Origin of the sequence: Phenylobacterium sp. (genome assembly GCF_004297125.1) — a bacterium.
Classification (GTDB): Bacteria; Pseudomonadota; Alphaproteobacteria; order Caulobacterales; family Caulobacteraceae; genus Phenylobacterium.
In genome coordinates this window covers 111,107-168,202 of sequence record NZ_SCVD01000025.1, presented here as the reverse complement: position 1 = coordinate 168,202, position 57,096 = coordinate 111,107, and the positions used below count along the sequence as shown (strand labels likewise).

The window sequence follows — 57,096 nt, the reverse complement described above, 5'->3', positions numbered from 1 at the left end:
AGGGGCGGCAACGCCGACCTGACCCCGGGCGGCTCGTCGGGCGGCTCGGCGGCGGCGGTGGCGGCGGAGCTCTGCCTGGGCGCCACGGCCACGGACACGGGCGGGTCGATCCGCCAACCGGCGGCCTTCACTGGGACGGTGGGCATCAAGCCGACCTACGGCCGGTGCTCGCGCTGGGGCATCGTCGCCTTCGCCTCGTCCCTGGACCAGGCCGGCCCGATGGCCCGCACGGTCGAGGACAGCGCCATCCTGCTGCGCTCGATGTCGGGCCACGACCCGAAGGACTCGACCAGCATCGACGCCGAAGTCCCTGATTTCGCAAGCTTCTGTGGCAAGTCGGTGAAGGGCCTGCGGGTCGGTATCCCGAAGGAATACCGCGTCGACGGCATGCCGCCCGAGATCGACGCCCTATGGGAGCAGGGCATCGCCTGGCTGAAGGAGGCCGGCTGCGAGATCGTCGAGGTCAGCCTGCCGCACACCAAGTACGCCCTGCCGGCCTATTACATCGTCGCGCCCGCCGAGGCGTCCTCGAACCTCGCCCGCTACGACGGCATGCGCTACGGCCTGCGGGTCGACGGGGCGAACCTCACCGAAACCTACGAGAAGACCCGCGCCGAGGGCTTCGGCGCCGAGGTGAAGCGCCGGATCCTGATCGGCACCTATGTGCTCTCGGCCGGCTACTACGACGCCTACTACCTGAAGGCCCTGAAGGTCCGCCGCCGCATCGCCGACGACTTCGACCAGGCCTGGCGGAAGGTCGACGCCCTGCTGACCCCGACCGCGCCGTCCGCCGCCTTCGCACTCGGCGAAAAGTCGGACGACCCGGTGGCCATGTACCTGAACGACATCTTCACGGTGACGGTGAACCTGGCCGGCCTGCCGGGCATGAGCGTGCCGGCCGGCCTCGACGCCCAGGGCCTGCCGCTGGGCCTGCAGCTCATCGGCCGCAACCTGGACGAAGGGACGCTGTTCTCGCTGGGCTCGGCTATCGAGAAGGCGGCCGACTTCCGGGCGAAGCCTCAGAAGTGGTGGTGATGTGAACGAGCTCCTCACCCGTCGCGAAGACGACGGGGGAGGGGGACCACGAAGTGGTGGAGGGGACGTGAAGCCCCAGGCTCGGAGCGGCGGCCTTGCGCCCCCTCCGTCTCGCGCCTTTCGGCGCGATCCACCTCCCCCGAAGTGTGTCCTTCGGGGGAGGAGCGACCAGTCCTACTTCAGCTTGTCGAATTCGGCCTGCAGCGCCTTCAGCTTGGCGTCGTCCAGGGCGCCTTGGCTCATCGGCGCGACCTGGGCCAGCGTCATGGTGGCGATCTGGTCGTAGAACTGCGGGATTTCCGGCAGGGCCTTTTCGAGCGTGGCCTTGGCGTCCGGGTTCTTGATGATGTCGCCGATCGGCGTGGTGTCCACCGAGATCTTGCCCTCGGCCGGAGCCGCCGCGGCTGCGGGGGCGGCGTCCTTGGGCGCGTCTTGGGCGAATGCCGGCGCGGCGACCGCGGCCACGGCGAGCGCGGCGGCGAGAGCGATAGTCTTCATGGGTGTTCCTCTTCCCCGGTCTAAGCGCCGTTAAGACGCTTCGAACTTTGAGTCTATTTCCGGGTATTTGCGCAAGAGGGCATCTGCGCGCGCTTCACGTTCCGCCCGCGCGGCGCTAGTACGCGGCCTATGAACGACGTGACCAACGCCAAGCTGATCCAGGGCCGCACCGGCCCGTGGGAAATCGTCCTCGGGCTTGAGGTCCACGCCCAGGTGGCCTCCAACGCCAAGCTGTTCTCCGGCGCCGCCGTCGGCGCGGGCGCGGCTCCGAACGCCCAGGTCAGCCTGGTGGACGCCGCCATGCCGGGCATGCTGCCGGTGATCAACCGCCATTGCGTGGAGCAGGCGATCAAGACCGGCCTGGGCCTGAAGGCGCAGATCAACGAATGGTCGCGCTTCGACCGGAAGAACTATTTCTACCCCGACCTGCCGCAGGGCTATCAGATCAGCCAGTTCAAGGACCCCATCGTCGGCGAGGGCGAGGTGATCGTCGAGCGCGACGACGGCTCCACCTTCACGGTGCGGATCGAGCGGCTGCACCTGGAGCAGGACGCCGGCAAGAGCCTGCACGACCAGGACCCCAACGCGACCTACGTCGACCTGAACCGCGCAGGCACCGCCCTGATGGAGATCGTGTCGCGGCCCGACATGCGCTCCTCGGAGGAGGCGGCGGCCTACGTCAAGAAGCTCAGGACCATCCTGATCTATCTCGGCACCTGCGACGGCGACATGGAGAAGGGCAACCTGCGCGCCGACGTGAACGTGTCGGTCTGCCGCCCCGGCGCCTACGAGAAGTACCGCGCGACCGGCGACTTCGGCCACCTGGGCACGCGCTGCGAGATCAAGAACGTCAACTCGTTCCGGTTCATCCAGCAGGCCATCGAGTACGAGGCGCGCCGCCAGATCGAAATCCTGGAGGACGGCGGCAAGATCGACCAGGAGACCCGCCTGTTCGACACCGTGAAGGGCGAGACGCGCTCCATGCGCTCGAAGGAGGAGGCGCACGACTACCGCTACTTCCCCGACCCCGACCTGTTGCCGCTGACGCTGGATCCGGCCTGGATCAAGCGCATCGAGGCCGGGCTGCCTGAACTTCCCGACGCCAAGAAGGCCCGCCTGCAATCGCAGTACGGGCTGTCGGCCTATGACGCCGGCGTGCTGATCATCGAGCAGGCCCGCGCCGACTTCTACGAGGCCGCCGCCAAGGGCCGCGACGCCAAGCTGACCGCCAACTGGGTGACCAACGACCTGGCCGCCCGGCTGACCGCCGGCGGCATCGACATCGAGAACAGCCCGATCGGGCCCGCCGCCATCGCCGAGCTGGTCCAGCTGATCGAGGAGGGCGTGATCTCGTCCAAGATCGCCAAGGACGTCTTCGAACGCATGTGGGCGGGCGAGGGCAGCGCCTCGGAGATCGTCGAGAAGCAGGGCCTGAAGCAGGTCAGCGACACCGGCGAGCTGGAAAAGATCATCGACGACCTGATCGCGGCCAACCCCGGCCAGGCGGCCCAGGTGAAGGAAAAGCCCCAGGCCATCGGCTGGTTCGTGGGCCAGGTGATGAAGGCCACCGGCGGCAAGGCCAACCCGGGCGTCATCAACCAGTTGCTCCGGAGCAAGCTGGGTTAGTTCACCCGGTCGAAGATCCGGCCGCTGCCACGCTCCACCAGGGCGAAGCCGTTGCCCATGCGCACCCAGTCGTAGCCCTGGGGCGGCGGCCGCAGGCGGTAGCGGCGGTAGTCGTCCACCACCCCGCCGCGGAAGCTGTCGGGCGCGTAGCCGCGCCGGGCGGCGACGCCGGGGGCCGGGCTCATGTAGTTCGGCCGGGGCCCTTCCATGTAGTTGGGGCGCGGCCGGTCGTCATATCGGCGAGGTTCCTCGTAGCGCGGGGGCGGGGCCTCGTAACGGCGCCGATCGCCTTCGTCATAGCGCCGGGGCGCCGGGGCCTGCCAGCGCGGGCCGCCGCGATCCTGAGCCTGGCGCTGGTCCTGACCCTCGCCGCGATCCTGGCCGCGGGGCTCCCCGCCGCGATCGGCCCGCGGGCCGCCGCCACGGCCCTCGTGACGCTCCGCGCGCCGGCCCTGGTCGCCGTCGCGGGCGAAGGCCGGGGCCGCCAGGGGCATGGCGGTCGCCACGCTGGCCGCCGCCGCCATCAAGAGGAGGACGCGTTTCATCTTGCGACGATTATCCCGGGGCGCGTCTGAACTCTCCCTGAACGCGCCGTTGTCATGGACTTCTCCTGCGCGGGGCCCGCCGACGGATCGCTAGGACACGGCGCCCGCCATAGATCAAGGTGATCGAGTCGGATGCAAGGGCCCCGTCCGGGCCCGCCCCCCGCTGAGGCGCGTTCATCGAACGGGTGCGGTCGAATGTCCCAGGGGCCATTCCTGACAATTGGACAACGACGCCTTTAACCATGTGTTCAGCCCAAAGTTGGTTCTCTTCGCTGGTAGGCCGGTGAAGGGTTCGAAAAGCGAGCCCGCCGACCTCGCAAGGAAGAAGACAATGCTGGCGAGCATCGACATGAAGTCCGATGGCCTGCCGCTGCCGACTCCGGAGGCGACGGGCGACGAATTGTTCCGCATGGGCCTGCTCTATTCGACGGGTCAGGGCGGGGCGCCGCTCGATTATGTTTCGGCGCACATGCTGTTCAACCTGGCGGCCATGCGCGGAAGCCTCGAAGCCAAGGTCTATCGCAAGGAGATCTCGGAAGAGATGGCGTCCGAAGACGTGGCCGAGGCCCAGCGCCAGGCGCGTCAATGGCTGGCCCAGGGCTGATCGCTTAACCACGCCCGAGCCCGGCGGCGATCGCCGGGCAGGGGTGTGAGACGCCGTGCGGCCCGACATGACGCGGGTCTGCGCAACCGGCTAGGCAGATCGCCCTTCGTCCGCTAATAACCGCCCTCCGCGGGAGCCTAGGCGCCTGCGACCCGGTGACGTGGCCGAGTGGCTGAAGGCAACGGTTTGCTAAATCGTCATACGTGAAAGCGTATCCAGGGTTCGAATCCCTGCGTCACCGCCATCTTTCCCCAGCTGTCTCGACGCTGGGGCGAACCCGGGATCCCGCAAGCCGCCGGTCGGCCGGGGCCGCGGATCAATCCAAGCTCATTTGCAGATGCGAGCCAGGCCTTCGCCCGTGCAGGTCTTGGCGGCCTCGAAGCCCGGCTGGACCGCCGCGCCGGTGTTGAACTGCGTCGAGCTGAAGAGTTGCGGCACGGCGCTGGGGTCGGCCTCGGGCGGGGCGATGCTCGGAGCGGCGCTCGCCGCCGGCGCCCACATCGACGCCGCCGGGGAACTGCCCGTCGACGCACCGGCGCCAACGGGCGCCGCGATCCCGTCGGCGGTGGGTTCCTGGAGATAATAGCTGGGCCTGGGCTTCGGCTTGGCCGGCGCAGACGCCTTGGGCGTCGGTGAGACGGACGGAAGGGGCTTCGAGGTCGACTGCGCCGAGGCGGCGGTCGCGATCAGGCCCACGGCGGCGGCGGCGATCCAGGTACGCATGCTCCAACCTCGCACGTCAGATATGAACGTAGCATGGCCACGACGGCGTGGCGCGAGTGAGGCGCGGGGCCGCGGCTCACCGGGTCAGGGCCATCCAGAGCGCCAGCAGGATCAGGGCCAGTACGCCGACCAGGGTCGTTCGCCACGACCGCAGCCGGCCCAATCTGCCGAACCGCCCGCGCTCCGACTGACGGCGCGCCGCCAGCTCCTGGAGCGAGGGCTGGCGCCGCCGCTGCGCCGGCGTTCTGTCGTCCAAGCGATCGACCATGGCGTATCCCCGCGGTGAGGACGCCCCTGTGACCGGCATTGGCGGCCGGAGAGGGGCGGGATATCGGCGAAAGTGGACAACCTCCGAGCCCCGGCGTCCCGGGCTTGACCCCGCGTCACGATTCCCGCTGGTAAGTGATCGGTGTTCAGTTATTTTGCGTCCAAAGAACCAAAGGGGCGGATTTCGCATGACGACCGAGCACTTCGACGTGGTGATCGTTGGGGCCGGGCTTTCCGGCGTGGGCGCGGGCTATCATCTGAAGACCGCCTGCCCGGACCGGTCGTTCGCCATCCTCGAAGGCCGCGATGCCATCGGCGGCACCTGGGACCTGTTCCGCTATCCGGGCATCCGCTCGGACAGCGACATGTACACCCTGGGCTACGCCTTCAAGCCGTGGACCGAGGCCAAGGCCATCGCCGACGGCCCCTCGATCCTGAACTACGTGCGGACCACGGCGGCCGAGAACGGCATCGACCGCCACATCCGCTATGGCCACATGGTCAAGCGCGTAAGCTGGTCCACCGAGGCCGCGGCCTGGACGGTCGAGGCCGAGGTCGCCGGCAAGACCCAGCGCTTCACCTGCAGCTTCCTGTTCCTCTGCGGCGGCTACTATTCCTACGAGGGCGGCTACACCCCCGACTTCCCGGGCGTCGAGAGCTTCAAGGGCGCCCTGGTCCACCCGCAGAAGTGGCCCAAGGATCTCGACTATTCCGGAAAGAAGGTCGTGGTGATCGGCTCGGGCGCCACGGCGGTGACCCTGGTGCCGGAGATGGCCAAGACCGCCGCCCACGTCACCATGCTGCAGCGCTCACCCACCTACGTCGTCAGCCGCCCGGCCGAGGACAAGATGGCCAACGCCCTGCGCAAGTGGCTGCCGGGCAAGCTGGCCTATGACATCGTCCGGTGGCGCAACGTCCTGTTCGGCATGTACTTCTTCAAGATGGCCCGCGAGAAGCCGGCCGCCGTGAAGGCCAACATCCTGAAGATGGTCCGCGAGCAACTCGGCCCCGACTACGACGTCGATAAGCACTTCACGCCCACCTACAACCCCTGGGACCAGCGCCTCTGTCTCGTGCCGGACGCCGACATGTTCCAGCAGATCCGGGCCGGCCGGGCCTCCGTGGTCACCGACCACATCGCGACCTTCACCGAGACGGGCATCCGGCTGACCTCGGGCCAGGAGCTGGAGGCCGACGTCGTGGTCAGCGCCACCGGCCTGGTCCTCGAGGTCTGGAACGGCGTCGAGGTCAGCGTCGACGGCCGGCGCGTGGATGCGTCCCAGACGCTCTCTTACAAGGGCATGATGTACGAAGGCGTGCCGAACATGGCCTCGGCCTTCGGCTACACCAACGCCTCCTGGACGCTGAAGTGCGACCTGACGTGCGAGTACGTCTGCCGCGTGCTGAACCACATGAAGAAGACCGGCCTGCGTCAGGCGACGCCGGTCAATACCGACCCGTCCGTCCAGTTCGAGCCGTGGCTGGACTTCTCGTCCGGCTACGTCCAGCGGGCCATGGCGAAGTTCCCGAAACAGGGGAACAAGGCCCCGTGGCGCCTGGACCAGAACTACGCCAAGGACCTGATGAACCTGCGCTACGCCAAGCTGGACGACGGCGTCCTGCGCTTCACCAACCGCGTCGGCGAAGCCGCCAAGGCGCCGGAGAAGATTGCGGCCTGAGGTTTTCCGTAGCGTCCCGCGCCGCTGCGCTTTACGAATGTAATTCGCAGTGGTTCGCGGAGTCTCCTGAATGCGGGTGCGCAAGCGGCGTCTGACCAATGGCCAGAAGGTCACCCTCGGCGTCGCGGCGGCGATCGCGGTGGGGCTTCCGGGCTGGTTCCTGTCGCAGAGCTATCTGGGCAAGCGGGACGCCGCGCTCTTCCTGGCCCGTGAAGCCACGGTCGATGGGCCGCCATGCCCCAGCCTGACCAAGGCCCAGTTCGAGGCGCGCGGCCTCAAGGTCAAGAAGGCCACCCTCTATGAAGGCGTCACCTTCGCCCGCCAGTTCGGCCACATGGACTGTCGCTCCCTGCGCTACGGCGCGGGTTGGGGGACCGAGGTCTATCCCGTCTGCCAGTTCACCAGCCCCAGGTCGCTGAAGGTCACCACCCCCAAGGGCGAATGGTATTTCGACCCCGGCCCCGGCCAGCCGGCGACCGTCGGCGCGCCGCACGGTCAGGCGCGTTGCGTCATGGCCTCGAACTTCAACATGAAGAACCTGACGTCCCGATAGACGCCGGGACCCTAGTGGGCGTGGCAGTCCGCCAGGCCACGATCGGGTTTGGGCAGGGGGGCCTCGGCGCCGCCTGCGCCGCCGCGGGGCCGGCGGGAGGTCACGAAGTGATCGAAATCCGAAGGGGGATTGCGAATGGGCCACGCCTTGGGCCGCGAAAGCTGAGCCTTCAGGCGCGACATGAGATCGTCGAGACTCTCGTCCGAGCCCGTCAGATCCTGGCGGAAACTGCGCTCTTGCATGGGCGCTGCTTATACGCCTTCCAGGCGAGTGATTCCACCCCGCGGCCGTGCCACGATGCTAGACAGGATCACGTATTCGAGAACAGGGAAGGGGAACCATGAAACTGTACAATTCGATCGGCCCGAATCCGCGCGTCGTGAAGATGTTCCTGGCCGAGAAGGGCCTGGACGTCGAACGGATCGAGGTGGACCTGCGGGCCGGCGAGAACCGCCGCGAGCCCTTTCTGGCGGTCAATCCGGCCGGCCAGACCCCGGCCCTCGCGCTGGAGAGCGGCGCGGTCGTCACCGAGGTCACCGCCATCTGCGAGTACCTTGAGGAGATCACACCCAACCCGCCGCTGATCGGCACGAACGCCGAGGAGCGCGCCAACACGCGCATGTGGACCCGCCGCGTCGACCTCAAGGTCTGCGAGCCCCTGGCCAACGGTTTCCGGTTCGCCGAGGGCCTGGCGATGTTCGAGCCGCGCATGCTGTGCGTGCCCGAGGCCGCGCCCGGGCTGAAGGCCATGGCCCAGGACGGTGTCGCCTGGCTCGACGCCAACATGGTCGGCCCCTGGGTCGCCGGCGGTCGTTTCACCCTGGCCGACATCCTGCTGTTCGCCTTCCTCGACTTCGGCGGCGCGGTGGGACAGCCCCTGGATCCGAAGTTCGCCCGGATCGGGGACTGGTTCGCCCGGGTGAAGGCGCGGCCCAGCGCCGCGGCCAGCGCCTGAGATCCAAACCGCCGCTGAGGGATTGATCGCCTGATGCCACAGCCTCCGGCGGCCCCGACGGCCGACACCGACGCCCAACCGGCCCCGGCGACGCCCGACGGCCTGCCGACGCCCCGCCGCTACTGGTCGGTGGCGGCGATCTGGCTGGGCATGACCATGTCGGTGCTGGACGGGGCCATCGCCAACGTGGCCCTGCCCACCATCGCGGGCGAGCTTGACGCCAGCGCCGCCTCGTCGATCTGGATCGTCAACGCCTACCAGCTGGCGATCACGGTCACCCTGCTGCCGCTGGCCGCGCTCGGCGACCGCCTGGGCTACCGGCGGGTCTACGTGGCGGGGCTGGCGGTCTTCACCCTGGGCTCCCTGGGCTGCGCCCTGTCCCACACTCTGGCGGAGCTCACCGCCGCGCGGGTGCTCCAGGGCCTGGGCGCGGGCGGGATCATGAGCATCAGTTCGGCCCTCGTCCGCTTCACCTATCCGAAGCGGCTGCTGGGCCGTGGCATCGGGCTCAACGCCCTGGTGATCTCGGTGTCCGCCGCCATCGGCCCCACGGTGGCCGCCGCCATCCTGGCGCGGGCCTCCTGGGAGTGGCTGTTCGCCATCAACGTGCCCATCGGCGTCCTGGCCATCGCCATGGCCAGCCGCGCCCTGCCGGTGACCGAGGGATCCCCGCGCCGGTTCGACTGGGTTTCGGCCCTGCTGAACGCCCTGACCTTCGGTTTCCTCATCACCGGCGCGGAGAGCGTGGCGCGCGAAGGGCTTGCGGCCGGCCTGTGGAAGCTGGGCGTGGGCGCCGCGGCCGGCGTCGTCCTGGTGCGGCGCGAACTGAGCCGCGAGGCGCCCCTGGTGCCCTTCGACCTGCTGCGGATCCCGATCTTCGGCCTGTCGATCGCCACCTCGATCGTCTCGTTCGCCGCCCAGATGATGGCCTTCGTGGGCCTGCCCTTCTATTTCCAGACCGTGCTGGGCAAGAGCGCCGTGGCCACCGGGCTGCTGATGACGCCCTGGCCCGTGGCCGTGGGCGTCGCCGCGCCCATCGCCGGGCGCCTGGCGGACCGCTATCGCGCCGGCGCCCTGGGCGGCGCAGGGCTCGCCGTCCTGGCGGTGGGTCTCTTCGCGCTGTCGCTGGTGCGGCCCGGCGCGTCGGACCTCGACATCGCCTGGCGGATGGCGCTGTGCGGCCTGGGCTTCGGCTTCTTCCAGTCACCCAATAACCGCGCGATGCTCACCTCGGCCCCCATGCACCGCAGCGGGGCGGCGGGCGGGGCGCTGGCGACGGCGCGACTGCTGGGCCAGACGGTCGGCGCCGTGACCACGGCGGTGTTCTTCCACATGGGGGGCGCCCATGCGGCGACGACCGCCCTGGCGACGGCGTCGGTTCTGGCCCTGCTGGCGGCGCTGGTCAGCCTCTCGCGTCTGAAATTGGCCCCGCGCCCGCGGCCGGAACCGCTCGACCGCGGGGCCGACGTCGCCGCCTAGCTACCCGACCTTGCGGTCGCGGCCCTCCCAGTAGGGCTTGCGCAGCTCGCGTCGCAGCACCTTGCCGGAGGGGTTGCGGGGCAGGGCGTCCACGAAGTCCACGGTCTTCGGGGCCTTGTAGGCGGCGATCCGCTCGCGGGCGTAGGCGATGATCGCGGCGGGGTCCGGCGCCTGGCCCGGCGCGGCCACCACGATGGCCTTCACCGCCTCGCCCCAGCGCTCGTCGGGCACTCCGATCACGGCGGCGTCCGCCACGCCCGGGCAGCCCAGGATCGCGTTCTCCACCTCGGCCGGATAGACGTTCTCGCCCCCCGACACGATCATGTCCTTGACCCGGTCGTGGACGAAGAAGAAGCCGCTCTCGTCCATGAAGCCCGCGTCACCGGTCCGCAGCCAGCCGTCGGGCCGGATCGTCTCGGCCGTGGCCTCGGGGCGGTTCCAGTAGCCGGCCATGACGATCGGCCCGCGGATCTCGATCTCGCCGATCTCGCCCTGTGGAACCTCGTTGCCCTGCTCGTCGGCGATCCGCGTCTCCAGCGTCGCCCACGGCCGGCCGCAGGAGCGCAGCAGCTCGCCCGCGTGCTCGGACGGCGCCAGGGTCGTGCCCGCGCCGGTGGTCTCGGTCATGCCGTAGAACTGGATGAAGCCGCAGCCGAAGGTCTTGGTCGCCCTGGCCAGCACCGCCTCGGAGATCGGCGAGGCGCCGTAGGACACGGTCCTCAGGCTGGAGAAGTCCGCCTGCTCCACGCCGGGCGTCTGCAGCAGGGCGTTGATCATCACCGGCGCCAGGAAGACGTGGGCGACCCGTTCCTCGCCGAACGCCTTCAGCACGGCGGCGGGGGCGAACTCGGCCTGCAGCACGATCCGCCCGCCGGCGGCGAGCCCCGAGAAGCTGATGTTGGTCCCGGCCACGTGGAACATCGGCATCAGGATCAGCACCGTATCGTCGGCGCCGTACGAGAACCCGTCCACTAGGTGGCGCAGGCCCAGGAAGGCCGAGTAGTTGGCGTTGGTCAGCCGCACGCCCTTGGGCAGGCCCGTGGTGCCCGAGGTATAGAGCTGCAGCACGTCGTCCGTGGCCTGCGGCGCCTCCAGCTTCGGCGCCGGAGCGGCGTCGCGCAGGGCTGCGTAGCTCTCGAAGACAGGGTGCTCGCCGCCGACCGCGATCACCTTGACCGGCCGCCCGGCATGCTCGGCCACCGTCACCGCGCATTCGAAGAACTCGGGCGTCACCAGGAACACGCCGGCGCTGGAGTCCTTGAGGATGAAGGCGATCTCCGGGATCGCCAGCCGCGAGTTGATCGGGGCGAAGCAGGCGCGCGCCTTGGCGACGCCGAAGAAGATCTCGTACCAGGCCTCCGACGGGCGCCCCAGCCAGGCGACGCGGTCGCCGGGCTTCACGCCCGCGGCCTGCAGCAGGCCCGCCACCTGGCTCGATCGCCGGTCCAGCTCGGCGTAGGTCAGGTCGCGTCCTTCGAAGTGGACGGCGACCTTGTCGCCGCGGGTGCGTCCATGCACCGCCGGAATGTCGGTCAAAAGCTTGATGGGGTCGTCTGTCATGCCCGTCGCGTTTCCTGGCGGGCTTGTGGCCGCCCGCCCGCGCATTGCTATCCGAGCCGCGGGGCGACGCCAATCGGAACGCAACGTCAGCCTGTTGCGTCGCTGCGCATCCAGTAAGAAATAATGTTATTTCCAGAAGGGTAGATACGAGCGTAACCGTAGGACAAGGCGGGAGAACATTTGCACATGATGGGTACTCGCCGCAACGAATCTTCTCTGTTGTCAAACCTGGTAGGGAGAAGGAACCCTATCAGCTCATCTTGACGTGGCCCGCCTAATCCATTGCGCGGGAAGAACACGCCGAGGATGGAAAAATACAGAGGAGACACAGGTATGGGTGGCGCATCGAACCCGATGTACGGGTACACGTTGGAGGCGGGGGTCCCAACGGAGAGCGAGCTGAATGCTTCCGTCGATCCCTTGGCGGGGGGTGAGCTCCGCGATAAGCCGATCTGGACGCCGGACGACATCGCGGCCTGGCTGAACCGGTCGGGGTTCGCCTGGGACGCCTCCGAACTCAAGGACGGCGTCCTGACCTACGGCTTCTACAGCGGGCCGCACACGACGGGCGTCTACAACAATCCGCACGGCGCGGCCGAAACCTACGGCTACTCGCCCCTGAACGCGGACCAGCAGGATGCGGCCCGGCTGGCGCTGGCCTACTGGGACGACCTGATCTCGATCAACTTCCGGGAGCAGTCGAACGGCCAGGGCAACTGGGACATGGCCTTCGCCTCGACCACGACCGGTCCGGGGCAGGCCTGGGCCTACCTGCCGCACGGCAACGCCTACGGCGCGCAGTACCAGCACATCCAGGGCGACGTATGGGTTAATCCCGGTCCGGTGAGCGGCGTCCAGCTTACGACCGGATTCTATGGCCTGCAGACCTTCACCCACGAGATCGGCCACGCCCTGGGGCTGTCGCACCCCGGCGATTACGACGCCAGCGACGACACGCCGCTGACCTACGATCTGGCCGACTATTACCAGGACTCCCGCCAGTACACGGTCATGTCGTACTGGGACGCCTATGAGACGGGGGCCCAGCACATCGACTGGAACCTGATGCGGTTCGTCTACTCGTCGACGCCCCTGGTCCACGACATAGCCGCGATCCAGGCGATCTACGGCGTCGACACCACGACCCGCACGGGCGACACGGTGTACGGCTTCAACTCGTCGGCCGACCTGGCCGACCGCCCCGCCTTCCAGCTCGGTCCCAACGAGTTGGCGCCGGTCTTCACGATCTGGGACGCCGGCGGCAAGGACACGCTGGACCTGTCGGGCTATTCGACGCCGTCGTTCATTGACCTGAACCCCGGATCGTTCTCCAGCGCTGGCGGCTCGGAGACCTTCCTGACGCTCGAGCAGATCAACGCCAACAACGCCGCGGCGGGCCTGCCGGCGCGCAGCCAGTTCCTCTACGACGTCTACAACAACGGCGTGGACGGCACGAACGGCGGCGAGAGCTGGCGCGAGATCGCCGGCGTCACCAATCCGCTGATGCATGACAACATCAGCATCGCCTACGGCGCCTGGATCGAGAACGCCGTCGGCGGGTCCGGGGACGACACCATCGTCGGCAACGCGGTGGACAATCGCCTCACGGGCGGCGAGGGCGACGACCAGTTCGTGTTCGCATCGAACGCGGGCAAGGACGTCGTCGTCGACTTCCGGGCCGGCGGCGGCGCCGACGTCATCGACCTCACCGCGGTGGCCGACCTGGACGACTGGGCCGACGTACAGGCCTTGATCACCTCCAGCGCGGCCGGCGCCGTCATCCACCTCGGGGCCGGGACGGTCACCCTGGCCGGAATCTCGGCGGCCAGCCTGGGCGCTTCGGACTTCCTGTTCTAGGTCACGGCCGAGCGGGTGCGGAACCCGGGCGCCTCGTACGCCCGGGTCTCCAGCACGTCGCGCAGGATCTCCGCGGCGTCCCACACCTCCGCGTGGCTCAGGTAGAGCGGCGAGAAGCCGAAGCGGGCGATGTCCGGCTCGCGGAAGTCGCCGATTACGCCGCGGGCGATCATCGCCTGGACCAGGGCGTAGGCGTCCGGGTGGGCGAACGAGACGTGCAGCCCGCGCCGCTCCATCTCGCGCGGGCCGGTCAGGGCCAGGCCGTGGCCGGCGCAGCGGCGCTCCACGAGGTCGATGAACAGCCGGCACAGCGACTGGCCCTTGGCCTCCACCGCCCGGGGATCGGCCTCGAGCTGCAGGTCCAGCCCGGCCTCCAGCGCCGCCAGCCCCAGGATCGGCGGCGTGCCGCACAGCATGGCGCGGATGTCGGACGACGGCCGATAGCGGTCCTCGAACGCGAAGGGCTCGGCATGGCCCATCCAGCCGGACAGCGGCGAGCGGATCGCCCCCTGATGGCGCTCGGCGACGAACAGGAACGCCGGCGCGCCGGGGCCGCCGTTCAGGTACTTGTAGCTGCACCCGACCGCGAGGTCGGCGCCCGCGCCGTTGAGGTCGCAAGCCACCGCGCCGGCGGTGTGGCACAGGTCCCAGAGCATCAGCGCGCCCCGGGCCTGCACCGCCGCGGTCACCGCCGCCATGTCCCAGCGCCGGGCGGTCTTGTAGTGAACGTGGGTCAGCACGACCGCGGCCGTGTCGTCGTCCACCGCGTGGAGGACCTGCTCCGGCGGCAGCGCCTTCAGCGTGGCGCCCGCCATCGCGCAGACCCCCTCCAGCACATAGACGTCTGTCGGGAAATTGCCGGTCTCGGTGACGATCGTCCTGCGGCCCGGCCGCAGCGACAGCGCGCCGGCCGCCAGTTTGAAGAGGTTCACCGAGGTTGAATCGGCCACCGCCACCTCGTTCGGCCCGGCGCCGACCAGCCGCGCGACCTTGCCGCCCAGCCGCTGCGGCGCCTCGATCCAGCCGGCGGCGTTCCAGCTGGTGATCAGCCCCTGGCCCCACTCCTGGCGCACGGCGCGCTCCACCCCCGCAGCCGCCGCGCGGGGCAGGGGGCCCAGGGAATTGCCGTCCAGGTAAATCACGCCCGCGGGCAGGTCGAAGGCCTCGCGGAACCGCGCCAGCGGGTCGACCGCGTCCAGGGCCTCGGCGTCGGCCCGGGTCATGCGGCGAGCCCCAGGGCCCGAAGATCCTCGGTCATCTTGCGCACGATCGAACCCCACTTTCCGGGCGTCGCCTGGCGATAGAGCCGGGCCGACGGGTACCAGGGGCTGTCGCTGCGGCCCCGCAGCCAGCGCCAGTCGGTCTCGACGGCCGGCAGCAGGATCCAGACCGGCTTGCCCATGGCGCCGGCCAGGTGCGCCACCGCGGTGTCGACGCTGATCACCAGGTCCAGGCCGGCGATGATCTCGGCGGTGTCCTGGAAGTCCTGCGCCCCGGTGTCCTCTGGCGCGAGGCTGCGGCCCAGGGCCAGGACCTGTTGCGCCGTCTCGGGCGGCAGGGAGCGGAACCGGTCGTTCGTGTGGGTGGTGCTGCCCCGGACCACCACGCCCACGCCGCCGCCGGCCGGCGCCGGCCCGCCGGGCAGGTACGGCGCCCCGGGAATCGTCTCCACGCTCAGCCCCAGGTGCTGCGGCAGCGAGAAGATCAGCGACCAGTAGTCCGCCTTCGGGATGGCGCCGCCGGGGATCGGGACCAGATCGACGCCGAGCGGATTGAGCAGCCGCACCAGGGACGGCGCGCAGGCATAGCTCACCTTCGCGCCGCGAGCCTGCAGCACCGGTACGAAGCGCGCGAACTGGATCTGGTCGCCCAGGCCCTGTTCCAGGATCACCAGGATATGCTTGCCGGCCAGGTCCTCGCCCTTCCATTCCGGGAAGGAGAGGTTCGGCCGGGTGATGTTCAGTTCCGGCAGTTCGCGGCGCGCCTCCATCAGCGGCCAGCCCTCGGCATAGTCCCCGCCGCCCAGCAGCAGCATCCCCAGGCTATGGCGCGGCGAAGGGCACGTCGGGTCGGCCTTCAACGCCGTCCGGAACGCGATCTCCGCCTCCTTGAACCGCTGGGTTTTGGCGTAGACGACCCCCAGGTTGTGGTAGGCCCACAGCGGCTTGGCCCGCGCCAGCGAGCGGTAGCGCCGTTCCGCCTCGGCGAAGTTGCCGGCCATCTGCGCGGCGTTCGCCTGCTTGAACATGGCGTCGATCGACATTGCCCTGCCTTAGCAGACTGACGACGCGCTTCCACCTGTCAGAGCAAGCTGGGCGAGGCCGCCCGAGGCCCCGTGCAGGCGAGGTCAGGTAGCCGGATCGCGCGGCGCGCCTGGCGTCTCCGTGTCGGAGGCGGCCGGCTCGTCGTCCTGGCCCTCGCCGTATTCCTGGCCTTCGCGGTCCCAGCCGGAGCCGTACTCCCCGCGGTCCTCGCCCTGGCGTGAGCCGTAGCGGTCGCGGTCCCACGCGTCGCGCTCGCCTTCCCCGTGTCCGCCGGGCGGGGCCTTGGGATCCTGGGTCACCATCGCGAATCAACGGGCGTGCGCCTGCGCCGTTCCGGCGCTAGTGTGGCGGCGGGAACAGGAATTCACACGTGACGGATCAGGATGAGGCCGCCGCCCTGGCTGCGGCGTTGACGGGCATGTTCCAATCTCTGGAAGCACGCCCGATCCCGGAGCACCTGCGGGGCGTGGCCGACCAGCTGGAGGCCTTCGCGGCCAAGCCCGCTACGCCGACCCCATCACCGTCATCGTTTCCAGAGCCATGACGTCCGAGGGCTGGTCGGCGTCCATGATCTTCAGCAGACGCGCGCGGGCCCGGTTCACCCGGCTCTTGATCGTGCCCAGCGCACAGCCGCAGATCTCGGCCGCCTCCTCGTAGGAGAGGCCGGCCGCCCCCACCAGGATCAGCGCCTCGCGGTGCTCCGCGGGAAGCTGCTGCAGGGCCGTCTGCAGGGCCCGCATCGCCACGCTCCAGTCCTGGGTGGGCGGGGTCTGCAGCGTGCTGGCGTATTCGCCCAGCTCGTCGCGCACTTCGCGCCGGCGGCGCAGCACGTTCGTGTAGTAGGTGTTGCGCAGGATCGTGAACAGCCACGCGCGCAGGTTGGTCCCCGGCTCGAACTTGTCGCGGTTGGACCAGGCCTTGATCAGGGTGTCCTGAACCAGGTCGTCGGCGTCGGAACCGTTATGACTGAGCGACCAGGCAAACGCGCGCAACGCCGGTATCATGCCGACGACTTCGTCACGCCAACTTGTGCTGGAGTCCATCCCATCCCCTAGTAAGTTCCGGCCCCCGGACCGGATGATCGCCTGCCACCAGCGAAGGTGGAACGGGCCTCAAGCCAATCCGTTCCGGAAAATTCGGAACCGCAAAGGTGAAGAAACGTTGGCGTCTAATTCCTGGGCGCCGAATGCATCGGCGCACCCATTGTGGTGTTCTGGTTTCGTCCCCACATTCGCTGGAGGACGCCGAAGCGACGCTTCCGGCTGAATGAGGGGAGTTTGCATGCGCAGCACCGACCGTCCCGACGACCGCGCCCGGTTGCGGCGGCAGGCTTCCGCCATCGACGCCCTGGCCCGCTATCGCGCAGTGCGGCGCGCCACCGAGGGCCTGACCCGGCCGCTGACGCCCGAGGACATGGGCGCCCAGTCGATGCCCGACGCCAGCCCCACCAAGTGGCACCTGGCGCATACCACCTGGTTCTTCGAGACCTTCATGCTGACGCCGCACCTGGCGGGCTACAAGGTCTTCGATCCCAAGTTCGGCTATCTTTTCAACTCCTACTACGAGGCCGTCGGCCCGCGTCAGCCGCGTCCGGCCCGGGGCCTGATCACGCGCCCGTCGGTCGCCGATGTCCTGGCCTATCGCGCCCACGTGGACGCCGGGATGGAACGGTTGCTGTCCGGGGGCGTCGGGGACCTAGCCGACCTGCTTGCGCTGGGCCTGGCGCACGAGGAGCAGCACCAGGAGCTGGTGCTGATGGACATCCTGCACCTGTTCGCCCAGTCGCCGCTGGCGCCGGCCTTCGCGCCGCCCAGGGCGCCGCCCCCCGCCGCGCCTGCCGCGCCGCTGGGCTATGTGGGCTTTCCGGGCGGGCTGGTGGAGATCGGCCACGACGGACCCAAGTCAGGGCAGGGAGGCTTCGCCTTCGACAACGAGGGCCCGCGGCATCGAGTCTGGCTGGAACCCTTCCGCCTGGCGGATCGCCTGGTCACCAACGGCGAATGGCTGGCCTTCATGGCCGACGGCGGATACGCGCGCCCCGAGCTCTGGCTGTCCGAAGGCTGGGCCCTGGTCAGGGCCGAGGACTGGGCCGCCCCGGTCTACTGGCGCGAGGCGGCCGACGGCTGGCGCGTCATGGGCCTCAACGGCCTGCGCCCGCTCGACCCCGCCCAGCCGGTCAGCCACCTCAGCTACTACGAGGCCGACGCCTATGCCGCCTGGGCCGGCGCGCGCCTGCCCACCGAGGCCGAGTGGGAGCATGCGGCCGAGGGCCTGGCCATCGACGGCAACTTCCTGGGCTCCGGGCGTCTCGACCCCCAGGCCGCGCCGGACGGCGAAGGCCTGCGGCAGATGTTCGGCGACCTCTGGGAATGGACCCGCAGCGCCTACCTGCCTTACCCCCGCTTCAAGCCCGCCCAGGGCGCGGTCGGCGAGTACAACGGCAAGTTCATGTCGGGTCAGTTCGTCCTGCGCGGCGGGGCCTGCGTGACGCCCGCCGGCCACACGCGGGCCACCTATCGCAACTTCTTCTACCCGCACCAGCGCTGGATGTTCTCCGGACTGCGCCTGGCCCTCGACGGGGCGGGAGACGCCGCGGCCGCCTCGGACCTGGAGGCCGACGTGATCGCCGGGCTGTCGAAGCCGCACAAGGCCGTGCCGCCCAAGCACTTCTATGACGCCGAGGGCTCCGAGCTCTTCGAGGCGATCACCGAGCTCGAGGAATATTATCCCACCCGCACCGAGATCGCCCTGCTGAAGGTCGCCGCCGGCGAGGTCGCCGCCCATATCCCCGACGGCGCCGTCCTCGTGGAGTTCGGCTCGGGCGCCAGCACCAAGACCCGGATCGTCCTGGACGCCGCGCCGCAGCTTGCGGCCTACGCGCCCATCGACATCAGCGCCTCGGCGCTGGAGGGCGCGGCCAAGGCGATCCGCGCCGACTACCCCGGCCTGGTCGTCGCCCCGCTGCGCGACGACTTCACCAATGCGCTGCGTCTGCCCGAAGAGACCGAGGGCCGGCCCGTCGTGGGCTTCTTCCCGGGCTCGACCATCGGCAACTTCACGCCGGAGGAGGCGCGCGCCTTCCTGGTCGGCGCGCGCCGCCTGCTGGGCGAGGGCGCGGCCTTCCTCATCGGGATGGACCTGGTGAAGGACCCCGCGGTCCTGGTGGCCGCCTATGACGACGCCAAGGGGGTCACCGCGGCGTTCAACAAGAATCTGCTGGCGCGGATCAACCGCGAGCTGCGCGGCGACTTCGACCTCGACGCCTTCGCGCACCGCGCCGTCTGGAACGCCGCCGAGAGCCGGATCGAGATGCATCTGGTCAGCCTGAAGAACCAGGTCGCCCACGTGGCCGGCCAGGCCTTCCGGTTCGCCGAGGGCGAGACCATCCACACCGAGAACTCCTACAAGTTCACGATCGAGCGCATGGCGACGCTGGCGGCTCAGGCGGGCTGGAAGCTGGAGCAGCGTTGGGTCAGCGAGGACCCGGCCTTCGGCATGGTGCTGCTGCGGGCCTGACAGCCGAAAGCGGACGCCGGTGAGGGCGCCCGCTTCCGCTGGAAGTCGCGTTGGATGTGCGGCTTAGCTTTCGCGGCCGCGGGTGCGGCCGCCGCCGCGGGAGGCTTCGCCGCCCTTGCGGCCGGCCTGGGCCGCGAGATCGCGGTCCTTGGCGAAGCTGCGTTTCTCGCTTGGTACGCTGGCCCCGCCCTTGCGGGCGATTTCACGGCGGCGTTCGGGGTTCATGGCGGCGAAGCCGCGACGGGCGCGGGGCTTGCCGGTGTCGACGGTGGGCATGGAGGGGGGTACTCCTGGTAGGGGCTTGCGGTGAGGCTAACCCCCGAGGCAGGGCCAAGGTTGCGTTAGGACCTGCGACTTATTCGCGGCGAAGCGCTTCGATGGGGTCCAGACGGGCCGCCCGCCAGGACGGATAGGCCCCGAACACCAGCCCCACGACCACCGAGAATCCCAGTGCGAGCGGCCCCGCCCAGGGGGGAACGGCGGCCGGCCACTCGCCCAGTTTGGCGATCGCGAAGGCGCCCAGCACGCCGATGGTGAGCCCGATCAGCCCGCCCACCAGCGAGAGCGCCACCGACTCCAGGGCGAACTGGATGAGGATGTGCGAGCGCTTGGCGCCCACGGCCATCCGCAGGCCGATCTCGCGGGTCCGTTCGGTCACCGCCACCAGCATGATGTTCATGATGCCGACGCCGCCGACCACCAGGGAGACGCCCGCGACCGCCGCCAACAATACCGTGAACGTCCCCACCGCCGCCTGGCTGGCCTCCAGGATGGAGGCCATGTTCTGGGTCTGGAAATCGTCGTCCTCGCCCTGGCGGATCTTGTGCTGGTCGCGCAGCAGGTTGGTGACGTCCTCCTGCACCCGGTCCAGGCTGTCCTCGTCGACGGCCTTCACATAGATGGTCTGGACGCTGTCGCCGCGGCTGCGGCGGCCCGCGATCCGCGACCGCACGGCGCTCAGCGGGCCCAGCACCACGTCGTCCTGGTCCTGGCCGAAGCCGGCCTGGCCCTTCGACTCCAGCACGCCGATCACCTCGAACGGAACGGTGCGCACCCGCACCCGGCGGCCGATGGGGTCGCTGTCGCCCCACAGCTCCTTGGCCACCGTCGGGCCGACGACCAGCACCTTGCGGCCTTGGCGGGCCTCGTTCTCGTCGAACATGCGTCCCGAGGCGATCTTCAGGTCGCGGGCGACCAGGTAGTCCGGCGTCACGCCCTGGATCTGGGTGTTCCAGTTGGCGCCGTCCGAGGCGAGCTGGGCCTGGCCCCGGACCAGGGGGGCGACGGCGGCCACGCCCTCGACCTGCCTGGCGATGGCCACCGCGTCGCCGTCGCGCAGCGAGACGCCGGCGCCGGCCGCCTGGGCTACGGGGCCGCGCTGGAAGTTCGGGGTGACGATGATCAGGTTCGAGCCCAGGCCCGAGATCGCCTGCGTGACCCGCTGCTGCGCGCCCAGGCCGATGGAGGTCATCATCACCACCGCGGCCACGCCGATCACCACGCCCAGCGAGGTCAGCACGCTGCGCATCGGGTGGGCGATGATGGCGCCGAGCGCGAAGCGGACCAGTTCGAAGGACCTCACGCCTTCCGCCCCCGCTCGTCCGACACGATCAGGCCGTCGCGGAACGACACCCGCCGGTGGGCCAGTTCGGCGACTTCCGGGTCGTGGGTGACCACGGCCAGGGTCAGGCCGCCGGCGTTCAGTTCCTCGAACAGCGCCAGCACCTCCTCGCCGGTGCTGGTGTCGAGCGCGCCGGTCGGCTCGTCGGCCAGCAGCATGTCGGGCCTGTTGGCGAGGGACCGGGCGATGGCCACCCGCTGCTGCTGCCCGCCCGAGAGCTGGGTCGGCCGGTGGGTCATGCGCCCCCCCAGGCCCACCCGTTCCAGCAGCTCGGCGGCGCGCGCCCGCCGGTCCTTGGGCGTCATGCCGGCGTAGATCATCGGCAGCTCGACGTTCTGCAGGGCGGTCAGCCGCGGCAGCAACTGGAAGGACTGGAACACGAACCCGATCCGCCGGCGGCGGAAGTCGGCCAGCTCGTCGTCCGTGAACTCGCCCACGTCGTCGCCCTCGAAGAGATAGGTCCCGTCCGTGGGCCGGTCGAGGCCGCCCAGGATGTTCATCAGCGTCGACTTGCCCGAGCCCGACGGTCCGATCACCGCGATGTATTCGCCGCGCTCGATCCGGAGGCTGACGCCGGCCAGGGCCGGCACTTCCTCCTCGCCCATGATGAAGACCTTCCGCAGGTCCTGGATCTCGATCATCGAGCCCAAGGCCTACATCCGGACCCGGACGCCGCCGCCGGCGCCGGGCGGGCCGCCCATGGGGGCGCCGACCTGGGCCTTGGGCCGCGGGCCCCCGCCGGTGATCACCTGGTCGCCGGCCTTGAGGTCGCGGCTGACGACCTCGGTGAACGCGCCGTCGGTGGCGCCGACCCGGACCGGGATCGGCACGGGCTTCTTCTCGCGCAGCACATAGACCGTCCCGGCGCGCAGGCCGCCGGCCCGGCCGCCGCGTCCCTGGGTCATGGTCGCCCGCAGCGCCGCCAGCTTGGTCTTCTGGTCGGGGCGGAGCAGGGGCTCCAGCCTGGCGAGCGCCTCGTTCATCGGCTTGGCGATCGCCTCGCGCATCGCGCCGGGATTGCCGGCGGCGGCCGAGCGGGCGGCCTGGATCTTCGTGCGCAGCTCGGCCTGGATCGGCTCCCAGGCCTTCTGCTGCCTGGCGTCCAGGTCCAGCTGTTCGACCACCCGCGCGCCCATGCCGCCCTGGCGCGCGCCGCCCGCCTGGCGGTTGCCGCCGCCCGCGCCGGGGCCGCCGACCATGACGCCGCCGCCGGCCCGGGCGCCGGCCTGGTTCTCGGATGGCGGGCTCCAGCGTAGCGCCTGGGCCGGAACCTTCATCACGTTGCGCTTGGTGTCGATGACGATGTCGGCGTTGGCGGTCATGCCGGGCAGCAGCTTGCGCTGCGGATTATCCGCTTCCGCGATGACGGTATAGCTGACCACGTTCTGGTCGGTGGTCGGCTGCTTGCGCACCTGGGTCAGGATGCCCTCGTAGGTGTCGTCCGGGAACGCATCGACGGTGAAACGCACCATCTGGCCTTCCTGGAGCTGGCCGACGTCGGCCTCGTCGACCGAGATCTTCACCTCCACCTTCGACAGGTCCTGGGCGATGGTGAACAGCACGGGCGCCTGCAGGCTGGCGGCCACCGTGTTGCCGGGCTCGACCTTGCGGTCGACGACGATGCCGTCGATGGGGGCCACGATGGTCGTGCGGCCCAGGTCCACCTGCTGGCTGCGCAGCGCAGCCCGGCTCTGGGTCACGCGCGCCGAGGCGGCGGCGACGTTGGCGCGGGCGGTCTTCAGGGCGGCGGTCGCCAGGTCCAGGGTCGAGGGCGAGTACCAGCCCTGGTCCACCAGCGTCTTCTTGCGGTTGTAGTCGGCCTGGGCGTTGTCCAGCGTGGCCTGGGCCTGGCGCACCGCCGCTTGGCCGGCGACGATGTCGGCCTGCCCCTGGGCCACGCGCGACTGGTAGGTCTGGGGGTCGAGGATGGCCATGACCTGGCCGGCCTTCACCTCGTCGTTGAAGTCCACCAGCACCTTGGTCACCTGGCCGGAGATCTGCGAGCCCACGTCCACCGTGATCAGCGCCTGCAGGCTGCCCGAGGCCGAGACCGAGCGGGTGATGTCGCCCCGCTCCACGGCGCCCAGCCGGTAGGGGTCCTTCTCGGGCTTGGGCCGCATCTGCCAGCCCACGATGGCGGCCACGACCAGCACCACGAGGCCCAAGGTGATCCAGGCGGCGCGGGGGATGCGGAAGGTGCGGCGGCGAGGGGAGGCGTTCAGGCTCATGTTGTCCCAAGTATCGAAGGGTCCGGATGAACCCGCCGTGACTAGGCCCCACCGGCGTTGCCGCCCTATTTCATTTTCGTTTCCGCCCGGGCTTGGAAAGCCTCAAAGCGGTCAAACCCCTAAAGCGGCAACTGTACTCTGGCGGTCAGGCCGCCGCCGACGCGGTTGACCAGGTTGACGTCCCCGCCGTGGCCGCGGGCGATGGAGCGAACCACCGCCAGGCCCAGGCCGATCCCGCCGGTCTGGCGGCTGCGCGACGGCTCGCGGCGGTAGAAGGGTTCGAAGACCTTCTCGGCGTCCTTCTCCGGGATGCCCGGGCCGTCGTCGTCGATCTCCACCACCGCATGGCCGTCCTTCTGGAACACCCGCGCCCGCGCCCGGCCGCCGAACTTCACGGCGTTCTCCAGCAGGTTGGCGATCAGGCGACGCAGCGCCATCGGGTCGCCTTCCAGGATCACCTTCTCGCCGGGCTCCACCTCGGTCTCGGCCCCCGTCTCGGCCATCTCGTCGCAGAGGCTCTCGACCAGCGACGACAGTTCCAGCGGGGTCCGCTCCGCGGCCTTGGTGGCGTCGCGCACGAAGGTCAGGGTGGCGGTGATCATCTCCTCCATCTGGTCCAGGTCGGAGGCGTATTTTTCGCGCTGCTCCTCGGGCAGGCTCTCGATGCGGAAGCGCAGGCGGGTCAGCGGCGTGCGCAGGTCGTGGGCGATCGCCCCCACCATGGCCGTGCGGTCCTCGACGTAGCGGCGCAGCCGCTCCTGCATCTCGTTGAAGGCGCGGGCGGCGGTAGCGACCTCAGCGGGGCCCTTCACCTCCAGCGGCGGCGCCCGCGGATCGCGGCCCAGCCGCTCGGCGGCGTCGGCGAAGACCTGGATCGGCTGGGACAGGCGCCGCGCATAGATCCAGGCGATCGGCGACATGGCCAGGGCCGACAGGGCGAACCACAGGGCCACGCGCTGCTGCCAGTCGCTGAGGCCGAACGCCACCTCGGGGTGGACCACCTTCCATCGCCCGTCGGCCTGGCGGACGCCCACGTTGAACGGCGAGATGAGGAAATGCTCCTCCTCGCTCATTCCCGCCCGCGCCACGCGGTCGCGAATGATCCGGCCGACCCGCCGGTCGGAGAGCGGGCCGCGCTCGCCGGCGATCACCACCCGGGACGACGGCACGCCCAGGTTCTCGGCGATCTTGTCGCGGATGGACGGGATGCTCTTGCCCTCGAGCACTGGCGAGGGCGGCCGGTCCTGTTCGGTGAGGATCAGCGGCCGCCGTTCGGTGAAGACCGGCGCCGCGCCCCGGAACGTCTGCTCGATCTCGGAGACCCGGTAGAAGTCGGGCGCGGGCGGCGGCAGGAAGAAGAGCAGCAGGGTGCTCATCAGCCATGCGGCCACCAGCGTCAGGCCCGTCAGCGTCAGCAGCTGGACCAGCAGCGGCGCCGTGGGCCGGCCGAAGGATTTCACGCCCGTCTTACCTTGCCGAAGGGCGTCACGCCCGTTTCACCTTCGCCGTGAACATGTAGCCCTCGTTGCGGATCGTGCGGATCAGGTCGTGCCCGCCGCCGCCGTCGTCCAGCTTACGCCGCAGCCGGCTGATCTGCACGTCGATGGCGCGGTCGAAGGCGTCGCTGTCGGGGCCGCGGGCGAATTCCAGCAGCTGGTCGCGGGTCAGCACCCGCTGCGGCCGCTCCACGAACGCGCGCAGCAGCGAGAACTCGCCGGAGCTCAGGTTCACCACCACCCCGGCCGGGGAGCGCAGCTCGCGCCGCACCAGGTCCAGCCGCCAGCCCGCGAACTCGCAGCCCGCGCCCAGGGCGCCGCTGGTCGTCCGCTGCTCGGCCCGCCGCAGCACCGCCCGCACCCGGGCCAGCAGCTCGCGCGGGTTGCACGGCTTGGCCAGGTAGTCGTCGGCGCCCAGCTCCAGGCCGACGATCCGGTCGGTGTCCTCGCCCATCGCCGACAACATGATGATCGGCGGCGCGGCTTCGGTGGTGGTCAGGCGGCGGCAGACGGCCAGGCCGTCCTCGCCGGGCATCATGATGTCCAGCACGATCAGGTCGACCGGCCCGCGCTCCAGCACGCGTTCCATCTCCTGGGCGTCGGCCGCGGTTTCCACCTTGTAGCCGTGCTTGCCGAGGAAATCGGACACCACGTCGCGGATGCCGGGGTCGTCGTCGACCATGAGGATTCGGGCGCCGGCCCCGGCCATGTCAGTCGCAAGCTCCATGGACGCCAGCTTGGTCGCCGGCCGTAACCTTCGAATGTCTCACTTGAAACGGACGCGTCCCAATCGGGGCGGAGGCGCTCATTCGGCGAGCACGTCGTCGGCGACGAACGGGTTGGTCTTGCGCTCGTGGCCGAAGCTGGACATCGGCCCGTGACCCGGCACGAAGCGGACGTCGTCGCCCAGCGGCCACAGCTTGCCGGTGATCGCGTCGATCAGGTCCTTGAAGTTCCCCCGAGGGAAATCGGTGCGTCCGATGGAGCCCTGGAACAGCACGTCGCCGACCTGGGCGAACCGGGCCTGGCGGTGGAAGAACACCACGTGGCCGGGCGTGTGGCCGGGGCAGTGGTAGACCTCGAACTCGGTCTCGCCCAGCGACACTGTGTCGCCGTCCTGCAGCCAGCGGTCGGGGGTGAAGCTGCGGGCCTCGGGCATCCCCCACTTGGCGCCGCTCTGGCCGATGTCGTCGATCCAGAACTGGTCGTCGGGGTGCGGCCCCTCGATGGGCGCGCCGGTCCGCTCCTTCAGCGCCGCCGTGCCGCCCGCGTGGTCCAGGTGGCCGTGGGTGATCCAGATCTTCTCCAGGGTCAGCCCGTTCTCCTCCAGGGTCGCGAGCAGCCGGTCGACCTCGCCGCCGGGATCGATGATCGCGGCCTTCATCGTCTTCACGCACCAGACGATGGTGCAGTTCTGCTGGAGCGGCGTGACCGGCGCGATCATCGCGCGGATCGGAAGGGGCGGGGCGGGGGCGTTCATGTCTCGCCTATGATCGTGGGTCGCGGCCCATAAGAAAAGGCCCGGGATCGCTCCCGGGCCCTTCCAGATCGTCGCGGCGTCCTAGCGGTCCGTTCCCGGCATGGGGGGGACGGGCACGGGCGGGGCGTCGGTGTCCAGCTCGTGGGTCTCGGGCGAGCCGTGAGCCACGTGGCTCTTGCGGTAGCCGTAGCTGAAGTAGACCACGAGGCCGATCAGCGCCCAACCCACGAACATGAGCTGGGTCTCGCTGGGCAGGCTCACGAACAGGTAGATGCACCCGACCGCCGCCAGGGGCGCCACGATCGCGACCGCGGGGGTCTTGAACGGGCGCTTCCGGCCCGGGTCGGTCCGGCGCAGCACCAGCACCGCGATGGCCACCATGGCGAAGGCGAACAGGGTGCCCGAGTTCGAGATGTCGGCCAGGATCCCCACCGGGAAGAAGGCGGCGAACAGGGCCACGAACACGCCGGTGATGATGGTGATCACGTGCGGCGTCTTGAACTTCGGGTGGACCTTCGAGAGCACCGGCGGCAGCAGGCCGTCGCGGCTCATGACGAAGAAGATCCGGGTCTGGCCGAACATCATCATCAGGATGACCGAGGGCAGGGCCAGGCCGGCCGCGAGGCCGATCAGGTTGCCGATCTGCGGCCAGCCGATGGAGCGCAGGGTCCAGGCCAGGGCCTCCTTCGAGCAGACCACCTTGCTGTCGGCGAGGCTGGCGCAGGCGGCGCTGAGTTCCGGACTGCCGGGACGCAGGCCGGCGCCGCTGGCGTCCAGGACCGGCTGGGCCCCCACGGTGCCGATCACGCCGGAGGCGACCAGGATGTAGAAGATCGTGCAGACGCCCAGCGAGCCGATCAGGCCGATGGGCATGTTCCGCTGGGGATTCTTCGTCTCCTCCGCGGCTGTCGAGACCGCGTCGAAGCCCACATAGGCGAAGAAGATCGAGGCGGCTGCCGCCGAGACCCCCGCGAAGCCGAGGGGCATGAACGGCTCGAAATTCTCCATCTTGATGACCGGGACGGCCAGCACGATGAAGAGCATCAGCGCCGCCACCTTGATGGCCACCAGGAACGCGTTGACCGTGGCCGACTCCCGCGTGCCGATCACCAGCAGCGCGGTGACCAGGAGCGCGATGCCCATGGCCGGCAGGTTGACCATCCCGCCGTCGAACGGCCCGCGCACCAGCATGTCGGGTATGTCGATGGCGAAGGCGTTCTCGATCAGGCCGACCACATAGCCGGACCAGCCGACCGAAACGGCGCCGGCGGCGACCGCGTATTCCAGGATCAGCGCCCAGCCCACCATCCAGGCCAGCAGCTCGCCCATCACGGCGTAGCTGTAGGTGTAGGCCGAGCCCGAAACCGGCACCATGGCCGCCATTTCGGCATAGCAGAGGGCCGCCACCGCGCAGACGAAGCCTGCGATGATGAAGGCCAGGATCATGCCCGGCCCCGCCTTCTGAGCGGCTTCGGCGGTGAGAACGAAGATCCCGGTGCCGATGATGGCCCCGATGCCCAGCATGGTCAGTTGGAACGGCCCGAGCGAGCGGTGCAGAGACTTCTTTTCCGCGGTCGCCAGGATCGCGTCGAGCGGCTTAACACGCCACATGTATGGAATTCCTCCGAAGAGCGGCCCCCCGGCCGCCGGGTAAAATTTGGCGCGACCGTGGCCGGGTGCGCGGCTGTGGTCAAGCGCCAACGCCCCCGGCGGTTTTCATATGCCCTGACAACAGGCTAGAGCCGGGCGAATGCTGCCTATCCACGAGGCCCTGCCAGATCTGAAGGCCGCGCTCGCCGCGTCCAACGCCGCGGTGCTGGTCGCGCCGCCGGGCGCGGGCAAGACCACGGTCGTGCCGCTGGAGCTGCTGGGCGAGCCCTGGCGCGGGGACGGGAAGATCATCGTCCTGGAGCCCCGCCGTCTCGCCGCGCGGGCCGCCGCCGAGCGCATGGCCAGGACGCTGGGCGAGCCGGTCGGTCAGACGGTCGGCTACCGCGTCCGCCTGCAGTCCCGCGTCTCCGCCGCCACGCGCATCGAGGTGGTCACCGAGGGCGTCTTCACCCGCATGGTCCTGGCTGACCCGGAGCTGGCGGGCGTCGCCTGCGTGGTCTTCGACGAGTTCCACGAACGCAGCCTCGACGCCGACCTGGGCCTGGCCCTGGCCCGCGACGCCCAACGCCTGTTGCGCGAGGACCTGCGCCTGCTGGTGATGTCGGCGACGCTGGACGGCGCGGCGGTGGCCCGCCTGCTGGACGGCGCGCCGGTGGTCGAGAGCCTGGGCCGGATGTTCCCGGTGGAGACCCGCTACCTCGGCCGGGACGACCGTCTGCGGCTGGAGGACCAGGCCGTCCGCGCCGTCGAGAAGGCCCTGGCCGAAGAGTCCGGCAGCCTGCTGGTCTTCCTGCCCGGCCAGGGCGAGATCCTGCGCACCGCCGAGCGCCTGGCCGAGCGCAGCCGGCCCAACGTCGAGGTCGCGCCGCTCTACGGCGCCCTCGACCCTCGCGACCAGGACCGCGCCATCGAGCCCGCGCCGCCGGGGAGGCGCAAGGTGGTGCTGGCCACCTCGATCGCCGAGACCAGCCTGACCATCCAGGGCGTCCGCGTGGTCATCGATTGCGGCGTCGCCCGCGTGCCGCGCTACGACCCCGCCAGCGGCCTGACCCGCCTCGCCACCGTCCGCGTCTCCCGCGCCGCCGCCGACCAGCGCCGCGGCCGCGCGGGCCGCACCGAGTCCGGCGTCTGCTACCGCCTGTGGGACGAGGCCGAGACCCGTGCGCTCCCGGCCTACGCCGATCCCGAGATCCTCGACGCCGACCTCTCGGGCCTGGCCCTGGACCTCGCCCGCTGGGGCGCGAGGGACTTAGGCGACCTGGTCTTCCTCGACCCGCCGCCGGCCGCCGCCTTCGCCGAGGCCCGCGCCCTGCTGCAGCGGCTGGAGGCGCTGGACCCGGCCGGCGTGCTCACCGCCCATGGCCGCGCCCTGGCCGAGTTCCCGCTCGCCCCGCGCCTGGCCCACATGGTGCTGAAGGCGGCCGACACCGGCCAGGCCCCGCGCGCCGCGCGCATCGCCGCCCTGATCACCGAGCGCGGCCTGGGCGGGCGCGACGCCGACCTGCGCCACCGCCTGGACGGCCTGGAGCGCGACCGCAGCCCCAGGGCCCGCGACGCCAAGGCCCTGGCCGATCGGTGGGCGGGGCTCAGCGGCAAGGCGGGCAAGGGCGAGCCGCTCTCCGACGGCCTGCTGCTGGCGTTCGCCTATCCGGAACGCGTCGCCAAGGCGCGGGGCGGGCAGGGGGAGTTCCAGCTCGTCACCGGCCGCGGCGCCTTCGTCGAGCCCACCGACGCCCTGGCCCGCGAGCCCTGGCTGGCGGTGGCCGAGCTGGGCGGCGGCGACCGCCGCGACCGCATCCTGCTGGCCGCGCCCCTGGACCCGGCCGAACTCGCGGCCTTCGCCGCCCAGTTCGAGGTCGAGGAGCGCCTGGAGGAGAGCGGCGGCGGCCGGCTGCGCGCCAAGCGCCTGACCCGGCTTGGCCGCCTGACCGTCCGCGAGGAGGTCGACGACAGTCCCGACCCGGCCCTGATCGCCCGCACCCTCGCCGACCGCGTCCGGCGCGACGGCGTCAAGATCCTGCCCTGGGGCGATGCGGCCAGGAGCCTGCGCGACCGCGCCGCCTTCCTGCGCGCCCGCGACCCGGCCTGGCCCGACCTGTCGGACGCGGCGCTGGTCGCCAGTCTCGACGACTGGCTGGCCCCGGTGCTTCTGGGCGTGCGGGGCCTCAACGCCCTGAAGCCCGACGTCCTCGACGGCGCGCTGCGCACCCTGATCCCCTGGGACCTGCAGCGCCGCCTGGACGCCGAGGCCCCGGTCCGCTGGACGGCGCCCACCGGCAACAGCTTCGCCATCGACTACGCCGCCGAGGCCGGGCCCCGCGTCGACGTCCGGGTCCAGGAGGTGTTCGGCTTGGCCCAGCATCCCACCGTGGGCGGGACGCCGATCACCATGTCGCTCCTGTCGCCCGGCCACCGCCCGATCCAGACCACCAAGGACCTGCCCGGCTTCTGGAAAGGCTCCTGGAGGGACGTTCGCTCCGACATGCGCGGCCGTTACCCCAAGCACGTCTGGCCCGAGGACCCCGCCACCGCCGCGCCCACCGCCAGGGCGAAGCCACGGGGGACCTGAAGTCCCACCCTTAATGGGGAGGGAGAGTTACGCCGCCTTGGCCGCCCAGATCTTCGGATGCTGGCTGCGCAGGCCGACAGCCAGCCGGTTCCAGCTGTTGATCAGTCCGATCAGCAGCGTGAGGTTGACGATCTCCACCTCGCTGAAGTGCGGCTTCAGGCCCTCGTAGTCCGCGTCCGGCGCGCCGGTCTGCGCCACCAGGGTCAGCGCCTCGGTCCAGGCCAGGGCGGCCCGTTCCCGCGGCGTGTACAGGCTCGACTCCCGCCACGCGTTCAGCAGGTACAGCCGCTCCTCAGTCTCGCCGGCGGCGCGGGCGTCCTTGGAGTGCATGTGCAGGCAGAAGGCGCAGCCGTTGATCTGTGAGGCGCGCATCTTCACCAGCTCGTAGAGGCTGTATTCCAGCCCCGAATTGCGCAGGTGGTCCTCGAGTTCGGCCATCTTCTGGATGCCTTGGGGGGCGACGGCGAAACCGTTCAGGCGGGTGGTCATGGGGGAGGTCTCCTTGTTCTCTGCCCCTAGGACGGCGGCGGAGGTTCCCCTGTGACACCCGGAGCTATTTTTTCGCCGCCGCCTCGCGTTCCTGCTGCCGTCCGCCCGCGAGGATGCCGGGCAGCGAGTAGTTGCCCTCATGGCAGGCGAATTCGAACATTGGCTGGCTCGACCGCCGCAAAGGCATCTCGCCGCGCCAGGGCCGGGTGAAGGTCGCGGGATCGTCCACGACGTAGGCGTAGCGGATCTCGTCCGGCCCCACCCTGGTGAAACGTTCCGTCACCTTGCCGGCGGCGCTGATGTAGAGCGGGCTCGGTGTCCGCCACTCTGTGCCGCGATGGAAGTCGGTGGTCTCGACCACCAGGGTGTCGCCCTCCCAGTGTCCTACGGAATGGCCGCTCCAGGCGGCGCCCGGTTCGTGTCGGCTATCGCCGAGCGGGATGATCCGCGGCCCGACGTTCATTTCGGTCAGCACCACCAGATTCTCGGGGGTCTGCACGATCCGCAGCTGCCCGTTGTAGGCGGCGTTCAGCATCGGCGGCAGCGAGGTGCCGCCCAGGCCCATCAGGCATCGCTCCGGCGCGGGTCGCGTCTCGGGGTTGTCAGGCCTCTGGGCCGCCGCCCGCGCCGCCGCCAGGGCCGCGAGGCCCGCGGCCGAGTAAGGGAGTTTGCCGTTGGCCGGCTCGACGATCCAGGACGACCGCGGCCGGCCGGCGATCCGCCCCACCTTGCCGCCCATGTCCCACCACTCGCTGGTGTCCTGGCCGACCGGTCCGCCCGTGGCGGGTTCGGGAACGCCGGTGTGACTGGCCTCGAACGCCTGGGCTTGCGCCTCGCTGAGCTGCAGCTTCGTGAAGGCGGGCGGTCGCTCCAGAGTGGTGATCCAGGCGTAGGACCAGACGCCCTCGAGGTCCGGCCGCCGCTGGGCGGCCGCGGCGCCGGCGGCCAACAAGCCGAACCCCAGGACGAAGCAGCGGAACGCGGAACGACCCAAGTCCATCTCCAAGCCCCCGCTGCACGCTTGGGGGGCCGGCTGCGGCCTGTCAATCGCGAACCCGGCGCTACGCCGTCGCCGCGTAGATCATGATGCCCGTCGCCACGGAAAGGTTCAGGCTGTCGGCGCGGCCGCGCATGGGGATCTTTACGTTGACGTCGCAGAGCGCCGCCATGTCCGGCGTCAGGCCCTGCTGCTCGTTGCCCATCAGCACCAGGGCGGGTTTGGCGTAGGTCGCCGCGCTGTGGGTCACCTCGGCCGAGAGCAGGGTGCCGACCACCGAGCCGGTCCAGCCGCCGCGCCAGGCCGCGAACTCGGCCTCGGTCGCCTTGGCCAGCGGCACGGCGAAGATCGAGCCCATGGTCGCCCGCACCGCCTCCACGGAATAGGGATCGCAGCATTCGCCCACCAGGATCACCGCCCCGCAGCCCGCGCTGTCGGCGGTGCGGATGATGGTCCCCAGGTTGCCGGGGTCGCGCACCCGATGCAGGGCCACCACGCACTGCGCCACGCCGGGCGTCACCTCGCCCAGGCCCACGAACGCCTGCGGGAACACGCCGACCACCGCCTGCGGGTTCTCGCGCCGGGAAACCTTGGCCAGGATGTCGTGGGTCACCTCGATGACCTGGCCCCGCGCCGCGAGCGTGGCCTCCACCGCCTTGCGCATCATCGGGTGATCCGTGGCGTCCGGCCCGTGCATCAGGATCTTCGGCGCGTGGCCGGTGTCGATCCCCTCGATGACGTTCTTCAGGCCTTCCGCGACGAACAGGCCGGTCTCGTCGCGTTCCTTGCGCATGTGCAGGGCGCGGACGGCCTTGACCGTATCGTTGGACAGCGAGGTGATGAGCCGGGACGTCACGCCGACCACCTCGCGTAGAAGCTCATGCCGATCGCCCGGTCGCCGCGCTGTTCCTCCAGCGCCAGCTCGCCCCATTCGATCCGGCCGCCGCGGCCCTCCAGCTTCTCGGCCAGCAGCCCCGCCAGCGCCGGGCCGGAGATCCGCTCGGCGTAGGCGTTCAGCACCAGGAACCTGGCGCTTTGCGAGAGGAGCTGGGCGCACAGGCCGGCCATCTCCGGCAGGTCCTCGAACAGCCGCCACACCTGGCCGTCCGGCCCGCGGCCGTATTTCGGCGGGTCCAGGATGATGCCGTCGTAGGTCGAGCCGCGCCGCACCTCGCGCTGCACATATTTCTTGGCGTCCTCGACGATCCAGCGCACCGGCCGGTCCGCCAGGCCCGACAGCGTCGCGTTCTCCCGCGCCCAGGCCACGGCCTTCTTCGAGGCGTCCACATGGGTCACCGCCGCGCCGGCCGCCGCCATTACCAGGCTGGCCACGCCGGTGTAGCCGAACAGGTTCAGCACCCGGGGCTGAGCCCCCCCGTCGCTCGCGGCGCGGACCTGCGCGTCCAGCCAGGACCAGTTCGCCGCCTGCTCGGGGAAGAAGGCCAGGTGGCGGAAGGCCGTGAAGCGCCCGTGGAACTTCACCTCGCCCCAGCCGAGCGGCCAGGTCTCCAGGGGCTTGCCCTTGAACCGCCAACGCCCGGCGTCTTCCTCGTCGCTGGGGTCGAAGACCGCGTCGGCCGCGTCCCAGACGTCCTGCGGCAGCCTGGGGGTCCACAGGCACTGGGGTTCCGGCCGCACGACCTTGTAGGGACCGTACTGCTCCAGCTTTCGCCCATGGCCCGAATCCAGCAGGGCGTAATCCGCCCAACCGGTGGTGCGCATCACCTCGGACTCGGCGGCGATCTGCGGCGGGCTCATGGGCGCCCCTTACGCGGAGTGGGCGATGGGCGTAAAGCCCGGCGACAAAGACTTGTCACACATGTGGTTTTGAGGTCCGCTACGCGGGGGACGAAGTGGGGAGTAACATGAGTTCAGTCGCGACCGCGACGCGGAAGACCGCGCGCAAGGCCAAGGGTGACGGGCATCTCCGTCGCGCCGAGATCCTGGAAGCGGCGGAACGCATCTTCGTCGCCGAGGGCTACGAGGGCGCCACCATCCGCAGGATCGCCGACGAGGTGGGGGTCTCCTCCACGGCGCTCTACATGCACTTCCAGGACAAGGCCTGCATCCTGCGCGAGATCGTGGATGCGACCCTGAGCCAGCTTCTGGAGCGCAACACCGAGATCGCGGCGCGTCCGCTCGACCCGGTGGTCCGCACGCGGATGATGCTGGATTCCTACATGCACTGGGGCCTGGAGCATCCCAACGCCTACCAGCTCGTCTATTGCGCGCCCCAGGTGACGTCGGCCGACGAGGCGCCCGGCCGCACCTCCGACCTCAGCCATGACTGCTACGAAGCCTTCGCCGGCGTCGTGCGCGAAGTCGCGGCGGCGGGCCGCCTGCGCACCGGCGGCGCCGACTCGGCCGCCCAGTCGATGTGGATGGCCTGCCACGGCGTGGTGGCGCTGCTGATCACCCGGCCCAGCTTCGACTTCGCCGACCGCGAGGAGCTGATGCGGGTCACCCTGGACGGGATGTTGCACGGCCTCGTCATCGACTGATCGGCGCCGTCGCGCCTAATCTCCGGCAAACAGCGGGGAGGGCGCGATGCGGTTCGCGAAGTGGGTGTTCACGCTCGGCGGGATCTGGGGCCTGCTGATCATCGCCCCGATGTTCTTCCTGGAAGGCGCCATCGCCGCCCGCACCCAGCCGTTCACCCATCCCGACAGCTACTACGGCTTCCTGGCGTCCACGGTCATGTGGCAGGTGGGCTACCTGGTCATCGGTCGCGACCCGGCGCGGTTCCGGCCGTTCATGCTGATCGGCGCGGCCGGGAAGCTGATCTTCGGCGGCGCCTGCTGGCTCCTCTACGCCCAGGGCCGCGTGCCCCTCAGCATCCCCGTCGTCGCCAGCCCCGACCTGCTGCTGGTCGCGCTGTACGTGGCGGCGTGGTTCCGGACCAAGCCGGCCGTCGCCTGAATCCGCGACCATCCTTCTCCCGCAAGGGGAGATCGCTGCTAGCTATCGCGCTGAAATTGCACATGAAAGTGATTCCGGCTCAGCTTGCCCACCTCCGGCCCACAGACGAAAATTCAATGGGTTAGCCGGATCATCGGCACAAAATCGGCACAGAACGAGGTCCGCAATGGCCACGCGCGTAGACGTCGAAGAGCTGAAGCCAGGTTTGATCATCTTCCGCCGCAGCGAGGTGAAGAAGCGCCGCAACTGGTACTGCCGGATCAAGCTGCCGGGCGAGGATCGCTACAAGAGCGTGTCTCTCCGGACGCCGGACATCACGGCCGCCCGCGAGCGCGCCTTCGATCAGGATGTCGATGTGCGCTTCCGCATCAAGCACAACGTGCCGATCTTCGATCGCCCGTTCAGCGATATCGCCGAGGATTACATCAAGCTCCAGGACGCGAGGGCCACCGTCGGCGAGATCACCAAGCACCGGGCCGTCGTGGTCGCGTCCATCATCCGCGCACAGCTCAACCGCTACGTCGGCTCGACCCAGATCAGCCTCGTCACCGAGGAGCGGTGGAAGGGCTACCCGATGTGGCGCCGCGCGGACGCCATCGAGCGCGCGAAGGTCCAGGCGGAGAAGACGGCCGAAGCAGAGAAACTGGCCGCGGAGGCAAAGGAGCGAGGCGAGCCGCCGCCGCGGCAGATCCGGACGGTGGGCAAGGACGGCAAGACCATCCCCAAGCCCCGCACCGCCACAGGCAAGGTCAGCGACGCCACCATCCGCTACGAGATGACGATCTTCCGATCGGTCATGTCCTATGCGGCCAGCAAGAAGTTCATCCCCGACGATAAGGCCTTCCGGGGCAAGCTACCCCTGGCCAAGGTGCGGCGAGAGGAGTTCACGCCGGAGGAATACAAGACGCTCTACACCGAGGCCCGGACGTGGGTGAAGGCCACGACCACGCAGCGGGACGACTCCGTCTGGCTACGCAACATGGCCCGCAATTTCATGCTGATCATGTGCAACACGGGCATGCGTCCGACCGAGGCGAAGAACCTCCGCTGGCGCGACGTCGACAGCCAAAAGGACGACCAGGGCCGCACCGTGGTGGTCCTGTCGGTGCGCGGGAAGAACAAGGCCCGCAACCTCGTGGCCGCCAGCAATGTGGCCAACTACCTGGAACGGGTGCGCGACGCCGCGAAGGCGAAGGGGCCGGACGATCACGTCTTCACCAACTACGACGGCTCGCCCACGACGAGCCTGTACGCTGGTCTCATCGAGAACCTGCTGACGAAGACCAAGCTCCTAATGAGCTCATCCGGTAGCCGGCGCTCGACCTATTGCTTCCGTCACACCTACGCGACGTTTCGGCTGACCGAAGGGGTCGATGTCTACTTCCTGGCCAAGCAGATGGGCACCTCGGTGAAGATGATCGAGGACCACTACGGCCACATCACCCCAGTGAAGAATGCGGCCCGCATCCTTCAGGGCTTCGAAGAGTGGAAAGCGTTGCCGACGTCAGCGCAGACCGAGGCATAGACGGATTCCGCAGGTGAATTGGTACGTCGAAAATCCCCTTCCGGCAAAGCAGCTGAGCAGAAGGCGACCGGATCGCAGCGTCGAGTTCGACGCGCCGGCGCCTGACGACTCATCCGGTCCGACGCGCCGCTGGCGCACCAGGTCGGACCGGACTTGGGTGTCTCTGCCGCACTTGAGGATTGGACGCTGGAATAAGGTGGAGAGTTCGACACCCCAGCGGCTGAGCCTCCTCGCGGACGATGCGCCGTCGGCGCGGAATCGTCGAGACCACTGAACACCCCAACATGCCGTCGCCAACGCGCCTTGAGCATGCACATGTCGTTCCGTAAGCCGGGGAGAGTTGGCCTTGTGTGATTGACAAGGCATGTAAGCCATCATGGGAAGATCCGAGGACATCGACCGCAAGCTTGATCAATTCGCGCGTGCCGACACGGTCCGCGAGCGATCAGCCGCGCTCAAATCACTGTTCACCTGGAATGTACCACAGGCCCGCGAACCCGACCCCCGGCTGGAGACCGGCATTCGTGCGCTACTTGAAGCCGCGGCCTCCGGCGAGGAGCGATTGGAGGCGGTCGCCGCGCTGGGCCGGGTCGTAAGGGGTGTCAAAGCCATCTCACCCCAACTTGTTCAAATGCTTGAGGACGTGCTGTCCAACCCTCTGCCACCGGCTGCCGGATGGGCTGAGGCGGATGAGCGTCTCTTCGTGGCCCGCGTGATAGAAGCGGTTCGACCTACCTGGGCGGTAAGCTACAGCGCTGAGTTCCTGGCTCTCGACGATGGCGCACCAAAAGCCCGGGACGCGTTCACCCAAGTCCTGGTCAGCCAGACAGGTTCGATACAGCAAGCTTTGGTAGCGATCCTCGCTGAAGTTCGTGCGGTCGGCGATTTCGAGCGCGACAGTCGACAACTTCGAGCGATCTTGAACGGACTTCGTGCCACGATGTCCCTCAGTGTCGAGGTCGGACCCGACGCGGCGGTGGTACTTGCAGACCTCACGGTTCGATTGGTGCGAAGTGCCGATGCGAGCGACAGTCGCAAGTTGAGGATTGAAACGGCCCGCGAGGTACTCTCCTTCCTATTGCTGCTCTTGCGGGGAAGTCTGGCTGCTAGCTTCCGGGCCGAGTCTTACGACGTCCTGAGGTTGGTACGCGCATGGTTCGCGCCGGCTCGCTGGCCTGAGGAGTTGGCACCGCATCTCGGCCCACTTCTGGACCGCCTATCCGAAGCCGTGGAGACGCTCGCCCTCCGAGCAACTCCCGACGACGGCCTGTTCAGGGTTCTGGAAACGACTCTGGGGCGGGACGAAGCCCTGAGGATAACCCGCCGGATTCTCAATGACCGTCCTGGAATTCCTGAGGAGGTCCGCGGCTGGCTCAGGTCCGGCCCGGGCGGAGCTCGTCAGTCGCCTGCCTCCTCCTCAGAAAACGCATCTGAAGCCTCTCTTCGCAAAGCCGATCCGGCGATTGCCAGAGCGATGTTGTCGGTACGAGCGCTACAGGCGGAGCTGGCGACGAACACTGAAGAGGCGACGCTGGAGGGCGGCTCGGGCGCTGGCATGGCGCGGTTTGGCAGGCTTGCCCATGAGGTGATCCAATCCGTCCGTGTGGTCGCCGCCACCAGGGGTCTTCGACTGCACGGTGGGACTGGCGATATCGTCGAATTCGACCCCAGTCTCCATCGCCTCGGCGCGACCGGCACGCGAACGGCGAAGGTTCGCATTGTGCAGCCTGCGGTAATTCGCCAAGTTGGCGAAGGTCCTCCGGTCGTCGTGCAGCCCGCGCTCGTCGAGCCGACCTGAGGAAGGGGGTCGGACTTGGAATCAGATCGCGCCGCGGAGTTGATTGAAAGCCTTTGTGACCGCCTGGAGCCCAGCTCCGACGGATTGCGATACAGCCTTCCGGGGACAGTTTCTCGGCGTGAACACGAAGCTCTGCGCACAGCGATCGGCCTACTGCTGCGCGCCCAGAGTGACGTTTCCGTGGTCGATGAGCCGGCGGTCGCGCCGGCGCCGCCCGTTGAAACGAACGTTGCACTTTCCGAAGCCTGGCGTGAAAGCGAGCCAGTCGAAGACTTGATCGCGTGCCTGGACTTCGGGACCGCCTTTTCGAAAGCCGGTCTAGGCGACCTTAAAAAGGCGGATGGCTTCATCGAATTGGCGCTGGGCAAACTGGCCGGCGAAACCGAGGAGATTTACCCTGTCTCTTCATCTCTGTTCTTCGAAAACGGAAGGGTTCTCTTCGGACCTCAAGCCGTTACGCGTAGCCTGCTGACGAATCGGCCTCGCCTCGACTCGATCAAGCGGTACATCAGCGAGATGGTCCAGCAGGTCGACTACACGGTGATCCCGCCAGAGATCAACATTACACCCTATGCCTTCAGCCTGCGCGATGGCGTGCTGCTCTTCCTGGCTTATCTGACCGACCTATTGGGCCAGGCTCTCGAAGCCGAAGGTGCCTCGCGCTATACGCCGCGGCGCTACACGCTGCCAGGCCTCGAAGCCAAACAGGCGCAGCGCGGTGCGGAAGTCGATGGCCTGATGAAGGCGCTCTTGGCTCAAGCACAGGTATTGGCAGATACCTTCCAGGGCCGCTGGAGCGAAGGAGTGCCGGTCGCCGAAGCCTGGGCGGCGCTTCGAACGGTGGAACAGCTTAAGGAGCTGCCCTCCGGCATCATCAGCGACGGCCTTCCTGAGGCTTTGGCCGCCGCCCAAAGCGCAATCGATAAAACGACGAACCGCACGCTGATGCTGGTGGTCGATGTTGGAGCCGGCACCTCAGACGTTGGCGCTTTTGTCGTTCAGCCGGGACGCGACGGGCCTGTGGTCGCTCCTGTTGCCGGGACGATGAAGGTCCTGCGCAAGGCGGGCGACCGGATCGATGAAGCTCTGATCGATCTGATCCTCACCAAGGCGGGTGCCGTACCTGGAAGCCAGACCCATACGATCTATCTGAACGAATTGCGTTTGAAGGTTCGGCAAATCAAGCGTGAGCTTCTGACAGTCACGCCGGAGGGCACCCTAGTTCTCCTGTCCGATGACGGATCGGTGGACGTCACTCAGGCTGAGCTCGAGCAGAACACCAAGGTGACGGCCTTCGTCCGCGATCTGAAAAAGACAATGGCAGACTCGCTCGCCCAGCTTAGTGAAGAAGCTTTGCGCTCGCTCAACGGACGCTGCCGGGTAGTTCTGACCGGCGGCGGCTCGCGGCTAGGGGCCCTTCGCGACGCCTGCGGCGACGCTCTGACCGTGAATGGCCTTGGTATCAGTCTGAGCGTGATCGACGCAGATCCCGAGTGGCTCAGCGCGCGACCGCAGGACTTCGTCGACGTCTTCGACCAGATGGCGGTTGTGGCCGGCGGCTGTCTTGACCCGGAGGACTTCGCACGCGTAGCCCGACCAATGACATCCTTTGGAGCGGGCGCTCCCCAACGGGTCATTGAGCCGTCCTACAAGGCGTAGAGCGGTTCTAGGCGAGATCAGGGAACGGCTAGCATCCGGTCTCTTCTGACGATGCGCCAAAAACAACAAATGCGGCTCAACGGCATAGCGGCGGTTGATCCAACGTCAGCGGGGGCGGACCGCTGCACCTGCGCGCTTCTAGGCGAGCCCTATGGCCGAGCGCCGACACGGAAGTCGTTCAGATACTCGGATGCGGGCAGCACGCCGGTCAGCAGCAGGTGCTCTCGCGCCCGTGTGCAGGCGACATACAGAAGCCGACGCTCAGTCTCGTAGATGTCGTCGAGCTCGGCCTCGTCGGCGGCATCGGCAACGCGCTCGTCGAGCGGCAAGATGCCCTGGTCGCAGGCCATGACCGAGACGGCGCGGAATTCGAGCCCCTTTGCCAGGTTCATCGGCGCGGTCGTGATGGCCGCAGCGCCTTCGATCCCCATCAACGCCGCGCGAGCGCGGGTGACGAGCTCAGGGGTTCGGACGAAAATGCCGATCTCATGGGCGGCGACGCCCTCAGCGAGCCAACTCGCAACGGCATTGCCGACGGCGGCGGCTTCTTCGGCCGCGGTGGAGAAGGTCTCGACGATGGGCGCGGGGCCGTCGAACACTGAGACGATGCCTCGCCGCTCGTCCTCCAAGCCATCGACGTCGCGCAGCACGAGCGGAAGTAGGTGATCGGCGGCTTGCCGGATCTGCTGCGAAGTGCGGTAGCAGACCTTGAGCGTGTGCGACCGGCCGCGAACCTCGACACCCAGGCCGGCCCAAGAAAAAGGATGCTGGAAAATGCGCTGGCCCACGTCCCCGGCCAGAAAGAGCCCGTCGGGTTTGGCCGGCGCCATGGCGGCGAAGAACCTCAACTCGGCGGGCGCGAGGTCCTGCGCTTCGTCGAGGATGATGTGGTCGAAGGGCCGGCGAGATCGGCTGACCAAGCGGTCCGCCAAGTCACTGAAGACCTGCGCCCAGGTGGTATAGCGCTCGGCGGCGAGACCCGCCTTCACCGCTTCGAACACTGGCCAGAGACGTGCGCGCTGGTTGGGTCCTAGCCGGCTCTTGCGGCCCATGCGCGGCACCGTCTCATAGGCCTCAAAGGTCGTTATGCCCCAGGCGTCGATGACGTTCGTCCACTCGGACAGTAGGAACCGCTCCGAAAACCCCTTGAGTTGCAGCTCCTTCGCAGCAAGGCCAAGCCGATCGCGCAGAACGAGGTCTGAGGCGATCCGCGGACGGACACCGTATTCGAGCTGGTACATCTGCTCGGCAATGCCCCGGAACGATGCGGTCGTGATGCGAGGGATGATCCCGCCCGTCTCCGGCGCCAGCACCAGCAGCTTCTTCGCCATCGCATCGGCCAACGGCTGCGAAAAGGAGGCGAGCAGAACACGCGCGTTCGGCTTCTCTCGCGCCAAGCGGACCGCTCGGTGGATGGCGACAATCGTCTTGCCGGTACCTGCCGAGCCCGCCACGCGTGCTGGGCCGTTGAAACTGCGATCGGTCAGTTCGCGCTGCGAGGGATGGAGGAAGACGCCCCACTTCTCCCACGGGAAAGCCAGCGCCTGCTCCAGCTCCTCTTGGTCGGCGATCGGCCGGATGCGGCGCAACGCATCGGGATGGGTAAAGGGATCGGCGGCGGCCGGCGGGGGCTTCGGCAGCAGGCCGGTCGCGGCGTATTCAAGCAAAGCTTCAGAGGACTCGGCCGGAAGATGCTCGGCGAGGGCGAAGAAGGTGTCTTCGGTCGCGGCGCGGACGTCGGCCAGCCAATCCGCTGGGACGCCGACCGACAGTAGCCCGTCGTCGTCCAACGAAGCGAAGAGCTGCGGCAAAGGCGCGTCGGCGACCTGCGGTTCGGGAATGACGAAGTCAAGCGTCTCAGGTGCCGCGACCTCTTCCACCCGCTCGCGAACTTCGACGATCTGCACCGCGCCGGTGCGCGGATGCGCTTCGATTCGCCGCCGCTCGGCCCACGAATAGGCGTCGTCGTGATGGTCGACATAGGCGACCAGCATGGATTCGCCGGTCTTGTGGACGATTAACCGGACGTCGCGGTTCACCCGCACCGACCAGAAGTTCGGGTCCTTGCTCTTGTCGATGCGGTGAAGCTGGAGCCCGTTGCCCGTCGGGTCCATCTGCAGGTCGAACACGCTCGCTTTCACCGCCTTCTGGTCCTGCCCGGACAGGCGGTTGAACGAGGCCGTGAAGGTGTCGGCGATGAGGAAGTTCACCCCTCAAACCCCGAACACTTTCATCACCTCGTCGCCGAAGTGGTTGATGACCTTTACTGCGATGCGTCGGCCGGCCGGCCTCGGGAAGGGACGGGAAGTGTCTGAATAGAGCGTCGCCCAGGCGTCAGGGTCGATCTCTGCCTGCAGCGCTGTCTTCAGGTTCTTGTAGGGGTCGTTGGCCCCCAGGAAATAGGCGTGCCGGACGAAGAAGCTTTCCTCATTGTAGTCGGTGTCGATAAACCAGGCCGCGATGCCCTTGGTGTCGCTCGATCGGATATCGCCGGTGTTCGGGTCGAAGACGTCGATGCCCTTGACCTTGACCCTAAGCTCCGGGCCGCCGTCGTCGATGATCTCAACGTCAGGTTCGCCAAACACGACGAACATGTTGCCGCGCCCGGTGTTCTTGAGTTCCTCCGACATATGCATGTCGGGGTTCATCCGCGCCTTGAGGATTGTGAGTCCGCCGAGACTGCCGAGCTCGGACGAGTGCGCGTCGAAGTTGAAGGCGCAGGCGATCAACACGTCGAAGCGGTTGTCGACCGCCTCGCGCGCTGCGGCGATCAGATCCTGTCGGCCGATGGTGCCGTACTCTGGGCCAATCAGGATCGCGGCGCGACGCTGGGGCCCGGACTCGCCTTCGCTGAAGGTTGCGGCGGCCCCAAGAAAATTGCCAGGCCAGGGCGTAATGCTCTCGAAGGTAATGCGGTCGTCCCTGGCCTGCTGTTTGACGCCCTCGGCCCTCAGGTAGTCTATGACGATGGCAGCGAAGTCGGTGCCCGCAAGATCGGCGTCAGCAGCGGCGCGTTTGCCGTCGGCAGCGTCAAATGTCTCGATCAGTTCTTCCTCGCCGGCGGGGAGAACGCGGTGCGGCGAGAGGCTCTCGACCGTGAAGGGCCCAGCGACGCGAACGCGAGCCGGATCGACGTAGGGCTTGTCATAGAGGTGTTCCGGGGCGGAACGTGCTCGGATTGCATCGTCCATGTCGCGCTGACGGGCGATCCGGGCCTTCCACCACTCCGCATGCGGCTTGACCGCGGAGACATGCGCAGTCGCCGGCAATTCACGGGGGATCTGCCAGTGTTCCCAGGTTTCGCCAGCAGCGGCGTTCAACTCAGCGCGCAGCGGCTCCAGCACCACCTGCCACTTCTCCCAAACGTCGTCGATCAGCGGGTTATTGGCGATTTCCCCCAGCGTGATGTGCGGGACACGCTCATAGACAAAGCCTTGCCTGATATCGTCGTGCGACTCCGTTTCTGACGGAATCGTCTGAGTGAGGGCGGCTTCCTTCGCGCGGCCATCCCGACTGTCAGCGAGCAGATACCAAGGGTAGCGCGCGGACATGAGCCGCGTACGGGCTAGGGCTAAGGCAACGCGGCTGGTGTCAATCGTAATCCAACGGCGACCCCATTGCTCCGCAACATAGGCTGTCGTGCCTGAACCGCAGGTGGGATCGAGTACGAGGTCGCCAGGGTCGGTCGCCATCAGTATGCAGCGTTCGATTAGTTTGCGTGTGGTCTGAACAACGTAGACCTTGTCTGTGGCACCCCCAAGATCCGCCCATACTCCGTTCAGCCGGGTTACTGGATAGTCGGAGTGAAAAAATGCAAACCGAATCTGAGTATTTTGGGCAATGAGACGGTCTGCCTTGGCAACGCGATCCAATCCACGAGGCAATACCTTCCAGTGATTCTTGGCTCCCGGATGATATGTCTTGCCTTGGAACGTGTATGACACAGTCGAGTCCGGCCTCACGCCGTCCGAAGTTAAAGGGTTTGCGGACGGCTGTTCATCTTCACCCTTCTTTCGCGGCACAAACAACGGCCGGAACTTGGATTCCGTTTGCTTCCTCTGCTTCGAATACCAGAGAATATAGTCATTAGTTGCTTGGATGAAACTACCCGCTTGGCTACCCGTGGTTTGCGCGGCGATGGCGAGAACGTAGTTTTCAGCGCCAAACACTTCATCCATTACTGCCCGCACGCGGTGCACATTCTCATCGCCTATCTGGACGAAGATCGACCCGCTCTCGCTTAGCAACTCGCGCATCGCGGTCAGGCGGTCACGCAAATAGGTCAGGTAGCTGTGGATGCCGTCTTTCCACGTGTCGCGGAAGGCCTTTACTTGCTCGGGCTCGCGACTGATGTCGGTTTGCTTGCCATCCTTCACGTCGCGCGACTGAGTTGAGACCTGCCAGTTCGAGTTGAACTTGATGCCATAGGGCGGGTCGAAATAGATGCACTGCACCTTGCCTTTCAGGCTCTCGCGCTCTGACAGGCTGGCCATGACCTGCAGGCTGTCGCCCAGGATCATGCGGTTCGACCAGTGCTGGTCGTGGAGGTAAAACTCGGCGCGCTGGTCCGGCTCGATGCCGTTGAAGTCCGCGAACAGGTCGGGCGCGTCGGCCTTCGCCTCGCGCCGCTCGGCGGTGCGGCGCTTCAGATCGTCGATGATCGCCTTGGGGTGGATCTTCTCCTGGATGTAGACCGGCGGCACATTGACGACGAGGTCCGACCAATCCTGTCGGTCCTTGCCGCGCCAGACGAGCTGTGCGTCAGACAAGGTCAGCGTTCCGGTCTCCGCTAGTTCGGCCGCCTGTGCGTCGGTGATCTTGATCCGCGCGCCGTTCCAGATGATCTCGGGCACGCTCGGTTCCTCTTCGGTTCGGGTCGCGCCTTCGGCCAGCGGCCGGGCGCGCGGGTAGTGTTTGGGCCGCATCGGCGCGGCGTCTTCTTCACGGCGGAAGAAGCTTTCCATTTCCGCCGTAGGGATGTTGCGCCGCGTGGCCGCGTCGTGGCGCAGGGCGTCGATGTTCTTGGGAGCGCCGGGCTTTTTGGCCATCAAGCGACTCCGTCGATCAGTGTCGCGATCAAGGACTTCAATTCGTCTTCTGTCGTGTAGGGGTCGGTGAACTCGGCGAAGGCCCAACGGCCGTACCCACCGAGGGCGTTGACGCCGGGCGCCCAAAGCTCACGGGCCGTTTGCGCCTTGGCTTTGTCGCTTTCGTCGCGCTGACCCTTCATCTCGAGCACGAGGTTGAGTGGCTCGCTACCGGCGTCTAGCCGGACAAGGAAGTCGGGCAGGTAGCGCCGCAGGGCGCCGCCGTCGAGGTAAGGGATCTCGAAGCCAAGGGCCTGGTTCTTCGCGTACCCGAGCACGCGCTTATGCCCCTCCAGCGCCTGCGCAAGCGCGACCTCCCAGCTGGAGTCCTTCACCACGTGGCTGATGTGGGACTTGGGCGGTTGAGCCCCGGTCTTCCAGCACTCTTTCGACGTGATAAAATTGACATGTCGGGTCGAGCCGCTCGGATTGTAGGGATCGAGCACGGCGACCACATGGCCGCCGCCGCCGCGGGTGCAAGCGATGTCGATCTTGGCGGCGGCGCGGGCGAGCTGCTCCTGATAGAGAATGGCGCCCACGGGCACGCCCTTGGTGACCAGATACCCCTCGTCGATCCAGCGCCGCGCGAGACGCTGAATCTGCGGGAAGAGATGTTGCTTAGGGAAGCCGTCCTCGTCGCGGAAGTGCGTGTAGAGCAGGTGCTTGGCGAGGTTGAAGCTGATTTCCGACGGGCGCAGCTGGGCCAGCACTTCGGGCGTGATTGTAACACCGGCGCCGACGATGCCCTCCATGGTCACGGAGGTGGGGCCGATGTCCTCTGGGGTGATGACCAGACGGCTGTCCTCGTCGAACTGGGCCTCCAGCCGCTCGGACGGCAACTCGCGGCGATACCCGCTCACGCGGGGGAAGCGGATCTCGAGGTCGTCGCGCTCCTTGATGGCGTAGACGCGCGTAATCGGCTTGGGCGGCCTGGGCTCGACCTTCTGCGGCGAGCGGGCAAAGTCGAACGGGATGCCCATGATGTCGGCGTATTCGACATCGAACAGGCCCTCGTCATTCAATTCGTAGGACTGGCGGCGAAGGCCTCGGCCGACGACCTGCTCACAGAGGAGCTGGGTGCCGAAAGCGCGCACACCCAGGATGTGGGTGACCGTGTTGGTGTCCCATCCTTCCGTCAGCATCGATACCGAGACAACGCAGCGGATCTGCTCTCCCAGCCGGCCCGGACGCCCGACGGTATTCATCACCTCGCGCAAAAGTTCGCTCTCGCTGATCTCGCCGTTGGCGCTGCCGGCGCCATCGCGAGAGGCAAGTTCGCGCTTGAACTGCTCGATCTCAGCCGAAGCCGCTTCCTTGAAGCCCTTGTCTAGAGCTTCGCCCGCTTCGAGCTGACGCGAGTCGATCAGCAGCGTTCTGGGTCGCGGGAAGCGGCCCCCGTGTTCATCGTAGTTGCGGAACAGCTCCAGGTGGCCCGCGTGGAAAGCGGCGCGTTCGCCTTCCCCCGCGTCGCCGCGCTCAAAGCCCGCAATCCACTCGAACACCAGCTTCGAAATGGCGGTGTTCTGGCACACGACGATGAAGACGGGTGGCACGCCGATGCCGGCCTTGAGCCAGCGCTCAAACTCGCCTTGATAGTGGCTGTAGAGTGAGTTGAGCGCCGTAAGCAGCAGAGGGTTGAGATCGAACGGGCTGAGCTTGTTCGCGCTCGCGGTAGACTTCGGCATGGACTTGCCGATGTGCTTCCATAGATCGCGATAGACCACGGTGTCCGTCTGGACGAGGTTGTCAGTCACCGGCACGCGCGGCAGCTTCACGATGCCGCTCTCGATTGCGTCCATCAGGCTGAAGTCCGACACGACCCAGGGGAAGAGCGTTCCCTCCTGGTATCCCGACCCCCGCAGGAAGAACGGAGTGGCAGACAGATCGTAGACCGCTCGAACGCCGCCGTTGCGCTTGCCCTTCTTGAGTTGCCGATCGAGCGCCTCGATCCCATTGATCCAGAGCCGGGCCGCTTCTTCGTTCTCTTCCGCCTCCTTCTTCTCCTCCCCGGTCAGCACGCCCTCAGCGTCGCCGCCGACCTTGTGGCGGTAGCAGTGGTGCGCTTCATCATTGATGACGTTCACGCGCTCGAAGTTGAGGAGCTTCTCGCATGCTCGCTTGAGCATGTCGGCGTCGGTCTCGGTCGTCTTGATTGGCTCGGGGTCGTTGCCCTGCAGGAAGCTGCGGGCGGCTTTCGGTAGACTGAGCGTCTCTCGATGCTGAAAGGCGTGATAGTTGGTGATGACGATCTCTGCGCGCCGGATTTCCGGCAGCATCTCCGGCGGCACGATCTCGCGTGTGTCGTAGTAATTGCCGGGTTCGCTCGGCTGGAGGACGCGCAGTCGGTCCTTGATCGTGATGCCAGGCGCCACGATCAGGAAGGCGCGAGAGAAATCCTTCGACTCCTTGCGTGCGGCGTTGATCGCCTGCCAGGCAATCAGCATCGCCATGACAGTGGTCTTGCCGCTGCCGGTCGCCATCTTCAACGCCAACCGGAACAGCGCTGGGTTGGCCTCCGCATTGTCGTTGGCGATCTGGTCGAGCAGGCCACGCGTCGGCGCTCGCCGCGGCGCGACCTCAGTGAGCCAGATAATCGTCTCGACCGCCTCGATTTGGCAGAAGAAGGGGCGCGGGCCCGCCCATTCTTCTCTTGGCCGCCTCCAGTGCTCTAGCAGCCGCTGCGTCGCCGGGGTGACGCCCCAGTCACCGGGGTTCGGGACCGCGCGCCACGCTGCCAGATAGCCGCGAATCTCGTTGATCTTGGCGTTTTCGGTATAGGTCTCAAAGTCGAGCGAAGCTTGCGCGGCGGCGGCCTTCTTCCGAGAGGCCGGAACGGGCACGATGAACTTGGAGGGCCGGCGGCCGTTGATGGGCTCACCCTCGATCGGCTGGCCGGTGTCGTCGAGCCGATGATGCAGCGACGGCGGCTCATATGGCGAATTTAAGATCGGCCGTTCGTAGAAACTGTTCGCCACTTGAGCACCCCCGCAACGCTTTCATGAGGGACGGCGCAGCAGGTTGTCAAAGCGGATGGTGATCAACCTACGCTTTCGTTTGGCGGACATGGCGCGGCGGCGCTGGGGCTGTAGGGGAAAGCTTTCCCCTGCGCCGGAGCCAGGGTGTCTCCGGCGACCCCTTCTTGCGGGGAGGTCCCCGCAACGCCCCCTAGATTCGGAGAGCGGCCGGCGGGCGTGCTCGGTCCCGCCGCTGACGCGGCTCCTACGGGTCCGCCCCTTCGGGCGCCTACGGCGCCGCCGGCCGCTCGACGGCGCGTCCCGCCGTGCAGCGCCTCCGGCGCGCAGGCTCCTTGCAGCCTTCTCTTGAGTCGCCCTAGCGGGCGGCCGTGGCTTGGGGCTCCGCCCCCGGCGCGCTTCGGAGCGGCTTCCGCCCAGCTTCGGGCTGGGCAGGACCGGCAGCTTTTCAGGGCTTGAAGCCCTGCAGCCGGTTCCCCGCGAAGCCGCCCCTCCGCTTGCACCCCCGGTCTCGCCGACGGGCAAGGCTGCAGGCGCGCCTTGCGCCTGACAGCCATGCCCCAAGGAGCAGGACCATGACCCAACAGATCGAGACTATTCACCAGGACGGCGACGTCATCGACGTGCCGCTGAACAAGCTGAAGGCTTCGCCGCGCAACGCGCGGCGCACCCCACACGCCGAAGCGGACATCGAAGCCCTGGCCGCGAGCATCGCCGTGAAGGGCGTGCTCCAGGCGTTGGTGGTGGAACCAGAGGTGGACGAGGCCGGGACGCCGACCGGTTCCTATCTCGCCACCATCGGCGAAGGCCGCCGCTTGGCGCTACTGTGGCTGGCCAAGCGCAAGACCATCAAGAAGAGCCATCTCGTCCGCTGTGTGGTGGACCTCACCAACGATCCCCACGAGATCAGCCTGGACGAGAACGTCACCCGTGCGGGCCTGCACCCGGCGGATCAGTTCGAAGCCTTCCGGCGCCTGTCGGAAGAACGCGGCCTGTCGGCCGAGGAGATCGCCGCGCGGTTCGGCGTCGGCGCCCAGGTCGTTCGCCAGCGGCTTCGGCTGGGCGCGGTGAGCCCCAGGCTGATGGAGGCCTATCGCGCGGGCGATCTCACGCTGGACCAGATGATGGCCTATGCGGTCAGCGACGACCACGCCCGCCAAGAGCAGGTCCTGGACCTGCTTGGCCCGGATCGTCCAGCCTACCTGATCCGCCGCACCATGACCGAGGCCAAGGTCACGGCGACGGACCGGCGCGCGGTCTTCGTCGGCGCCGAGGCCTACCTGGAGGCGGGCGGGACCATCCTGCGCGACCTCTTCACCGAGGACGGTGGCGGCTGGTTCGAAGACCCGGCCCTGCTGGAAAGGCTGGTCGCCGAGAAGCTGGACGGGATGGCTGAGGACGTGCGGAGGCAGGAAGGCTGGAACTGGGCCGAGGCCCACATCGACTATCCGCGCACGCTGGGCTTAGCCCGTGTCTATCCGCATCCTGTCGAGCGCTCGGAGGACGAGCGGGTCCGCATGTCGGCGCTGAGCGAAGCGTACGACGCCCTGGTCAGCGAATGGGACGCTGTCGAGGAGCTTCCGCCCGAGATCGCGGCCCGGTTCGCGGAGATCGATGCGGCCCTGGACGCCTTCGGCGACGGCACGGCCTACGATCCTGAGGACATCGCGCGCGGCGGTGTCTTCGTCGTCCTCGGCCCGGACGGCGTGGCCCGCATTGAGCGCGGCCTGATCCGGCCGGAGGACATGCCGGCGATCGAGCCCGAGGCTGAGCCTGAGGGCGAGACCGGCGACCGTCCGGCGAGCGCCGAGGGCGAGGTCAGTCCGGAGATCGAAGACGACGCGAGCGCACCCCTGTCGGAGCGGTTGGTCCTGGACCTCACGGCGCATCGGACCATGGCGCTGCGCGACGCCCTGGGCGCCCACCCCACGGCGGCGTTGCTGGCGGTGGTGCACAGCACGGCGCTGTTCGCCTTCTACCCGCCCCACGACCGTGCCTCCCCGTCTGGAGATCAGGGGCGTGTCGGCCTACCTCGACGGCCACGCCCCGGGCATCGACGACACCCGCGCGGGACGCAGCGTCGCCGAACGCCATGAGCGCTGGGCGATGCGCCTGCCGAAGGAGGCGGACGACCTCTGGGCCTTCGTGCAAGCGTTAGCGGCGGGGGACCTGCTGGACCTCCTGGCGCACTGCACAAGCCTGACGGTCAACGCGGTGCGCGCGCCCTTCGACCGGAGGCCCGGTGCATGGGCGCATGCAGACCGGCTGGCCGAGGCGGTGGGCCTCGACATGAGGGGCTACTGGACGCCCACGGTGGCGAGCTATCTGGGCCGCGTGACCAAGGCCCGGATCGCCGAGGCGGTGCGGGAGGCAGTGTCGCCCGACGCGGCTGAGCGGATCAGCAGCCTGAAGAAGCCCGACATGGCAGCGGAGGCTGAGGCGTTGCTGGCCGGGAAAGGTTGGCTGCCGAGTCTGCTTCGCGCGCCAGAGCCGGTCGCGGGCGAGGTCTGTTCCGAGGCGCGGTGCCTGACCGAAAAAGCCGCCTAGCGCCGGGCCGCTGGTGCGGTCCTTCCCTATTCCCTGACCTGGGGCCGTGCGCTGTGAGGCGTGCGGCCCTTCGTCTGCGTGGCGGGTGCGGATCGTCCACGTGTGAGCGCAGGATCGGCAAACTGACCTCCTGAGCTTCGCGACCGACCCATGCAGCCTCTCTGGCCGGATCGGGCCGAGGGGTGCGGGCCGTGCCGGCCCCGCTGATCGCCGCAACGCCGGCTCTCCGACGTCTTTCCCCTTCGGCTTCGCCGAATTCCTCGCGCCCCAAACACGTCCTCGCCGACGTCCTCCGCTGCGCTGCGGGCGCAAGGCTGCGGCGCTCAGCGCCCCTCGTCCTGAGATCGCCATCGAGGCCGCGATGGGCGCGGTCCGAGGAAGCCTCAGGAGATTTCAGAATGGCGACCATCGGCACCTTCACCAAGGACGACTCCGGCAACTACAACGGCGCGATCAAGACCCTGACCCTGAACGTCAAGCAGGCCACCCTTCGCCAAGTCGAGAAGGACAACGACAAGGCCCCCGACTTCCGCATCTTCTCCGGTCAGACCGAGTTTGGCGCCGCCTGGAAGAAGACCTCGCGCGACGACCGGTCCTACCTCTCCGTCAAGCTGGACGACCCGAGCTTCCCGGCTCCGATCTACGCCAGCCTCGTCGACGCCGACGAGGGCTACAGCCTGATCTGGTCACGCAGCAGCTCCAGCTCGAACTGACCACCCGCAGAGCGTCCCGCCGACCCTGGCGGGACGCCGCTCCCCTCAAACATCCCAACCACAGGAGGCCGCCATGACGCGCCTTCACGAGACCTCACGTCCGGACTCCAAGCCCGACCTCTACACACGCGTGACCAACGCCATCGTCGCCGAACTGGAGGCCGGCGTCCGACCCTGGACCAAGCCCTGGTCCGCCGAGCACCTAGCCGGTCGGATCAGCCGACCGCTCCGCTCCACCGGCGAGCCCTACAGCGGCATCAACGTCATCCTGCTCTGGGCGGAGTCCGTCGCCCGCGGCTACACCGCGCCGATCTGGATCACCTTCCGCCAGGCGCTGGCCCTCGGCGGCCACGTCCGCAAGGGCGAGCATGGCGCGACGGTGGTCTACACCAACCGGATTACCCGCACCGAGTCCGGCGACAACGGCCAGGATGTCGAACGCCAGATCCCGTTCCTGAAGGCCTACACCGTCTTCAACGTCGGTCAGGTCGACGGTCTGCCCCCGCACTTCTACGCCTTGGCCGAGCCCAAGCTCGATGGCGCGCAGCGGATCGACCACGCCGAGGCGTTCTTCACCGCCACAGGCGCCGACATCCGCCACGGCGGCGCCCAAGCCTACTACGCCTCGCAGCCTGACCATGTGCAGATGCCGCCCTTCGAGTGCTTCGAGGATCCGGAGGCCTACTACGCCGTTCTGGCTCACGAATGCACCCACTGGACCCGGCATCCGGCCCGGCTGGATCGGGGCTTCGGGCGCAAACGATGGGGTGACGACGGCTATGCTCGCGAGGAGTTGGTCGCCGAGCTTGGCGCAGCGTTCCTCTGTGCCGACCTGAGGCTCGAACTCACGCCGCGGCCCGACCACGCCAGTTACATCGCCAGCTGGCTGGACGCACTGAAGGGCGATCGGCGCTTCATCTTCACGGCGGCAGCGCATGCGCAGCGGGCGGTGGACTTCCTGCATCAGCGGCAGGCTCTGGCTGTGGCGTGAGGCTCGGGCGGCGGACGCGCCGAGCGTGTGCGCCGTCAATATGACGTGATGCGCAAAGTTGCACCGATCTGAGAAAATACGCGACCAACTATCGTTGCTACGCAACGTCTATAGGGATATATGCATCGAAACGGCTATATGACGCAACAAACCGAGGGGTAGCGTATGGAACACTTCACGATTGTTCAGGCTTTATGTCGCGCGGCTATGGCCGATGCGTCACCAGCCCTGCGCAAGCAGATCGAGCGCCTGCGCGATGCGCTGGCCAAGGATGGCGAGTCGAAACAGTCCGCCGCCTTGACCAGCATCCTGACGACGGCGGATCGGACGAAGGAGCTGTCACCGAGCCGCATTGAGCGTTCCAAGACGCAGTTCGCCGGCGAGGTTCTGACGCGCAATACACCCGTCCCTGTCGATCGCGAAACGGCGGCGGCGCTAGCGGACGTCATCTTTCCGGCGGACATTCAGCCGACAGCACCGCTTTTCAACGCAACCGTTAGCCAGGCCATCGAAACCATCATCGAAGAATGGACCAACTTCGAAGCCCTATCCGAGATTGACATCCGGCCTTCGAAGACCTGCCTCATCTACGGCGCGCCGGGAACGGGGAAGACCCGCCTGGCGCTTTGGATCGCCCAGCGGCTCGATCTTCCCGTGGTGCTAGTGAAGCTGGACGGTCTGGTGTCGTCCTTCCTGGGCACCACCGCGCGCAACATCGGCAATCTGTTCACGTTCGCGAACCGCCATCGCTGCGTTCTTCTACTCGACGAGTTCGACGCCATCGCGAAGGTTCGAGACGACCCGCAGGAGGTAGGAGAGATAAAGCGGGTTGTGAATGCGCTCCTGCAGAACCTCGATGTTCGCCGCGATATTGGGTTCACGATCGGAATCACCAACCATCCAAAGCTTTTGGACACGGCCGTCTGGCGGCGGTTCGAGGTTCAGCTTGAGATTCCGAGGCCGGACTTCGAGATGCGGAAGGCGATCGCCGCCCATTTCATGCCCCCCGTAAAGGCCCCGGAAATCCATTTGCGTCTGATCGCATGGTTCACCGAGGGTTCGACCGGCGCCGAGATCGAGTCCCTCGTGCGCACCTACAAGAAGGCCACCACAGTACGGGAGGAGGACAAGCGCGGGTTGCTCGATACGCTCCGCCAGTTCGCCACACTGAACGCGGCTCGGGTCCAAAGCGAACGCCGCGCGCTGCTGTTCGATGACTCCAGCAATCTGTTCCGGGCCATGCGGGATGATCCAATCCTCGGCTTCTCGATGGCCGACATCGGCGAGATCGCCGGCAAGGACAAGTCGACGGTCAGCCGTCAGCTCGGCCGGGCAGCCAAGTCCGGAGACGGCGAGGTGCTGAATGGCTAGTCCGATCCAGATCGTCCTCAATCCAGAAAACTATGAGGAGGCCCGCGAAGCGGGGGGCGGCGGGGGCCGAAAGGACTTCTTCGCGCATCGCGACGCCGAGTTCGTTGCGCATCGCACTGCCCTCATGAGCCAGATCGACACCATCTCCGGCGTCCTCAGCGCTCAGTCGCAAGGCGACGTGGGCTTTGTGAAGGTCATTCTGCGCCGTGAAGCTTGGGCGAAAAGTCACCGGCCGGTTGCGAGCCTGTTCCGCCACGATCGCACACCTACCGTCGGCGGCGGCGATCTCGGCGTCATGATCATTGAGGCCCGTCCGGGCACACTCCTCCAAGTCGCGGCCGAGATCGCCAAGGCCGAGACCCACACGGAGATGCGCTACAACGAACAGAAGCAGAAGGATGAGCCTCACCCGTCCGCCCGAAAGAGCGAAACCGGTGCCATCGACCGGGTCGAGCTCTACGGTCCTGCCGATCGCCGCAGCTTCTCGGTAGAGGAAGCCGTCGCATGGCTTTCAAACCCGATGACCGGCAGCAGCTACCAGGTCGAGCTGTTCGACAGCCCGCCGCCCCGGTCGGAATGGGATCTCCTTGACGCAGGCCATCGTCGCCTCGCCGAGAGCTTCGTCGCAGGCTTCAATGCTCTCGATTATGGGCTCGCGGTGGAGCGGTTGCCAAATCACCGCCACAAGCAGCCGATCCTCTCCGTCCGGCTCGACCAATCCAGCGATCAACCTGTCTTGCGGCTGAATGAAACCTCGTTCAGCGAGCGCCGCCGCGACCTCGCGGTGTTCAATCCCGACCTCAAACGCCACGCCCGCCTGCTCGCCTTCCTGGACAGCCATCCGCTCGTGCGACGAGTCGAACTGCCCGGCATCGTCGTCCGGGCGGCAGGTTCGGCCACGCCCACGCCGCGCACGCGGCCGACCAACGTCACCGTCCCAATTCGCGACAGCCGCCGTACCCATCCTCGGCTCGGCATCATCGACGGCGGCATCAGCGAAGCGCTGTCGGATTGGGTGATCGATCGGTGGGACATTCTCGCCGACGAAGACGCCGACCTCGCACATGGCACCTTCATCGGCGGCCTCGCCGCAGTCGGCGGCGCTTTAAACGGCGCGCAAACCTGCCCTGAGCCCGATGGCGCGGAGCTGGTGGACGTCGCCGTCTTCCCGAATGAGCGCAAGGCCGGAGCCTTCGCCTCCTATTATCCCGAGGGGTTGCCGCAGTTCTTCGACGAGATGGAAACGGCCGTTTCAGACGCCCGCGCCCGGCACGGCGTGCGGGTGTTCAACATGAGCCTGAACATCCTGCAACCGGCGGCACCCGATCGGTACAGCCCCCACGCCGCGCGGCTCGACCAGATTGCTGAAACCAACAACGCGGTCGTGTTCATTTCAGCGGGAAATATCCAGCCTCAGGATCTCCGCGCCGAATGGCCGGCCGACGCGACCACCGCGCTCGCCAATCTCGTTAACGCCCGCAACGACGGTTTGCTGACACCGGCCGAGAGCGCCCGCAACGTCGCCGTCGCCGCGTTGAACCCTCCGGGGCACGACGGCTGCCTGCCCTTCGCGCCTACGCGCTACAGTCGGCGTGGTCCCGGCCTGCGCGCTGGGGTCAAGCCCGACTTGGCGCATGTCGGCGGAGCGGGTTCCCAGCATCCCGTCCTCGGGCACGGGCTGTTCTCGATCCTGCCCGATGGCGCGATCGTCGATGGCTGCGGCACCAGCTACGCCTCGCCGCTCGCCGCGAAAACCGCCGCCGTGCTTGACCACGCCATTGAGGGGGAGGTCTCGCGCGAGACCTTGATCGGTTTGCTGGTCCACCACGCCGAAATGCCGGGGCCGCTGCAATCCAAGGCCCTCGCGCCAATTGCGCGGCACATGGTCGGCTTCGGCATGCCGCCGTCGGCTGATCGGATTCTTGAAACGGGCGACCACGCCATCACGCTCGTCTTTGCTTCGCGTATTCGGCGCGATCAGCAGATCAATTTCCGCTTTGCGTGGCCGGCGTCGCTGGTGGGCCCAGGCGGCAAGTGCCGGGGCCGGGCGAAGATCACCCTTGTCTCCACACCGCCGCTGGATGCGCGGTTCGGTTCGGAGTTCGTGCGGGTGAACATCAACGCCACCTTGCAGCAGGAGCAGGCCGGCGGAGGCTGGAAGGGTCGACTTGAACCGCTCTATCTCCCGTCAAAACGGGAATCGCCGGCCGTTGAAGCGGAGCTGATCGAGCACGACCTGAAGTGGAGCCCGGTCAAGGTTCTGGCCAAAACCTTCCCGCAGGGTCTCGGCCCGTCGTCGAACTGGCGGCTGTTCGTCGATTATTTGACCCGCGCGGGGGAGGTCATGCCCGAAGAGGGCGTGCCATTCACGGCGATCGTCACCATCAGCGACCCGGAGGCCGAACAGCCGGTTTTCACCGATATGCGTCAAAACCTCCAGGCGCTCGGTACACAGATCGCCGACATCAGGACCGCTGCACGCATTACTCCGCGTGTCTGATTCTAATTGGTGGATGCCGCCGCCCGCTAGATAGCGAGGCCACTATGGAGATTTGTCATGGCGAGATCAGTGTCACTAAAGACTGGAAGGGTCTTCGGGACCGTTACAGCCGCCAAAGAGCATTTTACGCTTATCCTAAATGGCCAAGAGCTGAATCAGGCATTTTCCGGGGGCGACTTGGCTGACATTCGGGCCATTTACGAGGACTACTGCGCCAAGACCGGCTGGGAATTGCGATCATTTCCGCGATCCTTCCATCCCACACACGATCGGGGCCCAGGCTACACCACGCGATGCTATGGCGTGACTTTCGAGGATGGGAGTACGGGCAACTTTTCCATGGAAAAGGCTCTAAGGGCGATAGCAAGCTAACCGTACGAGGGAAACCAGCCCCCAGTCGCTGCCAGGCGTAAAGCTGACTCTCCCAACGTCAGCTCAGAGGACCTTCAGGACCTTGCGGCGACACGCTGCTCTGAAACTTCACACAACTGGTCGTCATCGTGACCGGTCGGCAACGTGCCGAGAAACCCAACCAGCGCCGACTGCTGCGACCGCGGCAGCCGGCAGTATGTCTTCAGAAGTTGGAGCGCGCCGGGCTCGCCCAGGAGTTCGGCCAGTTCATCCGTCAACCCGCTGCCCGCACCTTCGGCGCCGAAAAGCTCGGCCACGGGCACCTTCAGGAAGTCGGCGATCTCGGCCAGCTTCGACGCGCTGACGCGGTTGGCGCCCTTCTCATACTTCTGGATCTGCTGGAACGTCAGGCCGACAGACTCCGCCAGGGCATTCTGGCTGACGCCTCGCGCCTTACGGGTCATGCGGATACGCGCGCCGACGGCCGTATCGATCGGATGGCGGAGAATCTCGGGTTTCAGAGCCATGGTCTCACCTAGGGATTGCGCGCCGAGCGAGAGCGATCCGCCCAGCGACCTGGCCATTGTCGGGTCGCCACAGGGCGTCGAGCTCCCGGACGGCGGTATGAAGCAAGCCGTAGATGACGGGAAAGTCCTGCACGAACAACTCCGCCGTCACCACGTCGAGCTTCAGCATGACGGCCTCACGCGTCGTCGCCTTCAAGGCCGAAAGCTTGGGGGCCAACAGCTCGCGCTCAGCCCTCAGTTCATCTAGCCGCGCGTCGATCGCGCGTAGCGGCGCCGCTTGGTGGATGTCCCCCGACACATGGCCTGATCCCGCCAACCGGCCGGCATCCATGAGTCGGTCTTCGATTTCCGCCCAGCGGTCGAGCAACCGCATCATCTCGGCCTTGTTCGCCAGCCAGGTCCGGCAGACCGCGACGCAATCGTCGCCCGGCATGTCGGCGAGGGCCGGCGCCGCCAAGCCAGCTGGCGCCGAGAGCACGGCGCG

48 protein-coding genes and 1 tRNA gene (2 of these 49 only partly in view) are annotated in these 57,096 nt (G+C 67.9%); 22 read left to right on the top strand and 27 right to left on the bottom strand.

Going from position 1 to position 57,096, the window contains the following annotated elements; all coding sequences use genetic code 11:
• Positions 1-1,035 carry the 3' portion of an Asp-tRNA(Asn)/Glu-tRNA(Gln) amidotransferase subunit GatA gene (gene gatA / locus EPO51_RS18445; RefSeq protein WP_293353227.1) on the top strand. It extends 438 nt beyond the left edge of the window, so 1,035 of the gene's 1,473 nt are visible here — the last part of the coding sequence; its start codon lies beyond the left edge, outside the window; it ends in the stop codon at positions 1,033-1,035.
• 174 nt (positions 1,036-1,209) lie between these two features.
• On the opposite strand, the gene EPO51_RS18440 is transcribed toward gatA, so the two are convergent.
• The gene (locus EPO51_RS18440) at positions 1,210-1,533 is read right to left on the bottom strand and encodes a hypothetical protein (protein WP_293353225.1); all 324 of its coding nucleotides are present in this window, start codon (positions 1,531-1,533) and stop codon (positions 1,210-1,212) included.
• 129 nt (positions 1,534-1,662) lie between these two features.
• Between EPO51_RS18440 and gatB the strand changes: the two genes are divergently transcribed.
• On the top strand, positions 1,663-3,159 hold the full coding sequence (gatB, locus tag EPO51_RS18435) for an Asp-tRNA(Asn)/Glu-tRNA(Gln) amidotransferase subunit GatB (RefSeq protein ID WP_293353223.1): 1,497 nt from the start codon (positions 1,663-1,665) through the stop codon (positions 3,157-3,159).
• On the opposite strand, the gene EPO51_RS18430 is transcribed toward gatB, so the two are convergent.
• Entirely contained in the window at positions 3,156-3,704 is a 549-nt protein-coding gene (locus tag EPO51_RS18430; protein ID WP_293353221.1) for an RcnB family protein, read from the bottom strand. The two genes, gatB and EPO51_RS18430, sit on opposite strands and share 4 nt — an antisense overlap.
• A gap of 331 nt (positions 3,705-4,035) precedes the next feature.
• Here EPO51_RS18430 and EPO51_RS18425 point away from each other — a divergent pair, with 331 nt between their 5' ends.
• Together EPO51_RS18425 and EPO51_RS18420 are read left to right on the top strand one after the other, a co-directional pair.
• On the top strand, positions 4,036-4,308 hold the full coding sequence (locus EPO51_RS18425; RefSeq protein ID WP_293353219.1) for a sel1 repeat family protein: 273 nt from the start codon (positions 4,036-4,038) through the stop codon (positions 4,306-4,308).
• A gap of 154 nt (positions 4,309-4,462) precedes the next feature.
• Positions 4,463-4,552 (top strand) — tRNA-Ser (locus EPO51_RS18420).
• An 83-nt stretch (positions 4,553-4,635) separates the two neighbouring features.
• On the opposite strand, the gene EPO51_RS18415 is transcribed toward EPO51_RS18420, so the two are convergent.
• Both EPO51_RS18415 and EPO51_RS18410 read right to left on the bottom strand, forming a co-directional pair.
• Entirely contained in the window at positions 4,636-5,031 is a 396-nt protein-coding gene (locus tag EPO51_RS18415; RefSeq protein ID WP_293353217.1) for a hypothetical protein, read from the bottom strand.
• 76 nt (positions 5,032-5,107) lie between these two features.
• Positions 5,108-5,299, bottom strand: coding sequence for a hypothetical protein (locus EPO51_RS18410; protein WP_293353215.1), 192 nt, complete (start codon positions 5,297-5,299; stop codon positions 5,108-5,110).
• 187 nt (positions 5,300-5,486) lie between these two features.
• On the opposite strand from EPO51_RS18410, the gene EPO51_RS18405 reads away from it, so the two are divergent.
• Together EPO51_RS18405 and EPO51_RS18400 are read left to right on the top strand one after the other, a co-directional pair.
• Positions 5,487-6,977: a flavin-containing monooxygenase gene (locus tag EPO51_RS18405; RefSeq protein ID WP_293353213.1), complete on the top strand. Its 1,491-nt coding sequence runs from the start codon at positions 5,487-5,489 to the stop codon at positions 6,975-6,977.
• Positions 6,978-7,047: 70 nt separating this feature from the next.
• Positions 7,048-7,530, top strand: coding sequence for a hypothetical protein (locus tag EPO51_RS18400; RefSeq protein ID WP_293353211.1), 483 nt, complete (start codon positions 7,048-7,050; stop codon positions 7,528-7,530).
• A gap of 11 nt (positions 7,531-7,541) precedes the next feature.
• On the opposite strand, the gene EPO51_RS18395 is transcribed toward EPO51_RS18400, so the two are convergent.
• The gene (locus EPO51_RS18395) at positions 7,542-7,772 is read right to left on the bottom strand and encodes a hypothetical protein (protein ID WP_293353209.1); all 231 of its coding nucleotides are present in this window, start codon (positions 7,770-7,772) and stop codon (positions 7,542-7,544) included.
• A gap of 98 nt (positions 7,773-7,870) precedes the next feature.
• Here EPO51_RS18395 and EPO51_RS18390 point away from each other — a divergent pair, with 98 nt between their 5' ends.
• Positions 7,871-8,485 carry a glutathione S-transferase family protein gene (locus EPO51_RS18390; RefSeq protein ID WP_293353207.1) on the top strand — a complete coding sequence of 205 codons (615 nt, stop codon included), beginning with the start codon at positions 7,871-7,873 and terminating at the stop codon, positions 8,483-8,485.
• A 33-nt stretch (positions 8,486-8,518) separates the two neighbouring features.
• A complete protein-coding gene (locus EPO51_RS18385; RefSeq protein WP_293353205.1) occupies positions 8,519-9,964 on the top strand; it encodes an MFS transporter in 1,446 nt (481 codons plus the stop codon).
• Here the strand turns inward: EPO51_RS18385 and EPO51_RS18380 are convergent, their stop codons facing one another.
• Positions 9,965-11,524 carry a long-chain-fatty-acid--CoA ligase gene (locus EPO51_RS18380; RefSeq protein WP_293353203.1) on the bottom strand — a complete coding sequence of 520 codons (1,560 nt, stop codon included), beginning with the start codon at positions 11,522-11,524 and terminating at the stop codon, positions 9,965-9,967. It abuts the gene before it with no gap.
• Between the two features lie 333 nt (positions 11,525-11,857).
• Between EPO51_RS18380 and EPO51_RS18375 the strand changes: the two genes are divergently transcribed.
• Positions 11,858-13,381, top strand: a complete 1,524-nt coding sequence (locus EPO51_RS18375) for a M10 family metallopeptidase C-terminal domain-containing protein (RefSeq protein ID WP_293353201.1) — start codon at positions 11,858-11,860, stop codon at positions 13,379-13,381.
• Here the strand turns inward: EPO51_RS18375 and kynU are convergent.
• The 4 genes from kynU to EPO51_RS18355 form a co-directional block, all read right to left on the bottom strand.
• On the bottom strand, positions 13,378-14,604 hold the full coding sequence (gene kynU, locus EPO51_RS18370) for a kynureninase (RefSeq protein WP_293353199.1): 1,227 nt from the start codon (positions 14,602-14,604) through the stop codon (positions 13,378-13,380). The genes EPO51_RS18375 and kynU overlap by 4 nt on opposite strands.
• The gene (locus EPO51_RS18365) at positions 14,601-15,644 is read right to left on the bottom strand and encodes a tetratricopeptide repeat protein (protein ID WP_293353197.1); all 1,044 of its coding nucleotides are present in this window, start codon (positions 15,642-15,644) and stop codon (positions 14,601-14,603) included. Before EPO51_RS18365 ends, kynU begins: the two co-directional genes overlap by 4 nt.
• A gap of 84 nt (positions 15,645-15,728) precedes the next feature.
• Positions 15,729-15,947, bottom strand: a complete 219-nt coding sequence (locus tag EPO51_RS18360) for a hypothetical protein (RefSeq protein ID WP_293353195.1) — start codon at positions 15,945-15,947, stop codon at positions 15,729-15,731.
• Positions 15,948-16,148: 201 nt separating this feature from the next.
• On the bottom strand, positions 16,149-16,688 hold the full coding sequence (locus EPO51_RS18355) for a sigma-70 family RNA polymerase sigma factor (RefSeq protein WP_293353193.1): 540 nt from the start codon (positions 16,686-16,688) through the stop codon (positions 16,149-16,151).
• A gap of 238 nt (positions 16,689-16,926) precedes the next feature.
• Between EPO51_RS18355 and egtB the strand changes: the two genes are divergently transcribed.
• On the top strand, positions 16,927-19,161 hold the full coding sequence (gene egtB / locus EPO51_RS18350) for an ergothioneine biosynthesis protein EgtB (protein WP_293353191.1): 2,235 nt from the start codon (positions 16,927-16,929) through the stop codon (positions 19,159-19,161).
• Positions 19,162-19,224: 63 nt separating this feature from the next.
• Here egtB and EPO51_RS18345 read toward each other — a convergent pair whose 3' ends face one another.
• The 8 genes from EPO51_RS18345 to EPO51_RS18310 form a co-directional block, all read right to left on the bottom strand.
• A complete protein-coding gene (locus EPO51_RS18345; RefSeq protein WP_068876748.1) occupies positions 19,225-19,437 on the bottom strand; it encodes a con-10 family general stress protein in 213 nt (70 codons plus the stop codon).
• 79 nt (positions 19,438-19,516) lie between these two features.
• Positions 19,517-20,743, bottom strand: a complete 1,227-nt coding sequence (locus EPO51_RS18340) for an ABC transporter permease (RefSeq protein ID WP_293353187.1) — start codon at positions 20,741-20,743, stop codon at positions 19,517-19,519.
• Complete coding sequence (locus EPO51_RS18335; protein WP_293353434.1) at positions 20,740-21,423, bottom strand: ABC transporter ATP-binding protein; 684 nt, start codon at positions 21,421-21,423, stop codon at positions 20,740-20,742. The genes EPO51_RS18340 and EPO51_RS18335 overlap by 4 nt, the downstream gene beginning before the upstream one ends.
• 12 nt (positions 21,424-21,435) lie before the next feature.
• Positions 21,436-23,010, bottom strand: a complete 1,575-nt coding sequence (locus EPO51_RS18330) for an efflux RND transporter periplasmic adaptor subunit (protein WP_293353185.1) — start codon at positions 23,008-23,010, stop codon at positions 21,436-21,438.
• A gap of 119 nt (positions 23,011-23,129) precedes the next feature.
• Positions 23,130-24,470, bottom strand: a complete 1,341-nt coding sequence (locus tag EPO51_RS18325) for a sensor histidine kinase (RefSeq protein ID WP_293353183.1) — start codon at positions 24,468-24,470, stop codon at positions 23,130-23,132.
• A gap of 25 nt (positions 24,471-24,495) precedes the next feature.
• Complete coding sequence (locus EPO51_RS18320; RefSeq protein WP_293353182.1) at positions 24,496-25,233, bottom strand: response regulator; 738 nt, start codon at positions 25,231-25,233, stop codon at positions 24,496-24,498.
• Positions 25,234-25,311: 78 nt separating this feature from the next.
• Positions 25,312-25,986 (bottom strand): MBL fold metallo-hydrolase, encoded by a 675-nt coding sequence (locus EPO51_RS18315; protein ID WP_293353180.1) that lies wholly within the window; start codon positions 25,984-25,986, stop codon positions 25,312-25,314.
• 81 nt (positions 25,987-26,067) lie between these two features.
• Positions 26,068-27,597, bottom strand: a complete 1,530-nt coding sequence (locus EPO51_RS18310) for an amino acid permease (protein ID WP_293353178.1) — start codon at positions 27,595-27,597, stop codon at positions 26,068-26,070.
• Positions 27,598-27,736: 139 nt separating this feature from the next.
• Between EPO51_RS18310 and hrpB the strand changes: the two genes are divergently transcribed.
• Positions 27,737-30,166 (top strand): ATP-dependent helicase HrpB, encoded by a 2,430-nt coding sequence (gene hrpB, locus EPO51_RS18305; RefSeq protein WP_293353176.1) that lies wholly within the window; start codon positions 27,737-27,739, stop codon positions 30,164-30,166.
• A gap of 27 nt (positions 30,167-30,193) precedes the next feature.
• Here hrpB and EPO51_RS18300 read toward each other — a convergent pair whose 3' ends face one another.
• From EPO51_RS18300 to EPO51_RS18285, 4 genes are all read right to left on the bottom strand, one after another.
• The gene (locus tag EPO51_RS18300) at positions 30,194-30,655 is read right to left on the bottom strand and encodes a carboxymuconolactone decarboxylase family protein (RefSeq protein ID WP_293353174.1); all 462 of its coding nucleotides are present in this window, start codon (positions 30,653-30,655) and stop codon (positions 30,194-30,196) included.
• A 64-nt stretch (positions 30,656-30,719) separates the two neighbouring features.
• The gene (locus EPO51_RS18295) at positions 30,720-31,649 is read right to left on the bottom strand and encodes a hypothetical protein (RefSeq protein ID WP_293353172.1); all 930 of its coding nucleotides are present in this window, start codon (positions 31,647-31,649) and stop codon (positions 30,720-30,722) included.
• 67 nt (positions 31,650-31,716) lie between these two features.
• Entirely contained in the window at positions 31,717-32,508 is a 792-nt protein-coding gene (locus tag EPO51_RS18290; protein ID WP_293353170.1) for a TrmH family RNA methyltransferase, read from the bottom strand.
• Entirely contained in the window at positions 32,505-33,410 is a 906-nt protein-coding gene (locus EPO51_RS18285; RefSeq protein WP_293353168.1) for a class I SAM-dependent methyltransferase, read from the bottom strand. Before EPO51_RS18285 ends, EPO51_RS18290 begins: the two co-directional genes overlap by 4 nt.
• Before the next feature lie 107 nt (positions 33,411-33,517).
• Here EPO51_RS18285 and EPO51_RS18280 point away from each other — a divergent pair, with 107 nt between their 5' ends.
• The 5 genes from EPO51_RS18280 to EPO51_RS18260 all read left to right on the top strand — a co-directional run bounded on the left by EPO51_RS18280 (position 33,518) and on the right by EPO51_RS18260 (position 39,553).
• A complete protein-coding gene (locus tag EPO51_RS18280) occupies positions 33,518-34,153 on the top strand; it encodes a TetR/AcrR family transcriptional regulator (RefSeq protein WP_293353166.1) in 636 nt (211 codons plus the stop codon).
• Between the two features lie 46 nt (positions 34,154-34,199).
• Positions 34,200-34,571: a hypothetical protein gene (locus tag EPO51_RS18275; protein WP_293353164.1), complete on the top strand. Its 372-nt coding sequence runs from the start codon at positions 34,200-34,202 to the stop codon at positions 34,569-34,571.
• A 166-nt stretch (positions 34,572-34,737) separates the two neighbouring features.
• The gene (locus EPO51_RS18270; RefSeq protein WP_293353162.1) at positions 34,738-36,096 is read left to right on the top strand and encodes a tyrosine-type recombinase/integrase; all 1,359 of its coding nucleotides are present in this window, start codon (positions 34,738-34,740) and stop codon (positions 36,094-36,096) included.
• A 376-nt stretch (positions 36,097-36,472) separates the two neighbouring features.
• Positions 36,473-37,894 carry a hypothetical protein gene (locus EPO51_RS18265; protein WP_293353160.1) on the top strand — a complete coding sequence of 474 codons (1,422 nt, stop codon included), beginning with the start codon at positions 36,473-36,475 and terminating at the stop codon, positions 37,892-37,894.
• Between the two features lie 15 nt (positions 37,895-37,909).
• Positions 37,910-39,553: an Hsp70 family protein gene (locus EPO51_RS18260; RefSeq protein WP_293353158.1), complete on the top strand. Its 1,644-nt coding sequence runs from the start codon at positions 37,910-37,912 to the stop codon at positions 39,551-39,553.
• A 149-nt stretch (positions 39,554-39,702) separates the two neighbouring features.
• Here EPO51_RS18260 and EPO51_RS18255 read toward each other — a convergent pair whose 3' ends face one another.
• Genes EPO51_RS18255 through EPO51_RS18245 form a run of 3 tightly spaced genes read right to left on the bottom strand, consistent with a single transcriptional unit; the run spans position 39,703 to position 47,615 of the window.
• The gene (locus EPO51_RS18255; protein ID WP_293353156.1) at positions 39,703-41,763 is read right to left on the bottom strand and encodes a UvrD-helicase domain-containing protein; all 2,061 of its coding nucleotides are present in this window, start codon (positions 41,761-41,763) and stop codon (positions 39,703-39,705) included.
• A gap of 3 nt (positions 41,764-41,766) precedes the next feature.
• Positions 41,767-44,601 (bottom strand): site-specific DNA-methyltransferase, encoded by a 2,835-nt coding sequence (locus EPO51_RS18250; protein WP_293353154.1) that lies wholly within the window; start codon positions 44,599-44,601, stop codon positions 41,767-41,769.
• Positions 44,601-47,615 carry a BPTD_3080 family restriction endonuclease gene (locus EPO51_RS18245; RefSeq protein WP_293353152.1) on the bottom strand — a complete coding sequence of 1,005 codons (3,015 nt, stop codon included), beginning with the start codon at positions 47,613-47,615 and terminating at the stop codon, positions 44,601-44,603. Before EPO51_RS18245 ends, EPO51_RS18250 begins: the two co-directional genes overlap by 1 nt.
• A gap of 572 nt (positions 47,616-48,187) precedes the next feature.
• Between EPO51_RS18245 and EPO51_RS18240 the strand changes: the two genes are divergently transcribed.
• The 6 genes from EPO51_RS18240 (at position 48,188) to EPO51_RS18215 (ending at position 55,734) form a co-directional block, all read left to right on the top strand.
• Positions 48,188-49,708, top strand: a complete 1,521-nt coding sequence (locus EPO51_RS18240; RefSeq protein WP_293353150.1) for a ParB/RepB/Spo0J family partition protein — start codon at positions 48,188-48,190, stop codon at positions 49,706-49,708.
• Entirely contained in the window at positions 49,632-50,159 is a 528-nt protein-coding gene (locus EPO51_RS18235; RefSeq protein WP_293353148.1) for a hypothetical protein, read from the top strand. The genes EPO51_RS18240 and EPO51_RS18235 overlap by 77 nt, the downstream gene beginning before the upstream one ends.
• Positions 50,160-50,557: 398 nt before the next feature.
• The gene (locus EPO51_RS18230; RefSeq protein WP_293353146.1) at positions 50,558-50,872 is read left to right on the top strand and encodes a DUF736 domain-containing protein; all 315 of its coding nucleotides are present in this window, start codon (positions 50,558-50,560) and stop codon (positions 50,870-50,872) included.
• A gap of 73 nt (positions 50,873-50,945) precedes the next feature.
• Positions 50,946-51,863 carry an ArdC family protein gene (locus tag EPO51_RS18225; protein WP_293353144.1) on the top strand — a complete coding sequence of 306 codons (918 nt, stop codon included), beginning with the start codon at positions 50,946-50,948 and terminating at the stop codon, positions 51,861-51,863.
• A gap of 165 nt (positions 51,864-52,028) precedes the next feature.
• Positions 52,029-53,234, top strand: coding sequence for an AAA family ATPase (locus EPO51_RS18220; RefSeq protein WP_293353142.1), 1,206 nt, complete (start codon positions 52,029-52,031; stop codon positions 53,232-53,234).
• The gene (locus EPO51_RS18215) at positions 53,227-55,734 is read left to right on the top strand and encodes a S8 family peptidase (protein ID WP_293353140.1); all 2,508 of its coding nucleotides are present in this window, start codon (positions 53,227-53,229) and stop codon (positions 55,732-55,734) included. Before EPO51_RS18220 ends, EPO51_RS18215 begins: the two co-directional genes overlap by 8 nt.
• A gap of 446 nt (positions 55,735-56,180) precedes the next feature.
• Here the strand turns inward: EPO51_RS18215 and EPO51_RS18210 are convergent, their stop codons facing one another.
• A complete protein-coding gene (locus EPO51_RS18210; protein ID WP_293353139.1) occupies positions 56,181-56,612 on the bottom strand; it encodes a helix-turn-helix domain-containing protein in 432 nt (143 codons plus the stop codon).
• A 4-nt stretch (positions 56,613-56,616) separates the two neighbouring features.
• A protein-coding gene (locus EPO51_RS18205; protein WP_293353137.1) for a hypothetical protein crosses the window boundary here: on the bottom strand, positions 56,617-57,096 show its 3' portion. It continues 42 nt past the right edge of the window; 480 of the gene's 522 nt are visible here — the last part of the coding sequence; the start codon falls outside the window, past its right edge; its stop codon occupies positions 56,617-56,619.

Excerpts from the sequence above, each read along its gene's own strand:
- EPO51_RS18440 (WP_293353225.1), bottom strand. The coding sequence starts at position 1,533 with ATGAAGACTATCGCTCTCGCCGCCGCGCTCGCCGTGGCCGCGGTCGCC.
- gatB (WP_293353223.1), top strand. The coding sequence starts at position 1,663 with ATGAACGACGTGACCAACGCCAAGCTGATCCAGGGCCGCACCGGCCCG.
- EPO51_RS18430 (WP_293353221.1), bottom strand. The coding sequence starts at position 3,704 with ATGAAACGCGTCCTCCTCTTGATGGCGGCGGCGGCCAGCGTGGCGACC.
- EPO51_RS18425 (WP_293353219.1), top strand. The coding sequence starts at position 4,036 with ATGCTGGCGAGCATCGACATGAAGTCCGATGGCCTGCCGCTGCCGACT.
- EPO51_RS18415 (WP_293353217.1), bottom strand. The coding sequence starts at position 5,031 with ATGCGTACCTGGATCGCCGCCGCCGCCGTGGGCCTGATCGCGACCGCC.
- EPO51_RS18410 (WP_293353215.1), bottom strand. The coding sequence starts at position 5,299 with ATGGTCGATCGCTTGGACGACAGAACGCCGGCGCAGCGGCGGCGCCAG.
- EPO51_RS18405 (WP_293353213.1), top strand. The coding sequence starts at position 5,487 with ATGACGACCGAGCACTTCGACGTGGTGATCGTTGGGGCCGGGCTTTCC.
- EPO51_RS18400 (WP_293353211.1), top strand. The coding sequence starts at position 7,048 with ATGCGGGTGCGCAAGCGGCGTCTGACCAATGGCCAGAAGGTCACCCTC.
- EPO51_RS18395 (WP_293353209.1), bottom strand. The coding sequence starts at position 7,772 with ATGCAAGAGCGCAGTTTCCGCCAGGATCTGACGGGCTCGGACGAGAGT.
- EPO51_RS18390 (WP_293353207.1), top strand. The coding sequence starts at position 7,871 with ATGAAACTGTACAATTCGATCGGCCCGAATCCGCGCGTCGTGAAGATG.
- EPO51_RS18385 (WP_293353205.1), top strand. The coding sequence starts at position 8,519 with ATGCCACAGCCTCCGGCGGCCCCGACGGCCGACACCGACGCCCAACCG.
- EPO51_RS18380 (WP_293353203.1), bottom strand. The coding sequence starts at position 11,524 with ATGACAGACGACCCCATCAAGCTTTTGACCGACATTCCGGCGGTGCAT.
- EPO51_RS18375 (WP_293353201.1), top strand. The coding sequence starts at position 11,858 with ATGGGTGGCGCATCGAACCCGATGTACGGGTACACGTTGGAGGCGGGG.
- kynU (WP_293353199.1), bottom strand. The coding sequence starts at position 14,604 with ATGACCCGGGCCGACGCCGAGGCCCTGGACGCGGTCGACCCGCTGGCG.
- EPO51_RS18365 (WP_293353197.1), bottom strand. The coding sequence starts at position 15,644 with ATGTCGATCGACGCCATGTTCAAGCAGGCGAACGCCGCGCAGATGGCC.
- EPO51_RS18360 (WP_293353195.1), bottom strand. The coding sequence starts at position 15,947 with ATGGTGACCCAGGATCCCAAGGCCCCGCCCGGCGGACACGGGGAAGGC.
- EPO51_RS18355 (WP_293353193.1), bottom strand. The coding sequence starts at position 16,688 with ATGGACTCCAGCACAAGTTGGCGTGACGAAGTCGTCGGCATGATACCG.
- egtB (WP_293353191.1), top strand. The coding sequence starts at position 16,927 with ATGCGCAGCACCGACCGTCCCGACGACCGCGCCCGGTTGCGGCGGCAG.
- EPO51_RS18345 (WP_068876748.1), bottom strand. The coding sequence starts at position 19,437 with ATGCCCACCGTCGACACCGGCAAGCCCCGCGCCCGTCGCGGCTTCGCC.
- EPO51_RS18335 (WP_293353434.1), bottom strand. The coding sequence starts at position 21,423 with ATGATCGAGATCCAGGACCTGCGGAAGGTCTTCATCATGGGCGAGGAG.
- EPO51_RS18330 (WP_293353185.1), bottom strand. The coding sequence starts at position 23,010 with ATGAGCCTGAACGCCTCCCCTCGCCGCCGCACCTTCCGCATCCCCCGC.
- EPO51_RS18320 (WP_293353182.1), bottom strand. The coding sequence starts at position 25,233 with ATGGAGCTTGCGACTGACATGGCCGGGGCCGGCGCCCGAATCCTCATG.
- EPO51_RS18315 (WP_293353180.1), bottom strand. The coding sequence starts at position 25,986 with ATGAACGCCCCCGCCCCGCCCCTTCCGATCCGCGCGATGATCGCGCCG.
- EPO51_RS18310 (WP_293353178.1), bottom strand. The coding sequence starts at position 27,597 with ATGTGGCGTGTTAAGCCGCTCGACGCGATCCTGGCGACCGCGGAAAAG.
- hrpB (WP_293353176.1), top strand. The coding sequence starts at position 27,737 with ATGCTGCCTATCCACGAGGCCCTGCCAGATCTGAAGGCCGCGCTCGCC.
- EPO51_RS18300 (WP_293353174.1), bottom strand. The coding sequence starts at position 30,655 with ATGACCACCCGCCTGAACGGTTTCGCCGTCGCCCCCCAAGGCATCCAG.
- EPO51_RS18285 (WP_293353168.1), bottom strand. The coding sequence starts at position 33,410 with ATGAGCCCGCCGCAGATCGCCGCCGAGTCCGAGGTGATGCGCACCACC.
- EPO51_RS18280 (WP_293353166.1), top strand. The coding sequence starts at position 33,518 with ATGAGTTCAGTCGCGACCGCGACGCGGAAGACCGCGCGCAAGGCCAAG.
- EPO51_RS18275 (WP_293353164.1), top strand. The coding sequence starts at position 34,200 with ATGCGGTTCGCGAAGTGGGTGTTCACGCTCGGCGGGATCTGGGGCCTG.
- EPO51_RS18270 (WP_293353162.1), top strand. The coding sequence starts at position 34,738 with ATGGCCACGCGCGTAGACGTCGAAGAGCTGAAGCCAGGTTTGATCATC.
- EPO51_RS18265 (WP_293353160.1), top strand. The coding sequence starts at position 36,473 with ATGGGAAGATCCGAGGACATCGACCGCAAGCTTGATCAATTCGCGCGT.
- EPO51_RS18250 (WP_293353154.1), bottom strand. The coding sequence starts at position 44,601 with ATGGCCAAAAAGCCCGGCGCTCCCAAGAACATCGACGCCCTGCGCCAC.
- EPO51_RS18240 (WP_293353150.1), top strand. The coding sequence starts at position 48,188 with ATGACCCAACAGATCGAGACTATTCACCAGGACGGCGACGTCATCGAC.
- EPO51_RS18230 (WP_293353146.1), top strand. The coding sequence starts at position 50,558 with ATGGCGACCATCGGCACCTTCACCAAGGACGACTCCGGCAACTACAAC.
- EPO51_RS18225 (WP_293353144.1), top strand. The coding sequence starts at position 50,946 with ATGACGCGCCTTCACGAGACCTCACGTCCGGACTCCAAGCCCGACCTC.
- EPO51_RS18220 (WP_293353142.1), top strand. The coding sequence starts at position 52,029 with ATGGAACACTTCACGATTGTTCAGGCTTTATGTCGCGCGGCTATGGCC.
- EPO51_RS18215 (WP_293353140.1), top strand. The coding sequence starts at position 53,227 with ATGGCTAGTCCGATCCAGATCGTCCTCAATCCAGAAAACTATGAGGAG.
- EPO51_RS18210 (WP_293353139.1), bottom strand. The coding sequence starts at position 56,612 with ATGGCTCTGAAACCCGAGATTCTCCGCCATCCGATCGATACGGCCGTC.